At 33.6% G+C, this 57,671-nt stretch carries 52 protein-coding genes, 2 tRNA genes, 3 pseudogenes and 1 other annotated feature (1 of these 58 running past the window's edge); of the genes and pseudogenes, 5 read left to right on the forward strand and 52 right to left on the reverse strand.

Translation table 11 applies throughout. The features are described from left to right. From HMPREF1864_RS08600 to HMPREF1864_RS04505, 15 genes and pseudogenes are all read right to left on the reverse strand, one after another. Nucleotides 1-1,051 (reverse strand): annotated as a pseudogene (locus HMPREF1864_RS08600) (hypothetical protein); the annotation flags it as partial. 39 nt (nucleotides 1,052-1,090) lie between these two features. Then, nucleotides 1,091-1,606, reverse strand: a complete 516-nt coding sequence (locus HMPREF1864_RS04440) for a flavodoxin family protein (protein WP_062571639.1) — start codon at nucleotides 1,604-1,606, stop codon at nucleotides 1,091-1,093. 9 nt (nucleotides 1,607-1,615) lie between these two features. Then, a complete protein-coding gene (locus HMPREF1864_RS04445) occupies nucleotides 1,616-2,377 on the reverse strand; it encodes an ABC transporter ATP-binding protein (RefSeq protein WP_062571640.1) in 762 nt (253 codons plus the stop codon). Next, entirely contained in the window at nucleotides 2,367-3,356 is a 990-nt protein-coding gene (locus HMPREF1864_RS04450) for a FecCD family ABC transporter permease (protein ID WP_062571641.1), read from the reverse strand. Before HMPREF1864_RS04450 ends, HMPREF1864_RS04445 begins: the two co-directional genes overlap by 11 nt. Next, nucleotides 3,343-4,263 carry a heme ABC transporter substrate-binding protein IsdE gene (gene isdE / locus HMPREF1864_RS04455; protein WP_062571642.1) on the reverse strand — a complete coding sequence of 307 codons (921 nt, stop codon included), beginning with the start codon at nucleotides 4,261-4,263 and terminating at the stop codon, nucleotides 3,343-3,345. The genes HMPREF1864_RS04450 and isdE overlap by 14 nt, the downstream gene beginning before the upstream one ends. After that, a complete protein-coding gene (locus HMPREF1864_RS04460; RefSeq protein ID WP_062571643.1) occupies nucleotides 4,256-5,218 on the reverse strand; it encodes a heme-binding Shp domain-containing protein in 963 nt (320 codons plus the stop codon). The genes isdE and HMPREF1864_RS04460 overlap by 8 nt, the downstream gene beginning before the upstream one ends. Next, nucleotides 5,199-6,680, reverse strand: a complete 1,482-nt coding sequence (locus HMPREF1864_RS04465) for an NEAT domain-containing protein (protein WP_062571644.1) — start codon at nucleotides 6,678-6,680, stop codon at nucleotides 5,199-5,201. The genes HMPREF1864_RS04460 and HMPREF1864_RS04465 overlap by 20 nt, the downstream gene beginning before the upstream one ends. Nucleotides 6,681-6,887: 207 nt before the next feature. After that, nucleotides 6,888-7,721 (reverse strand): hypothetical protein, encoded by an 834-nt coding sequence (locus HMPREF1864_RS04470; protein ID WP_062571645.1) that lies wholly within the window; start codon nucleotides 7,719-7,721, stop codon nucleotides 6,888-6,890. Between the two features lie 4 nt (nucleotides 7,722-7,725). Next, on the reverse strand, nucleotides 7,726-9,384 hold the full coding sequence (locus HMPREF1864_RS04475) for an amino acid ABC transporter ATP-binding/permease protein (protein ID WP_062571646.1): 1,659 nt from the start codon (nucleotides 9,382-9,384) through the stop codon (nucleotides 7,726-7,728). After that, entirely contained in the window at nucleotides 9,368-11,086 is a 1,719-nt protein-coding gene (locus tag HMPREF1864_RS04480; RefSeq protein WP_062571647.1) for an ABC transporter ATP-binding protein/permease, read from the reverse strand. Before HMPREF1864_RS04480 ends, HMPREF1864_RS04475 begins: the two co-directional genes overlap by 17 nt. A gap of 2 nt (nucleotides 11,087-11,088) precedes the next feature. Then, a complete protein-coding gene (locus HMPREF1864_RS04485) occupies nucleotides 11,089-11,451 on the reverse strand; it encodes a YbaN family protein (RefSeq protein ID WP_062571648.1) in 363 nt (120 codons plus the stop codon). A 239-nt stretch (nucleotides 11,452-11,690) separates the two neighbouring features. After that, nucleotides 11,691-14,792 (reverse strand): isoleucine--tRNA ligase, encoded by a 3,102-nt coding sequence (ileS, locus tag HMPREF1864_RS04490; RefSeq protein ID WP_062571649.1) that lies wholly within the window; start codon nucleotides 14,790-14,792, stop codon nucleotides 11,691-11,693. Nucleotides 14,793-14,844: 52 nt separating this feature from the next. Next, nucleotides 14,845-15,034: a binding site (T-box leader), on the reverse strand. After that, nucleotides 15,029-15,439, reverse strand: coding sequence for an RrF2 family transcriptional regulator (locus HMPREF1864_RS04495; RefSeq protein ID WP_062571650.1), 411 nt, complete (start codon nucleotides 15,437-15,439; stop codon nucleotides 15,029-15,031). Its footprint overlaps the feature before it by 6 nt. A gap of 35 nt (nucleotides 15,440-15,474) precedes the next feature. After that, complete coding sequence (locus HMPREF1864_RS04500) at nucleotides 15,475-16,752, reverse strand: NAD(P)H-dependent oxidoreductase (RefSeq protein ID WP_062571651.1); 1,278 nt, start codon at nucleotides 16,750-16,752, stop codon at nucleotides 15,475-15,477. Between the two features lie 80 nt (nucleotides 16,753-16,832). Beyond that, nucleotides 16,833-18,035, reverse strand: a complete 1,203-nt coding sequence (locus HMPREF1864_RS04505; protein WP_062571652.1) for a BaiN/RdsA family NAD(P)/FAD-dependent oxidoreductase — start codon at nucleotides 18,033-18,035, stop codon at nucleotides 16,833-16,835. A gap of 91 nt (nucleotides 18,036-18,126) precedes the next feature. On the opposite strand from HMPREF1864_RS04505, the pseudogene HMPREF1864_RS04510 reads away from it, so the two are divergent. Continuing rightward, nucleotides 18,127-19,760: pseudogene (locus HMPREF1864_RS04510) on the forward strand (putative manganese-dependent inorganic diphosphatase). Between the two features lie 59 nt (nucleotides 19,761-19,819). Here HMPREF1864_RS04510 and HMPREF1864_RS04515 read toward each other — a convergent pair. The 31 genes from HMPREF1864_RS04515 to HMPREF1864_RS04665 form a co-directional block, all read right to left on the reverse strand. After that, nucleotides 19,820-20,368: a hypothetical protein gene (locus HMPREF1864_RS04515; RefSeq protein WP_062571653.1), complete on the reverse strand. Its 549-nt coding sequence runs from the start codon at nucleotides 20,366-20,368 to the stop codon at nucleotides 19,820-19,822. 10 nt (nucleotides 20,369-20,378) lie between these two features. Then, complete coding sequence (locus HMPREF1864_RS04520; RefSeq protein WP_062571654.1) at nucleotides 20,379-22,136, reverse strand: DUF4153 domain-containing protein; 1,758 nt, start codon at nucleotides 22,134-22,136, stop codon at nucleotides 20,379-20,381. Between the two features lie 89 nt (nucleotides 22,137-22,225). After that, nucleotides 22,226-23,491: a dihydroorotase gene (locus tag HMPREF1864_RS04525; protein ID WP_062571655.1), complete on the reverse strand. Its 1,266-nt coding sequence runs from the start codon at nucleotides 23,489-23,491 to the stop codon at nucleotides 22,226-22,228. Between the two features lie 90 nt (nucleotides 23,492-23,581). Further along, on the reverse strand, nucleotides 23,582-23,890 hold the full coding sequence (locus HMPREF1864_RS04530; RefSeq protein ID WP_062571656.1) for a CD1247 N-terminal domain-containing protein: 309 nt from the start codon (nucleotides 23,888-23,890) through the stop codon (nucleotides 23,582-23,584). 12 nt (nucleotides 23,891-23,902) lie between these two features. Then, a complete protein-coding gene (gene efp, locus HMPREF1864_RS04535) occupies nucleotides 23,903-24,460 on the reverse strand; it encodes an elongation factor P (RefSeq protein ID WP_005955873.1) in 558 nt (185 codons plus the stop codon). Between the two features lie 14 nt (nucleotides 24,461-24,474). Next, nucleotides 24,475-25,440, reverse strand: coding sequence for a hypothetical protein (locus tag HMPREF1864_RS04540; protein WP_062571657.1), 966 nt, complete (start codon nucleotides 25,438-25,440; stop codon nucleotides 24,475-24,477). Continuing rightward, nucleotides 25,433-25,939, reverse strand: coding sequence for a prepilin-type cleavage/methylation domain-containing protein (locus HMPREF1864_RS04545; protein ID WP_231723502.1), 507 nt, complete (start codon nucleotides 25,937-25,939; stop codon nucleotides 25,433-25,435). The genes HMPREF1864_RS04540 and HMPREF1864_RS04545 overlap by 8 nt, the downstream gene beginning before the upstream one ends. Beyond that, entirely contained in the window at nucleotides 25,884-26,264 is a 381-nt protein-coding gene (locus tag HMPREF1864_RS04550) for a type II secretion system protein (protein ID WP_231723503.1), read from the reverse strand. Before HMPREF1864_RS04550 ends, HMPREF1864_RS04545 begins: the two co-directional genes overlap by 56 nt. Beyond that, nucleotides 26,248-26,688 carry a type II secretion system protein gene (locus tag HMPREF1864_RS04555; protein ID WP_062571658.1) on the reverse strand — a complete coding sequence of 147 codons (441 nt, stop codon included), beginning with the start codon at nucleotides 26,686-26,688 and terminating at the stop codon, nucleotides 26,248-26,250. Before HMPREF1864_RS04555 ends, HMPREF1864_RS04550 begins: the two co-directional genes overlap by 17 nt. After that, nucleotides 26,657-27,799, reverse strand: a complete 1,143-nt coding sequence (locus tag HMPREF1864_RS04560) for a hypothetical protein (RefSeq protein ID WP_062571659.1) — start codon at nucleotides 27,797-27,799, stop codon at nucleotides 26,657-26,659. The genes HMPREF1864_RS04555 and HMPREF1864_RS04560 overlap by 32 nt, the downstream gene beginning before the upstream one ends. Continuing rightward, on the reverse strand, nucleotides 27,786-28,334 hold the full coding sequence (locus HMPREF1864_RS04565; protein ID WP_062571660.1) for an SGNH/GDSL hydrolase family protein: 549 nt from the start codon (nucleotides 28,332-28,334) through the stop codon (nucleotides 27,786-27,788). Before HMPREF1864_RS04565 ends, HMPREF1864_RS04560 begins: the two co-directional genes overlap by 14 nt. Nucleotides 28,335-28,342: 8 nt before the next feature. Then, nucleotides 28,343-29,062: a RadC family protein gene (radC, locus tag HMPREF1864_RS04570; RefSeq protein WP_062571661.1), complete on the reverse strand. Its 720-nt coding sequence runs from the start codon at nucleotides 29,060-29,062 to the stop codon at nucleotides 28,343-28,345. 23 nt (nucleotides 29,063-29,085) lie between these two features. Then, nucleotides 29,086-29,661 (reverse strand): Maf family protein, encoded by a 576-nt coding sequence (locus tag HMPREF1864_RS04575; RefSeq protein ID WP_062571662.1) that lies wholly within the window; start codon nucleotides 29,659-29,661, stop codon nucleotides 29,086-29,088. Between the two features lie 8 nt (nucleotides 29,662-29,669). Beyond that, nucleotides 29,670-30,170 (reverse strand): Gx transporter family protein, encoded by a 501-nt coding sequence (locus tag HMPREF1864_RS04580; RefSeq protein ID WP_062571663.1) that lies wholly within the window; start codon nucleotides 30,168-30,170, stop codon nucleotides 29,670-29,672. Continuing rightward, nucleotides 30,167-30,562: a NusG domain II-containing protein gene (locus HMPREF1864_RS04585; protein ID WP_082718914.1), complete on the reverse strand. Its 396-nt coding sequence runs from the start codon at nucleotides 30,560-30,562 to the stop codon at nucleotides 30,167-30,169. The genes HMPREF1864_RS04580 and HMPREF1864_RS04585 overlap by 4 nt, the downstream gene beginning before the upstream one ends. A gap of 276 nt (nucleotides 30,563-30,838) precedes the next feature. Beyond that, nucleotides 30,839-30,925, reverse strand: a tRNA-Leu gene (locus HMPREF1864_RS04590). 38 nt (nucleotides 30,926-30,963) lie between these two features. Then, nucleotides 30,964-31,040: transfer RNA gene (locus tag HMPREF1864_RS04595), tRNA-His, on the reverse strand. Nucleotides 31,041-31,109: 69 nt separating this feature from the next. Then, nucleotides 31,110-31,694, reverse strand: coding sequence for an RdgB/HAM1 family non-canonical purine NTP pyrophosphatase (gene rdgB, locus HMPREF1864_RS04600; RefSeq protein WP_062571664.1), 585 nt, complete (start codon nucleotides 31,692-31,694; stop codon nucleotides 31,110-31,112). Continuing rightward, the gene (gene rph / locus HMPREF1864_RS04605) at nucleotides 31,691-32,407 is read right to left on the reverse strand and encodes a ribonuclease PH (RefSeq protein ID WP_062571665.1); all 717 of its coding nucleotides are present in this window, start codon (nucleotides 32,405-32,407) and stop codon (nucleotides 31,691-31,693) included. Before rph ends, rdgB begins: the two co-directional genes overlap by 4 nt. Nucleotides 32,408-32,417: 10 nt before the next feature. Continuing rightward, nucleotides 32,418-33,764: an N-acetylmuramoyl-L-alanine amidase gene (locus HMPREF1864_RS04610; protein WP_062571666.1), complete on the reverse strand. Its 1,347-nt coding sequence runs from the start codon at nucleotides 33,762-33,764 to the stop codon at nucleotides 32,418-32,420. A gap of 71 nt (nucleotides 33,765-33,835) precedes the next feature. Further along, nucleotides 33,836-34,819 (reverse strand): AIR synthase family protein, encoded by a 984-nt coding sequence (locus HMPREF1864_RS04615; protein WP_062571667.1) that lies wholly within the window; start codon nucleotides 34,817-34,819, stop codon nucleotides 33,836-33,838. A 28-nt stretch (nucleotides 34,820-34,847) separates the two neighbouring features. After that, nucleotides 34,848-36,137 carry a type IV pilus biogenesis protein PilM gene (locus HMPREF1864_RS04620; RefSeq protein WP_062571668.1) on the reverse strand — a complete coding sequence of 430 codons (1,290 nt, stop codon included), beginning with the start codon at nucleotides 36,135-36,137 and terminating at the stop codon, nucleotides 34,848-34,850. A 3-nt stretch (nucleotides 36,138-36,140) separates the two neighbouring features. Further along, nucleotides 36,141-36,872 (reverse strand): prepilin peptidase, encoded by a 732-nt coding sequence (locus HMPREF1864_RS04625; protein WP_062571669.1) that lies wholly within the window; start codon nucleotides 36,870-36,872, stop codon nucleotides 36,141-36,143. Continuing rightward, a complete protein-coding gene (locus HMPREF1864_RS04630; RefSeq protein ID WP_062571670.1) occupies nucleotides 36,862-37,242 on the reverse strand; it encodes a prepilin-type N-terminal cleavage/methylation domain-containing protein in 381 nt (126 codons plus the stop codon). The genes HMPREF1864_RS04625 and HMPREF1864_RS04630 overlap by 11 nt, the downstream gene beginning before the upstream one ends. Before the next feature lie 9 nt (nucleotides 37,243-37,251). Beyond that, nucleotides 37,252-38,421, reverse strand: coding sequence for a type II secretion system F family protein (locus HMPREF1864_RS04635; RefSeq protein WP_062571671.1), 1,170 nt, complete (start codon nucleotides 38,419-38,421; stop codon nucleotides 37,252-37,254). After that, entirely contained in the window at nucleotides 38,418-39,863 is a 1,446-nt protein-coding gene (locus HMPREF1864_RS04640) for a GspE/PulE family protein (protein ID WP_062571672.1), read from the reverse strand. Before HMPREF1864_RS04640 ends, HMPREF1864_RS04635 begins: the two co-directional genes overlap by 4 nt. Beyond that, a complete protein-coding gene (gene topA, locus HMPREF1864_RS04645) occupies nucleotides 39,856-41,934 on the reverse strand; it encodes a type I DNA topoisomerase (protein WP_062571673.1) in 2,079 nt (692 codons plus the stop codon). The genes HMPREF1864_RS04640 and topA overlap by 8 nt, the downstream gene beginning before the upstream one ends. A 25-nt stretch (nucleotides 41,935-41,959) precedes the next feature. Beyond that, entirely contained in the window at nucleotides 41,960-43,039 is a 1,080-nt protein-coding gene (gene dprA / locus HMPREF1864_RS04650) for a DNA-processing protein DprA (RefSeq protein WP_062571674.1), read from the reverse strand. A 10-nt stretch (nucleotides 43,040-43,049) separates the two neighbouring features. Then, nucleotides 43,050-44,570 carry a YifB family Mg chelatase-like AAA ATPase gene (locus HMPREF1864_RS04655; RefSeq protein ID WP_062571675.1) on the reverse strand — a complete coding sequence of 507 codons (1,521 nt, stop codon included), beginning with the start codon at nucleotides 44,568-44,570 and terminating at the stop codon, nucleotides 43,050-43,052. Between the two features lie 121 nt (nucleotides 44,571-44,691). Beyond that, complete coding sequence (locus HMPREF1864_RS04660; protein ID WP_062571676.1) at nucleotides 44,692-45,939, reverse strand: aminopeptidase; 1,248 nt, start codon at nucleotides 45,937-45,939, stop codon at nucleotides 44,692-44,694. A gap of 109 nt (nucleotides 45,940-46,048) precedes the next feature. Next, complete coding sequence (locus HMPREF1864_RS04665; RefSeq protein ID WP_062571677.1) at nucleotides 46,049-47,392, reverse strand: oxaloacetate decarboxylase subunit alpha; 1,344 nt, start codon at nucleotides 47,390-47,392, stop codon at nucleotides 46,049-46,051. Between the two features lie 228 nt (nucleotides 47,393-47,620). Between HMPREF1864_RS04665 and rpsD the strand changes: the two genes are divergently transcribed. Continuing rightward, nucleotides 47,621-48,217 carry a 30S ribosomal protein S4 gene (rpsD, locus tag HMPREF1864_RS04670; protein WP_062571678.1) on the forward strand — a complete coding sequence of 199 codons (597 nt, stop codon included), beginning with the start codon at nucleotides 47,621-47,623 and terminating at the stop codon, nucleotides 48,215-48,217. A gap of 224 nt (nucleotides 48,218-48,441) precedes the next feature. On the opposite strand, the gene HMPREF1864_RS04675 is transcribed toward rpsD, so the two are convergent. Continuing rightward, nucleotides 48,442-49,746: a sodium-dependent transporter gene (locus HMPREF1864_RS04675; RefSeq protein WP_062571679.1), complete on the reverse strand. Its 1,305-nt coding sequence runs from the start codon at nucleotides 49,744-49,746 to the stop codon at nucleotides 48,442-48,444. A gap of 165 nt (nucleotides 49,747-49,911) precedes the next feature. Between HMPREF1864_RS04675 and HMPREF1864_RS04680 the strand changes: the two genes are divergently transcribed. Then, a complete protein-coding gene (locus tag HMPREF1864_RS04680; RefSeq protein WP_062571680.1) occupies nucleotides 49,912-50,169 on the forward strand; it encodes a putative signal transducing protein in 258 nt (85 codons plus the stop codon). Between the two features lie 50 nt (nucleotides 50,170-50,219). On the opposite strand, the gene HMPREF1864_RS04685 is transcribed toward HMPREF1864_RS04680, so the two are convergent. The 3 genes from HMPREF1864_RS04685 to HMPREF1864_RS04695 form a co-directional block, all read right to left on the reverse strand. After that, a complete protein-coding gene (locus HMPREF1864_RS04685; protein WP_062571681.1) occupies nucleotides 50,220-50,513 on the reverse strand; it encodes a YciI family protein in 294 nt (97 codons plus the stop codon). A gap of 1 nt (nucleotide 50,514) precedes the next feature. Further along, the gene (locus HMPREF1864_RS04690; RefSeq protein ID WP_062571682.1) at nucleotides 50,515-51,579 is read right to left on the reverse strand and encodes an alpha/beta fold hydrolase; all 1,065 of its coding nucleotides are present in this window, start codon (nucleotides 51,577-51,579) and stop codon (nucleotides 50,515-50,517) included. Between the two features lie 113 nt (nucleotides 51,580-51,692). Next, nucleotides 51,693-54,359: a stalk domain-containing protein gene (locus HMPREF1864_RS04695; protein WP_062571683.1), complete on the reverse strand. Its 2,667-nt coding sequence runs from the start codon at nucleotides 54,357-54,359 to the stop codon at nucleotides 51,693-51,695. A 270-nt stretch (nucleotides 54,360-54,629) separates the two neighbouring features. On the opposite strand from HMPREF1864_RS04695, the gene HMPREF1864_RS04700 reads away from it, so the two are divergent. Further along, a complete protein-coding gene (locus HMPREF1864_RS04700; RefSeq protein WP_082718915.1) occupies nucleotides 54,630-55,106 on the forward strand; it encodes a transposase family protein in 477 nt (158 codons plus the stop codon). A gap of 34 nt (nucleotides 55,107-55,140) precedes the next feature. Next, nucleotides 55,141-55,848, forward strand: a pseudogene (locus tag HMPREF1864_RS08715) (ISL3 family transposase); the annotation flags it as partial. A 246-nt stretch (nucleotides 55,849-56,094) separates the two neighbouring features. On the opposite strand, the gene csaB reads toward HMPREF1864_RS08715, so the two are convergent. Both csaB and HMPREF1864_RS04715 read right to left on the reverse strand, forming a co-directional pair. After that, on the reverse strand, nucleotides 56,095-57,198 hold the full coding sequence (gene csaB, locus HMPREF1864_RS04710) for a polysaccharide pyruvyl transferase CsaB (protein WP_062571684.1): 1,104 nt from the start codon (nucleotides 57,196-57,198) through the stop codon (nucleotides 56,095-56,097). 13 nt (nucleotides 57,199-57,211) lie between these two features. Beyond that, nucleotides 57,212-57,671, reverse strand: partial view of a glycosyltransferase family 4 protein gene (locus tag HMPREF1864_RS04715; protein ID WP_062571685.1) — the end only. 683 nt of this gene lie beyond the right edge of the window; the window shows 460 of its 1,143 coding nt (coding positions 684-1,143); the start codon falls outside the window, past its right edge; its stop codon occupies nucleotides 57,212-57,214.

The following is a 57,671-nucleotide window of genomic DNA, read 5'->3' on the forward strand; positions in this document are numbered from 1 at the left end:
TTTGTCCCAGAATATCTGCGTGCATCACTTCTACAGGGGCTGTGTATATTCCGCCTTCTATCGGAATCTTTACGTCTTCACTTGCTTTAAAGGCTTCTACTGCTGCTTTTAGTGTCGCTACTCCTTGGTTTAAAGCTTCTTGATCTGTTGCAGTTTTTAATGTTTCTTCTGCTGTTGTTATTGCAGCTTTAAGTGTATTGAAAGCTTCTTCTGTTTTCTTGCCTTGTTCAATAGCCTTAGCTTCATTGACCTTTTCTTGTAGAGTAGCTTTATTTAAGCCAGGTGTTGCACTCTCCACAAGGACCATTTTATTCAAGTCAAAGTTATTGATGCCATACATGTTTTCAGTAGGGTCTTCCCCTTTGGCCGGTTTGGCATCAACTTTTAGATCTTCCCACTCACTATAGCAACGTACATATCTGGCATTTTCAAGATATATGAATTGATTTACATCTCCAAGTTTAGATATAGGTACGTTTTCTAATCTTATCTTTGTAATTCTCTCTCCATACTCTTCTATAGCCGGGTCTAAAGTAAACTCTTCTGCATCCAGTATTTCGATAGGTTGTAATTTTCCGTCAGCAGTTTTATATCTGATGTCTTCATCGTCATTTATTTTTACTAAACCATATTCTTCGGGACTTTCTTCTCCCATTACATTGTTTACATAAGATACTGTAAGATTTGCTTTATTGTCTTTAATTTCAACTTCGTAATATGGATTAACTCCTATTTCCACGTTTAAAAGACTGTTGTTATCTGTATAACGAGCCGCAAGCATCTTATTATATTCTTCTTTGGTGTATTTAAACTTTCCATTTTCCCAAAGCCCTTTTATACCTGCATTCATTGCATCATTTTCATCAATAAGAGGCATTGCTTCATACTTGCCTGATGGAAAATCTACCTTATTTGCTGCTTCTCGTAGCTCAACTGTTTGAATTATAGGGTTTATATTCCCAACAGGTGCTGTCGTGAATGCCGATACTGCTGAGGGGATTATCATAATTCCTATTAGCGTTTCCGATATTATTCTTTTTATTTTGTTCATTGGTACTCCTTTCATTTTTTATGTCTTACTGTTTATCTCTTAATTTGCTAATTGTTTTATGTTTTCTGCAAAATAGTTTGCAGATTTTAATAGTTCTTCTTCTGTGGCCTCTCTGGATTTTAGGCTTGTTTCTATCATTTTTTCTTTTATCTTTTTTGGAACTACTAATCCTGTAATTCCTCTTAATTTTTCTATCATCTTGGGATCAACTAGACCCGGACAGATGTATTGTCCTAGGGAATCTCTATTATTTAAAAGGTCTTCTAGATTTTTTATCACATTTCTTCCATGTTCTGAGTCTGGCATTGCTCCCAAGGTTGCAAATAAACCAAGCTTTTTATCTTCTATAGTCTTTAAGAATTTTAGTGTTTTTGGCTCTAAGGTCCCTCTATCTATCCAGGCACCCAAGAGTATAAAGTCATAATTTTTTATATTTGGTGTGTTTCTTATGTCCTTTATCGTCATTAGGTGTTCTTTCTTTAAGACTTCATAAATTTTTTCTGCCATCCTCTTAGTGTTGCCTGTCTTTGATGAATATATTATTAGTCCCTTCACTTTTCCTCCTTAATCTTCTGCAAATACAAATTTTTTATCTTCGATATCTATTATTCTTAGTTTTGTTTCGTAGATCTTACTTATATTTTCTCCTGTCAAGACTTGGCTTGCCTTTCCTTGAAATTCAATTTTTCCCTTCATCATTCCCACTATGGTGTCTGAATATTCTAGGGACTGGTTGATGTCGTGAAGGACCATGATTATTGTCTTGCCAAGATTTTTATTTAAGTTTCTTATTAGTTTTAAAATTTCTATTTGGTATTTGATGTCTAAGTAGGTGGTTGGTTCGTCTAAGAGAAGTAGCTCGCTATCTTGTGCTATTGCCATGGCTATCCATGCCCTTTGGACTTGCCCACCTGATAGGGAGTTGACTCTCTCTTTTCTTATTTCTTCTAAGCCACAAACTTCTATTGCTTCATTTATTTTGTTCTTGTCTTCTTGGTTTGGCTTTTGCATAAAACCTAGGTAGGGGTTTCTTCCATAGGCAACAAGTTCTTCAACTTTGATGTCGCCTGCTATTTGGTTTTTTTGTCTAACTATGGCAACTTTTTTTGCAAATTCTTTTCTCTCTATATTTTTTATATTTTTGCCGTCAAGACTTATGAAGCCCATTTTTGGTTTTTCTACTCTTGTTATTAATTTCAAAAGTGTTGACTTGCCACAGCCATTGGCACCTAGGAGGGTTGTGATTTTATTTTTTTCTATTTTTAGAGAAAGATCTTTTATAACCATATTTTTGTCATAGGCGAAAAATAAGTGATTAATTTCCATAATTTTTTCCTCCTACTTTTAATAGGCCTATAAAGAATATTCCGCCCACTACTGTCATTACTACTGATGGCTTTATTTCGTAAGGGTAGGCTATCACCCTTCCCAAGGTGTCTGATAGGAGGAGGGTTATTGCTCCTAGTATCATAGAATAGGGTATTAGGTTCTTGTGGTTTGAGCCAAGAATTATTCTTGCTATGTGTGGTACTACTAGACCTAAGAATCCTATTACGCCAACTATGGCTGTGGATACTGATGCAAGTATTATTCCTATTAAGGCTAGGATAAACCTATCTCTATTTACATTTACTCCCAAGGCTTGTGCTGTTTGGTCTTCTAGTTGAAGTAGGTTTGCTGACCTTATTGTAAAGAGGGATATTATTAGAAATAGGATTCCATATACTGCCATAATTTTTACATCTGCCCAAGTTTTTTGTGCTACATTTCCTTCGATTATTGATTGAACGTTTGTTAGGTTGCCCCCCATCATGGATTTTATTCCTTCGTTTACTCCCATTAGGGTCATATTAAGTGCTACACCCACGAGGATTAATTTTATTGGGTTGGATCCACCATTCCAGGCTAGTGAATATATTAAGAGGTAGGCTAGGAGCCCTCCCACTACTGAAAAGAGTGGGCTAAAGGCATATAAGCCTGGGAATAATATCATTACAAGGCTTGTTGATAGGCTTGCTGCTGATGATATGCCTATTATTCCGGGATCTGTGAGGGGGTTTTGCATTACTGCTTGAAGGAGAACTCCTGATGTTGCAAGAGCTGCCCCTGCTAGTATTGATATTATTATTCTTGGAAATCTTAGGTCATATATTGTCGCTACGTCCGGATCATATTTTATGAACAAGCCTCTTATTAATTTGCCAAAGGTCATTTCTATGGAGCCTGTTTTTGCTGAATAAAGTATGAGTCCTATTAGGACCAGGATTGAAATTGTGTAAACTAGGATGATTTTATTTTTTTTCATTTGTCTTATCACCTGTATTTCCTACTTCATTTGAGTCTTTTCCATAGAAGAGTTTGTCTAAGTCATTTAAGGCTTCCTTGTAGTTGAATTTCGCACTCATACCAAATTTTTTGTAGTCAAGGTCGTAAACCTTTCCCTCTTGAACTGCCCTAAAGTGTTTCCAAATGTCATTTTCTGCAAAGTCTTTTTTGAACATTGCCATTACTTGATCTGGTAGAGCATGGGCTGTTCTAAGGATCATGTCTGGGTCTTTTTTCAACATATCTTCTGTGTTTATTGTTATGAATTGTTGATTTGTCCCTTCATATACATTTTCTGCACCTGCAAGTTTTACAAGGCTTCCTGCATAGGAGTTTTCTGTTGCTACTACATAGGACCCTGGCAAACCCATAAGAATTAATACTTTTGGTGCTTTTTTGTCCTTGTGCTTTTCTTTGTAGTCGTCTATGAATTTTTTGTAGTCGTCAATTAAGGCTTTGGCCTCTTTTTTTCTGTTAAGTAATTTTCCAAGGTCTTCTATTGATTTATACATTCCATCTGTGTTGTTTAGATTCAAAAATCCATAGTCTAGGTCTGCTGCCTTGTATTTTGGAAGTAGATCTGAAATTAAGGACACTGGTGAGAATACATAGTCTGGATTTATTTGTTTTAATTTTTCTATGTCTGGTGTCATTGCCATCCCTACCTTAGGGACATCCTTATATCGTTCTGGCATTGGATCGATCTTTGAGTCTGGTACTGCAACTAGGTCTATGTTTAATTTTTCCATAATATAAACTGTTGCCATTGATGTTGCTGCTATTCTCAGCTCGCCATTGTTTGCTTTCTTGCCAGATTTCTGACTTACGCAAGACGTTAATAATAGACTTGCAAGAAGAATGCTTAGAATCTTTTTTATCTTATTCATAGTTGTTTCTCCTTTTTTCTTCTAGTTCATCTTCTACTTTGTTCTTGTAGTTATATGATAGAAGGGCTAGTATGATAAATCCTCCTGTTAATATTACAAAGAGACCTATTAAGCCATAAATAAAAGCCAAGGTTATTTTGCCTAATTTTGTCTTAGCTGTTTCTTTTTCATCTTGGTCATCTGAATAATATAATTTTTTAATTATTGGAGAATCCTTTGTTAAAAGTCCGTGGTCATAACCCAAGTCACCAGCAGAAAATTTTGAGTTAACTGGTTTTTGTTCTATCACTTCTCCTTGGTTAGGAGCTTGTAAAACTTCTCCAACTTGCTCGCTATTGTCTAGTGGTTTTAAATTGCTTAGGTTAGGTATAGTGTTCTTTGTATTTGTCTTGGGAATATTTGCCTGTGCCTGTGGGGCTACCGCTGCTACTTCTTGTTTATTTGTGTGTCTTGAAGAAGCATTTTGTAGGGTTGCAAAGTCGGTGTTACCTTTAACAAGGTCTGATATTGTGTAGTAAAATATTACATCCCTTCCCATTGGCCCTACAAAAAATGTTGCCCTTACGATTACATTTTTGCTTGGTATCTCAAATCTGTAATCTCGTGTTTCTGCTGTCTTTCCTGTAACTTCTGCTGGTACAGAAATGAAACTGTTGTCGCCATAATTTTGGACTGCGAAGGTTTCATTTTTGATATAGTTGGCTAGGTTATAACGGACTGACAAAAATATTCTTCCATCATCGGTTGTTTCTACCAAGGCTTGTGGACATACTACATTTTCTGTCATACCCTGTCCTATTCCTGGATTGTTACCGGGGTCCTCTATGACTCCTGTAACCGGATGGATATAGTAGGGTGTTGCCTTTGCTATTTCTTGTGAATAGGCAAAGGTAACATTTATTAGACTTATAAAAATGAGAGCCATAAGACAAAGGCTATTTATTATTTTTTTCATTTTCTTTTAGCCCTCCTAAAAACATCATTTCATCTTTCATATCTTTTACTTCTTGCAAGTTTTTTCTAATTACAATAAAGGCTGTTGCATTTAATCCTATAAATATTAGGAGTATTAAAATAATGATGCCCTTTGATTCTTTTTCTTCGATTTCTTGTCCCTCTAATCCACCCTCTTTATTCTTATTTTCTTTGGAGGATGCTCCCTTGTTTTCTTGGCTTGCAATTTTACTTTGTAGCGAACCTACAGAAGGTGGACTTATGCTTAGTGGTGTTGAACTAACTTGCGGCCCTTCTACTGGCATAGGAGATGAGGAATCTGAAGAGCTTGATATTTTTTGTGCCTGTGGTTTTTTTACTGTCGCCATAAAGGCCTTAGCCCTCTCTATCTTTGAGCTACTTGGGCTTGTACTTATGTTGCTTAGTGTAGGTAAATTTTTATTATCTATAAGCTTATTTACTTGCCCACCTGAGCCAGCACCTTTCACCACTATAAAGATTGCTGAATCTTTTGTTTTGAATTCAAGGTAATCTCCATTGACTTTGTAATTTATCTTCTTTTTTTCTCCATTCTTTACTTCATAAAGGCTTAGCTTGTCTTGTCCTTTGAATTTTAAAAGAGGTAATTTTAAATCAAATTCTTTGTTTGCATAAATCTTTTTTCTCTTTGCTTGAATGCTTTCTTCCTTGCCTGTTATTTCTTCTAGGGGCCCTAAAAACTCAATCTTAAAAACATTCACTTGATCTAATTTATCAAAGGACTTTGTAAATTCTTCTGCCTGCTTGCCTGATAATTTGTTTCCGTAAAATGAAAATTCTTCCTTAAAGGTTTCTGGCCCGTAGTTGACTATTAAGTTTTTGTTTTGGACTTCTCCAGCTTCCTTTGAATTAAAGTCTGGCTTCTTTGGTCCGTCTTTAAACTTCTTTATTAAAGTTGCTTCACTTTCATTTATTTTTTTTATTTTGTCAAAGTCTAATTTTATTCTTGCCCTTATTGGTTCGTCCCCCATGGGCTCTACCTTTGGATCTACATAGACCTTTGTCATTTCATCCATATTAATTAGGGATGTCCTAAATACTCTTGGTCTTTTGTCCTTTTCCTTAGGTACGTCTAGGTCATAGCAACCTGCTTCTGCCCTGCGATAAATTCCATCTTCTTTTTGGAAGTAAATATTTACCAAGGACGCTGTTATGGACATATATTCCATCTTGTCTGACCCTATGTATAAGTTTGCTTCTTTGTTCTTCACTTCTATCTCGGCTCTTTGTACAAGGGCCTTGTTACCCATACTAGGTTTTTCTTCGATGGCATGCCACAATTTGATTGGAATTTCATAGCAACCATCTTCTAAATTAATTTCTTTTTTCTCTGGTGTGCTTTCATTATCCGCAAATACAAAATTTGTTAAGAATAATAAAGATAATAAAAATACTAGAGATATATAAATTTTTTTATTTTTCATTATAAAACCCCCTTATAAAATAATAATCTAGGCTAATGATATTACTTATCAATTAAATAAACCATATAAAGTTGTTAGAATTTTTGTTAATGTCGGTTTACTTCTTTATAAATATATTATTTTAATTTTTGTAATAAAAATAAACCCTAGTCAGTGACTAGGATTTAGAATGATTTTATTAATTTTATAGTGTATAATTTTAAGTTTTTAAGTTAAACAAAGGTTAACTATAAATACAAAATTTGCTTTTTTTGCATGATTTGTTATTCCCATTTGAGATTTAATTTTTAAAATCAAGGATGCTTCCAAAATTATTCCATCCGATGTTGACCAGTAGTCTATTAAGTCGAGAGGTATTTTAAAAATCTTGTCTTTAGAATCTATTTCTATTTCTTCCCCTTGGTCGAAGTAAAATAACTTTGTGGCAATTGCTTTTTTAAGATAACCGTGATGAGCTCTCTCTATGGTCCTAGTAGAAAGTTCTATGTAGGGTTCTTCCCCCATTACCAAGTAGGCGAAATCATTAAAGCCCATAAGTGCCATCGAATTTTCAACAAAGGATCTTTTTCTTTCTTCATCAATCTTCTTAATTGTAAAATTAATTTTATGTCTCCCTTTTTCTAAATATTTGGATATATCATAAATTTTTTCTCTAGCTTGAATATCCTTGGATAAAATCAAACTTTTGTATCTTTTATCCAATGCCTCTTGATAAGGAAGAAGTCTTTTTGACAATATTTCAAGGCTTATGCTTTTGGCAAGATCATCATCAATATCCAAAAATTTTTGCATAATAAATAAATTCTTTTCAAGATTTGCATTGTAAAATTCTGAAAGCTCACATCCTATTTTTGTTAACTTATAATCATTGTCTTCCTTGTAGAGCATACCTGTAAGAATCATCTTATCTAAAATCTTTTTTGAGTTAGCACGAGAACATTTAAAAAAATAGCTTGCTTCTGTTATAGTCTTTCTGCCTTCATAATTTCTTATAAACAATAAATATTCGATTTGTATTTTAGTGATATTAAAATTCATCATAAAATTATGACTCCATTCCTCTTTTTACTTCTACTATGCTGTCACAAATCCTAAGGGAACTGTCCCTGTGAGATGAAATAATAATATTTTTATTTTCCCTCTCCTTGTATAAGGACTTTAAAATAATCCCTTCGTTTAAGGCGTCTATGTTAGCTGTTGGCTCATCAAGTAGATATAACTTCGAACTTCTTAAAAAGATTCTTGCTAGTGCCAATCTTTGAGCTTGCCCAGTGGAGATCTCATTGGATTCCTTTACAATTTCTGTATCCAAACCCCTATCAAGGGTCCTTATGAAATCATAAATATTTGCCTTCTTGCAAGCTTCTATTAATTCATCTTCACTTGCATCTTTTTTTGCAATTTTTAAGTTATCTCTAATGCTTCCCCTAAAGAGATGAGTTTCTTGACTTAGGTAAGAAATGTTCTCCCTTAAATTTATTGTCTTTAGGTCTTTAATGTTTTTTTCATTTAGACAAATCTTACCACTCTTTGCATCATAAAATCTCATCATTAATTTTATTAAGGTTGACTTGCCACAACCACTTTTGCCTTTTAGCCCTATTATCTCATTTAATGAACTATTAAAATTAAAATCATTAAGGAGTTTTGTGTCATCATAAGAAAAGTTTACACCATCAAGACAGATGTTTTCATAATCAATTTCTTCTCCCTGATTATTAATTGGTGTGATAGGATCCTCTTCCAAAAGTTCCATAACTCGCTTGCCACAAGCAAAGGTCAAGACTAAATTATTTGCAAGTGATGAAAGTGCACTTGTGGGTCCAAAGGAAGAAATGAAAACTCCCAAGGGAAATAGTAAGCCACTAAGGTCAAGGATGGACTCCTTATAAAGCTTAAATGCTACCAAAGTAAAAATTAAATCTGCAAGTATTATTGTAAAAGATGTAAGAGCAAAGTTATTTGATGACTTTTCTGCAAGTGCCTTTGTAGACCTGTTTAACTTGTTTGCTTCAAACTCAATCTCCCTACACCTATCTTCAAAATAAGAAAAATTAATAATTTCTTTTATTCCCTTAAAGCTTTCCAAGATTAGAGAATTTAAAGTTGATAAATTCTTCCTTTGTTTTCGCCCAATTTCTCCAGCAGATTTCTCAGTAATAATTGGGATAATTATAGCTAGTGTTAAGTGAAAAGCTAGAAGTATCCAAGAATAAATTGGATTAAATCTCCACAAGATTACAAAGAAAAATATAGTGTGAACTAGAGCTATACAAACTGGCGAAATTGTGTGTGCGTAAAAGACTTCTAAGAGCTCTATATCTGATGTGATTATAGAAATTAATTCCCCCTTATTTTTTCCATTCATCTTGGCTGGTCCCAAAGACCTTAGTTTTTTGAAGATTTTATCTCTTAATATCGCTAAAATTTTAAAGGCTATATAGTGGTTCAAGAGCTGTTCGAGGTACTTAAAAATTGCCCTTAGTACAGCCAAAGTGAATAAAATTCCAATTATTAATTTTATATTTATAGTTTGATTTAATAATACTTTACTTAAGTAGAACAAACCTAGTGATGGCAATAATGTGGCAAATATGTGTCCACTTGAACCAAAAAATATGGCAAAAAACATTTGTAACTTCAAATCGTCCACAAGAGATAGGAGTTTCCCTATTAAATTTTTATATTCAATTAATTTTTTCATTTAAACCCCACATTTCTAATTCCCTTTGGTACTTATAAATACTAGAGAACAATTCACCCTTACTTATTTCTTCAAAATTTCCTTCTTCTGCTACCTTCTTATTGTCAAGATAGTAAATATAGTCTGCCTGAAGGACTGTGTTGAGCCTATGAGTAATAAGTATTATGGTCATTTTTTCTTTTAATTTTTGTATAAGCTTTAAAATTAAGTCTTCAGATTCCTTATCTATATTTGATATGGACTCATCTAAAATTAAAATCTTTGGCTCTTTCAAAAGGACTCTTCCTATAGCTAGTCTTTGTTTTTGTCCACCTGATAAGTTGTTACCAGCACTTTCAAGGATACTATCTAAGCCACCTATGTTTTTAAAGTAGGAATAAAGACCAACTTCTTCTAAAACTTCTCTTAACCTATTATCATCTGCATTTTTATTTGCAATTTTAAGATTATATCTAAGGCTTTCCTTAAAGAAGTATGGGTTATTGTCTACTAGCATTATGTTTTCATTAAGAGAATCATTTGAAACTTCACTTAAGCCGTTGTAAAGTATCTCTCCATTATAATTTCTCTCAAATCCTCCAACTAATTTTGCAAGGGTAGACTTACCGCAACCACTTGCTCCTACTATGGCTGTGATTTTGTTTGACTTAATCTTCATATTTAAGTCTTTTAAAATTTCCTTTTCTCCGTAAGAAAAATTCAAATTTCTTACTTCTACATCCACTTTCTCATCCTCTATGACATCTTCAAAATCCTTTATACTTTCAAGATCTAAAATTTCAAAAAGAGAATTTGCTGCTGTAATCCCATTCATTGCAACATGGAAAAGTGCCCCCAATCTTCGTAATGGTAAGAAAAATTCTTGGCTCAAGAGTATAAAAGAAAAGGCTGCAAAGACAGAAAGTTGTCCCTTGGAATAATAATAAATTGATAGGATTATTCCCAAGGCTGACCCTGCATAAGAAATTAAGTCTAAGACTGTAATGTTATTTAGTTGCATCATGAGGAGCTTCATAGTTTTGCTCCTAAAGTCTTCTGCCTTCTCATTTAACAAGTCATTGTAGTCTTCATCTGCATTAAAAACTTCTAAACTTGTTAAGCCATATAGGAAGTCTATAAAAACTTCTGAGAGGTTTGTATAAGATTTCCAATAAGTTTTCACAACTTTCTTTGCAAGTTTTTGCACCATCATTATGGCAATAGGTATTAGTGGTATTAATAGGAGCATTATTATTGCTATTTTGAAATTTAAAAATGAAAGTATGCAAAATAAAATTATGGGTCCTATTAAAGCGAATAGAAGTTGTGGCAAGAGGGCAGAGTAAAATAAGTTGAGTTGCTCTATCCCCTCTACTCCTAAATTTATAAGTTCTGAAATAGAAACTTTGCTACCATACTCCATCTTAAAAGAAAAGACCTTCTTCATTAGTCTTTCTCTCAAGGTGTTTTTTATCCTATAGGAAGCCTTGTAAGATATACTAGCTTCTATTTTTATTAAGAAAATATTTAGTCCAATTATTAAGAGCATAAATAAAATAAATTTGCTCCCACTAAAATTTGAATTAATTATAGCTTCTATAGACTTACCTATTAAAAAAATCATGGCAACATTAGTGGCCATTTGTATAAGTTTTATAAGTAAAAGCTTTAAGATTTGTATCTTCTCGCTCTTCAACTCATTGAATAATTTTTTGTTAAACATTTCTACTCCTCGATTGTCTTGATTTTAAAAATAAAATATATGTAATGAAAAATAAGCACTAATAAGAGTGTAATTCTCGCATGCAAGTTGTTTACAAAATAAAATGATATAGCTAAAAAGAAAGTGATTGTCATAAGAATCTTTATCTTCCTCTTCCTTGTCATTCCACTCTTGTTTTTTATTGGCTCTATATTATTCTTGTAAAATTTAGTAGAAATAAAATAGTCATTAAACTTCTTCGATCCTCTTGCGAAGCAATAGGTTGCTAGTAACAAAAAGGGAGTCGTAGGTAATAAGGGCAAATATATTCCAACTATTCCTATCCCCAAAAATATAAATCCAAATATTAAAAATAAAATTTTCAATTATTTCCTCCTTAACTTTGCTTTCTCAATTTTTCAAAATAAATACTAGCAAAGAAGTTTTTGTAAGTAAATAATATTGATAACATATATCATTTTATTTTTCTTAAATATACTCATCTTCTTTGCTCTATGCCTTGATTTAATGGGACTTCAACCTTGTTAACCATAGTTAATTTTATGTGCAAATCAAGGCAAAAAAATAAGGCCCTGGTTCCCCAGAGCCTTTAAGCTTATAAGCTTTACATTTTTTCAATATTTATTTTAATGTCGTGACCATTTAGGCTTTCAACTTCTGCTTCGTTGTCTTCCTTTACAACTTCAAGTGCAAGAGTTTCTGATTTGATAAATTCTTTGTCTGCTTCAATAGCTCTTTCAACTTCATCATCAGACTTGTATGAAATCTTAATGTTGTCAAGAATATCTAAGTCTTTCTTCTTTCTTAGTTGTTGAATCTTTGATACAAATTCTCTTACATAACCTTCATTTAGAAGTTCTTCATTAAGTTCTGTGTCAAGGATAACAAAGAGGTTGTTTTCCATTATTACGTCGAAGCCTTCTTTTGCAGAAATTTTTACTTCAACGAAGTCTCTTTCAATTTCTGTTTCTTCGCCAGCAAGTTGAAGCTTAACTTTACCTTCTTCAAGTTTAGCTAGTAGGTCTTTTGCATCTGCTTCTCTAAGAGCCTTGCCAAAGTCCTTAACCTTTGCACCTAGGATGCTACCACAAACTTTAAAGTTTGGTTTAAGTTCAAATTCCATATATTCTGAAAGGTCATGTTCAAATTGAACTTCCTTAACGTTAAGTTCTTCCTTGATAAGTTCTGTTAAGTCGCCAATGATTTCCTTGTACTTTCCGTCAATGATTACTTTAGAAAGTGGTTGTCTAACCTTTATCTTAGCTTCTTCTCTTGAAGCTCTTCCTAGAGTTACAAGGTCTCTTACAAGGTCCATCTTTTCTTCAACCTTATCCTTAATCATATTTTCATCATAATTTGGATAGTCAGCTAAGTGAACTGATTCTTCATCAGTAAGTGACTTAAATAATTCTTCTGAAAGGAATGGAACCATTGGGGCAATTAATTTTGTCACACCAAGTAAAACTTCATAAGTTGTCTTGTAAACGGCAATCTTTGTGTTGTCCTTGTCAGTCTTCCAAAATCTTCTTCTATTTCTTCTGATATACCAGTTGGAAACATCTTCTATAACAAAGTCTTGAATTTCTCTTACAACTTTTGTAAGTTCAAATTCATCCATATCTTTTCTTACGTTTTTAACAAGTCTGTTGTACTTAGACAATAACCACTTGTCAATTTCTTCTAAGTCATCATAGGAAACCTTAACTTCTCTTGGGTCAATCTTATCTGTGTTTGCATATAGGCTGAAGAAGTTGTAAGTGTTTCTTAAAGATCTAAAGAATTTTGATTCAATTTCACGTAGTCCATCTTCGTCGAACTTTGTTGGAGTCCATGGTGGAGATACATAAAGTAGGTACCACCTTACAACGTCAGCTCCGTACTTATCAAAGAGTTCGAATGGTGCAACTGTATTGCCACGAGATTTTGACATCTTCTTGCCTTCCTTATCAAGGATAAGGTCATTAACAAGTACATTCTTGTAAGGGCTCTTGCCTGTCATATAAGTTGATATTGCAATTAGTGAGTAGAACCAACCTCTTGTTTGGTCAATTCCTTCACATATAAAGTCTGCTGGGAATAGTTCACCAAAGTTGTCCTTGTTTTCAAATGGATAGTGCCATTGAGCAAAAGGCATAGCTCCTGAGTCAAACCAAACGTCAATTACGTCTGCTTCTCTTGTCATTGGCTTGCCACACTTAGGACATTTAAGATGGATATCGTCGACATAAGGTCTATGAAGTTCAACATCTTCTGCCACATCTTCTATTGCCTTATTTCTCAAATCTTCTATTGAGCCAACAGATTCTGTGTGCCCGCACTCACATCTCCAAATTGGAAGTGGAGTACCCCAATATCTTGATCTAGAGATTGCCCAGTCATTTAAGTTTTCTAGCCAATTTCCAAATCTCTTTTCTCCTACGAAGTCTGGGAACCAATTTACTCCATTGTTGTTTTCAATTAACTTGTCCTTAAACTTAGTTACTTCTATATACCATGATGGGTGTGCGTAGTAAATAAGTGGAGTGTGACATCTCCAGCAGTGTGGATAGTTGTGAAGTACCTTTTGTTTTGCGAATAAAAGATCGTGATCCATTAGGTAGTGAAGAACATCGTGGTCAGCATCAATTACAAATTGACCCTTCCAAGGTGTATCTGTAAACTTACCTTCTTCATCAACTGGTTTTAACATTGGAAGGTCATATCCTCTTGCAGTTTGATAGTCATCTTCACCAAAGGCAGGAGCGATGTGAACAATACCAGTACCATCTTCAGTTGTAACATAGTCAGCACAGATTACATAAAATGCTTTTTTATCTACTTCTAGAAAATTAAGGAGTTGTTCGTATTCTGTGTATTCAAGATCCTTACCAAGGATTTCTTCTAGGACTTCATATTCATCATCCTTAAAGACTTGCTTAGCAAGAGATTTTGCTACATAGTAGATGTGTCCGTCAGCATGCTTAACCTTTACGTATTCAACTTTTGGATTAACAGCTAGGGCAACGTTAGATGGAAGTGTCCATGGTGTTGTTGTCCATGCCAAGAAGTATTCATTTTCCTTATCTTTTAACTTAAATCTACAAGTTGCTGTTGTAGTTTTTATTTCTTCATAACCTTGTGCAACTTCGTGAGATGCAAGTCCAGTTCCACATCTTGGGCAGTAAGGAACAATTTTATGGCCTTCATAAATTAGACCATCCTTAAACATCTTGTCTAGGATGTGCCAAACTGATTCGATATAAGAGTTTTCAAGTGTGATATATGGGTGGTCTAAGTCGATTAAGTAACCCATTCTTCTTGTAAGAGTTCTCCATTCTTTTTCATATTCAAAAACAGATTGTCTACACTTTTTATTAAAGGCTTCAACTCCATAAGACTCTATGTCTTGTTTGTTATGAAGACCTAATTTTTTTTCTACTTCAATTTCTACAGGAAGACCATGTGTATCCCAACCTGCTTTTCTCTTAACTTGATAACCAAGCATTGTATGGTATCTACAAGTTAAATCCTTAAGAGTTCTTGCCATTACATGGTGAATGCCTGGCTTACCATTAGCAGTTGGAGGTCCTTCATAGAATATATAATTTTCTCCATCTTTTCTTGATTCCACAGATTCATGTAGAAGATCAATTTCGTCCCAAAACTTTGAGACTCGTTCTTCTCTAACACTTACACTATCTTTAGATAATTCTTTAAATACTTTCATCTAAATCTCCTTTTCTTCCAATTTTTGTATAAAAAAAGTCCCCTCTCAAAAGAGAAGGGACGAACTAACCGCGGTACCACCCTAATTATAGGAAACTATCACTTAATATCTTAACGCAAAATTACGCAAGAGCTTTTGACTCTTGAGCTCCAAGGTGATCTGCAAAATTTCGAAAGGCAGTTTTGCACCAACCAACTGTTCTCTAACTTTCTAGAAATTACCATCCTCATCAAAGCTTATATAAAGTTATCAATTGTTTGACTCTTAAACATATTAATAATATTTGATTGCATACCAGCAAGGGCACGGTGGAATTTACAACTTCTTTTGTATCCATCAGGATGCTTGCTACAGAATGAATCCTCTTCTTGTAGACACCTATTGATTTCAATAGGACCATCTACAGCTACAATTATATCATACAAAGTGGTTTCTTCCTTAGGCTTCTTTAAAAAATATCCGCCCTTAGAGCCTCTCTTCGCATCTGTAATTCCAGCTAAATTCAATTTTCTAAGTATTCTTAGGGTAAATCTTTTTGTAACACCTTCGCTTTCAGCTATTTGTGGCGCTCCAACAACCTTTCCCTCATTTGCTGCTAGATAACTTACAATACGAAATGCATAGTCTGTTTCTTGTGTTATTCTCATATTATCACCTATTTAGGATATTATACCATCAAAATTTAAAATTTAAAATAGTCATCTTGAATTTTTCGCAAGTTTACTATTTCCGAATCCATATTTAAGGATATATCTTCATAAGTAAGCAGGCTTCCCTTTTTAATATCTCTTTTTGCAAAGGATCCTTCTGTTACTATCCCTATTGGTAAATGGTTACCTCTTTCTTGTTCTTCTTTGGTTTCAAGACTTCCAAAAATCATCTCGCCGCCAATGGAGTCAAACTTCTCTCCCTTCTTGATGTCTCTCTTTGCAACAGAAACTGTTTCTGCAAAGGGTCTACCAAGTGGGGCAATTGATTCATCTCTTAATACCACTGCCTTTATAATAGAAATAATTGTCTCGATGCTAGTCAAGTGGTAGGGTCTATATATTGTATAATTTGGACCCTCGCCCATGGATAAGTATTTCATTTCCATATCTATTATATCTGATTTAGGCCTTACTACTGCAAAGACTCCTGGAGCAATTCCTGTAGCGAAGTCAACAACCCCATAGGAATTTAAAATTCCCCCATCTTCCTTTAGCTTAAAGTCTTCGGCTATATTTTTTGGTTCAGTATTAACAAAGTGACAACCTCTTACATCTGGCACAAATCCAAGGGCATTACAAACTGCATTGAGCTCAATCATTGTGTTTGTTCCATCAACAAAGGAAGTTAGCATCCTTGGGTTAATTCCCTTTTTCTCTGCAGCTTCTCTTAGGCTATCTGGTGTTGCATAATTATTTAATTCATTATTTTTTCCCTTACCTAGGACTAGGACTTCAAAGCCACAGTTTTGTGCAAACTCAAAAATTTCCACAATGGCTCCTGGCTCATCGCCCTTGGTTCCAGAATAAACTACGCCCTTTTTATCTGCCAAGACTTTTAAGTATGGGCCAACTGTTGCATCCATTTCTACATTGAGACTTACAATATCAACCTTATTCTCAATGGCAACAAGGGATAATTTTGTACCAGTTTCTGTGTCCCCAGTACAATCCACTAGACAGTCCACAAGGGATGCCGCTATTAAATTATTTGTAGTGGCGATGTATTTCTTTTCCTTTAAGAGTTTCTTTGCCTCTTCAATATCATCTGTAAAGGCAAGTTCATCCTTATTTATATTTGCTGCTTCAATAGCAGACTCTAGTGTCTTTTTATTTCTTGAGGAAAACACTATGGGATAAAAATTTTCATTTTGGCTAAGCAAGGTGAAAAGCGAACTTCCCATAATACCTGAGCCAACAATTCCAACAGAAATATTCCCAAATTCCTTTAATTTTTTCTGTAAGTAGAACATTCTTCCTCCAAATCTATTGCAAAATCTATAAAAAATTATTCACAAAAATTATTTTAATCTGATTTTACTTCTATTGCAAATTACTTTTGTAAATTTTTTTCCCTCAATAATTTTCCAAGTCTATAACCACATCCAAAGGCGAAGTGTAGGTTATATCCTCCACAGTCTCCATCAATATCAAGGGCTTCACCAATTATATATAGGTCTTTAAACTTTTTTGATTCATAATTTTCTGGGCTAACTTCTTCTAAAGAAACTCCACCCCTTGTCACTTGAGCATTTTTAAATCCAGTGTTGCCTGTTACTTTAAAGTGAGATCTTAAAAGAAGTCCAATAATTTTTTCAAAGTCTCCCATAGAAATCATATTTATCGCTGTGTTCTTGTCCATATCAAGTGAGTCCACAATATAGTGGATGAACTTCTTGTCAACAAGTCCCATTAAAAATTCTTCAAGGGAAAAGTCTGGAAACATATAGTACCTGTTGTAGACCATATCAATGCTGTCCTTCTTTAAGTTATTAATCAAGGGTACTTCAATGATGTCGCCCTCCTTAGCATTGACAGACATATCCAAGATTGGTGGACCACTTATACCATAATTGGTAAATAAAATTTCGCCCTCTTTCTCCTCTATGACTTTTTCATCCCTTAGGAGTCTTGCACGACCTATTACCTTTGTCCCACTTAGGTGCTTTAAATATTTTGAATCAAGCTTTAATTGAGTAAGGGCTGGCTTTAGGTCAGTCACCCTTATCCCCATCTTCTTTAGAATTTCAAAACTCACGCCATCAGATCCACTTGCTGGCATGGCCTTACCTCCAAAGGCAAGTACTACCACATCAGCTTTAAAAATTTCACCATTAGTTATGACTTCATAGCCTGTTTTTATTTTCTTGATTTCCTTAACCTGGCTCTTGGTTTTCACTTCAATTCCCTTTTTCTCAAGCCAGTAAATCAAAATATTTAAGACAGAATTTGCCTTTAGGCTTATGGGATAGACCCTATTACCATCAAGTGTAGATTCAAGACCTAACATTTTAAAATAATTTATTAAATCTTCATTAGAAAATTCTTCTAGAGTTCTCTTTACAAAGTCAGGCGAAGAATAATTTTTCTCTGACAAGATCATATTGGTATAGTTGCACCTGCCGTTGCCAGTTGCCAATAACTTCTTCCCAATCCTATCATTTTTCTCCAAGAGAATAACCCTATTATTTTCATTCTTTGCATTTATAGCAGTGACAATTCCACTTGCCCCTGCTCCAATTATAATTATATTCATATTATCACCCCTAAATTATATCCTAAGTTCACATATTATTACAAGATTTAAGCCATTTTATGTTATAATGTCTTAGAAATTTGGAGGATTTATGAAAAATAAAATTTATATTACTGGTCACAAAAATCCAGATACAGATAGTATATGTTCTGCCATAGCCCTTGCAGAATTAAAAAACAAGATGGGGCAAGACGCTGAAGCAATTAGGTTGGGAAACTTAAATAGGGAAACAGAATTTGTCCTTGATTATTTTAAGGTGCAAAAGCCAAGGTTAAAGACTTCTATCAAGCCACAAGTTCGTGACATTGAAATTGATGCAGCCTACTGTGTCAACCCAAGCCTATCAATGGCTTCTGCAATGGATCTAATCCAAAAAATAATATTAGCTCTCTGCCAGTTGTTGATGACGAAGACAACTTAATTGGAATAGTTAGTCTTTCCAACATAGCATCAACCTACATGGAGATTTGGGACGACTCCATCATTGGAAGGTCCAACACAAGCTTTGAAAATATTTTAGATGTACTTAGGGGCAAGGTCCTTTACCTTCCCGAAAAGCCAAGAAGTCTCTCAGGTAAGATGGCTGTCAAGGCAATAAAAAATCAAGACCTCATAAGTGAAGGAGACATTGTAATAGTTGGCGACGATGTCAAAGACCAAGAGTCTGTAATAAGAAAGGGAATATCTCTTTTAATCCTAACTATATCAAGCAAGCTTGATGATAGACTTATGAAACTTGCAAAAGAAAATAATGTTGCAGTAATTTCAACTGGCCTTTCAACTTTTATGGTGGCAAGACTTTTGCCCCAAGCTGTTCCTGTTGAATATGTAATGACAAGAGATGACTTAGTAGTCTTTCACAAGGACGATTTAATTGATGACGTTAGAGAAAAAATGTCCCAATCAAGATTTAGGTCCTACCCAGTTCTTGACAACAAGGGCAAGGTAATAGGAAATATTTCAAGATACCATTTGATTTCAAACTTGAAGAAAAAAATAATCCTAGTAGACCACAACGAAAGAAACCAATCCATTGACGACATAGACTCAGCAGAAATCATTCAAATTGTGGACCACCACAGGGTGGCAAATGTGTCTACCTCTTCCCCAATTTATTTTAGGAATGAACCTGTTGGATCAACTGCTACAATTGTGTCAAAGATGTTTTTCGAAAATGGAATAAAACCATCTCGTGAAGTTGCTGGACTTCTTTGTGCAGCAATTATTTCTGATACCCTACTCTTTAGGTCACCTACTTCAACAGAAACTGACAAGTATGTCCTAAACAAGATGAAAAAAATTGCAGCTATAGACGTTGAAGACTTCGCTATGGAAATGTTCCGTGCAGGCACCAGCCTCGAAGGTAGAAAGCCTGACGAGCTCCTAAAGTCTGATGTCAAAAACTTCTCCATTGAAGGAGTTAATGTTAGGGTCTGTCAAATCTTTACTATGGACCTTGACTCCACAGCTTCGGTAGAAAAGGACCTCAAGGAAGCCATGGAAAATTTTGTTGCTTCTTCTGATGCAGAATCCTTCATCCTAATGATCACCGACATCTTTAAGGAAGTTTCTGAAGTAATCTTGGCAGGATCCTTCAAAGAAGCAATTGCAAGAAAGTTTGACAAAGAGCTTGTGGGCGATAAATTCTTATCAGAGGGTCTCCTATCAAGAAAGAAGCAACTACTTCCAAAAATTTCATCTGCTATATCAGAAGAACTTTCATAAAACTATGTACTAAAATAAGAGCCTATCACATCACATGATAGACTCTTTTTGTTTGACTTTTAATTGTTACTAGACCCACCGCAGTCACATGACTTGTCCTGGTCTTCCTGTGACGAGCAACCACAAGAATGATCATGGTCATGATGGTCGTGGTCGTGGCTTTCTTCTTGCCCCATCTCATCTATATAGACATTGACTTCTCTTATCCCATAAACTTTTTCAAGTTCATCAGAAAATTCTACAACAGTTTTTTTATCAAAGCCATAGATGTAGACTTCGCTGCCATAATTTAGGATTTCCAATTTTAAAATTCCATCATCATAAAGGCTTAGGCCCATAAAGTTTAGTGCCATATGACCAATGAGATTTTTTAAAATCATTTCTTTTAAGTCCTCATCTACAATTCCCTGTAGGATATATTCGTATCCATTCTCATCAGAATAAACCGCAAAGTCATCAAGAATTTTCTTCGACTTCTTATCTTCTTTTAGGATTGTAATTTGATAAGAATCGCACCTATTTAAATAAATCCTTACAAGGTCCTTTAGGTGTGAAAGGTCTATGTTCTCATCAATAAAAACATCATTTTCAAAATTTATATAATACATCTTATCCCTCCTACTTAGTCAAGAGATAGAATTCAACGTAGGCATTCTCAATATTGTCTTCATTTCCAAAATAAATATTTGTGAAATAAATTTTAAAGTTTTCATCCTCTATTGCTAGGTCATCAAGTTTTATTTCATCTTTGGTCTTCTTTAGGGTCTTTAGCTTATCCCTAAGTGCAAGAAGGTCAATTGTCTTTTGAAGCTCGTAGTCACCCTTGGATTTTTTATAAATATTTATTTCCTTCTTCTTTTTCTCAAACTTATAATCTCCACAAGTGGAAATATGATCAAGAGAATAGACGAAAATCATATTTTTGTAGCCTTCTATGTCAATATTAAATCCAAGATCTCCCTTGTCTACAATGTTATCTGTGTAAGAGTATCCAAGATAAGATTGATTTTCAACCTTATTGGAGAAGCCAAAAACTTTTGTGAAGTTCTCTTCACTAAGTTTAAAGTCCTTTGGAAGATACTTTAAGTCCTCTACCCTATCTCGCTTATCCATGTAGGAGACTATATCTATTAGTTGGTTTTTTACGTAGCTATCAATATTTACATCAGACCTTATGTCCTCTCCTGCAATCATATTGTTTTCTTTTAACAATCTTTCAAACCTTGCGTTTTGTGACCTAACGCTAAGTCTAGTAGCTGACGCTGGTCCAATGCCAGTAACTAAAATTATTGCCGCAAGAAAAATTGGAACAGTGATGTTTGAATTTTCCCTATATAAAATATAATAAATTAGGGATAAAAACACCCAAAGTCCTCCTGCTATTACTAAGTACCTGTTTTCAGTTAGTCCATACTCCCTAAGTCTTAAGTAAATGGCAAAGAACATAATGCCAAGGAGTGGAAACAAACTTATTGGAAAAAATACCTTTAATTTATTTATAAATCCAATTGAGTCCACCCTTGAAAGGAAGAATAAGTACACAACTGAAAAAGCTGCAAACCAAATTACAAGATTTACTATTAAATTATTTGGAATTTGCCAAAGAGCTAAAATCTTTATAAAGTAAGCCAAGAGAATTAGGGTGTAGATAATCACAAGTGGTGTGATTATATATACCAAAAGAATTCTAAAGGGCTTTGGATACTTGTAGTCTGTGAAGGAATCCCTGACCTTTGGAAAGTCTTGGAAAAAAGTTATGACGTTAAATAAGATAAAGGAAAAAATTCCAATTCTCAAATAAACTAAGGATCCAAATTCCAATTTAAAAAGTGAGTCTAGGGCAAAAACTATACTTGAAATTCCTATAAATACTATGAAGCTGTAAATATTTGATATTATAAAGGCTCTTAAAATTTTTGCCACATAGGCAACATAGTCTTTGTGGTAATTAAATTTTGCCACAAAGGAGGTTCCCACAACTAAGAAGGCAATCAAGGTAAAATATACAAAATTGTCATTATAGTTTGAGAGAGGTCCTGCCTCGTCATAAACTAGCTCATAAATTCCATAGAGTATAGGCAAAGTTATTACATAGGAAATTACTTTTAATAAATTATTGTTTTTTAAATTTTTCAGGTCATAAAAATTTCTAAGTCCCTCGTTAAAAAGTTTTATAAAAGCATATAAAAAAATTGCAAAGGCAAAGACCAGCCCATAAGAAATCATCTTGTTGTTAAAGTCTTCTGCATTTTCATCATAAGTAGCTATAATAAAAAATATGCTTGCAAGTGTTGCTGATGTTATTGTCAATGGAAATCTTTTAAAGGTATCTTTTATACTTTTAAAATCCAAAATTTTGAAATTTAGTTTTTTCATAACTACCTCCTTTTTTTATCATATACTAATGAAAAGGATTTTTAAAGAATTTGTGCAAAACTTTAATCATTGTATCCACTTTGACATATTTATTTTTTGAATACAATTTTTCCTTCAGAAATTGTATATAGGACTTCTCCTCTCAAAGTTTTGTCCTTAAAGGGTGTGTTAGAAGATTTTGATTTATATTTATCTATCTTGTACTCACTTTCCAAGTCTATTATTGCAAGGTCTGCAATCTTACCTTCACCAATTTCTCCTCCTTCGAGTCCATAAATTCTCGCTGGATTTGTAGACATAAGTTCTATTAACTTCATTAAACTAATTTCCTTTGTCAAAACTAAATTTTCATAACAAATAGAAAAAGAAGTTTCAAGTCCAATGATGCCCGATGGTGCCTTAGTTATTTCCTTAGCTTTTTCTTCGGCTGTATGAGGTGCATGGTCTGTTGCAATTATTTCTATTGTTCCCTCTTTTATTCCCCTAATGATTCTAAGTCTATCCTCTTCACTTCTTAGAGGAGGATTCATCTTGGCAAGACTACCATATTCTAATACTGCTGAATCATTTAAGGCTATGTGATGAGGAGTTGCTTCTGCATAAATATTTGCTCCCATTTCCTTGCCGAGCTTAACTAGGTCCACCCCAAGTCCTGTGGAAATATGTTGGATGGAAATTTTTGCTCCCGTATAAATTGCCATTGCCACATCCCTTGCTATAAAAGATGTTTCTGCGATGTTTGGCGATCCATAAATGCCAAGTTTATCAGAAACTTCTGAGTGGTTTATTCCATTTTGCTCAATTAATTCTGGGTCTTCTTCGTGAAAGGAAATTATTGCACCAAGTTCCTTTGCCCTATTCATTGCTTCAAGTATAAGTTTTGAATTTCTATTTGGGATTCCATCATCTGTGAAGGCAATAGCTCCCCTCTTAAAATTTTCTTCCATGTCAACAAGTTCCAAGTCTCCAAAATTTTTTGTTAGTGCTGAAACTGTATATACCTTTAGAGCTAGGTCCCTCGCCCTTTTGTAATGTTCTATGATTTTTTCTTTTGAATCAATTTTTGGACTTGTGTTTGCCATTTGGACTACACTTGTAAATCCACCAGCAATAGCAGCTTGACTTCCTGTCACTAGGTCTTCCTTTTGAGTTTGACCAGGGTCTCTAAAGTGAACGTGGACATCAATAAGTCCAGGTACTACAAGTTTTCCTCTTGCATCTATGACTTCTTCCTTGACATCTGAAGCTTCAATTTCTTTTGCAATTTTTACAATCTTGCCCTCTTCAATTCTTATATCTAAAACTTCATCTCTTTTAGATAGGGGATCAATTACTCTTCCGCCCTTGATTATCATAGTATCTCCTTTGTTTTAAAAAATTATATTAATATTAATAAAAATCTACATCCTAAAAAAGACGAGGTCACCCTCGTCTTTTAAAATATTTTATTCTTCTTCTGCCTCTTCTTCGTCTTCGTCATAAATATCTAAGTCGTCAAAGTCGAAGTCATCATCGTATAATTCGAAATCAATGTCGTCATTTTCATAAACATAATCTTCAAGATCAGCAAGATCTTCTTCGATAATGTCTACATAGTCTTCGATTTCTTCACGAGATTCTCTCATCTCATCAATAACATCACTTAGGATATCTACAAGTTCGGAAATAATTTTTCCTTCATTTGTAGTAGTGTCTAAATCATAACCGTCACAAAGACCTTGTAGGTAAGATATTCTCTTTAATAAATATTCCATAATCCCTCCAAATTAAACTCTAGACATATATTCGCCATCTCTAGTGTCAATTCTTATCATATCGCCTGTATTGATAAATAGTGGCACATTAAGAGTAAAGCCTGTTTCAACTGTAGCTGGTTTTGATCCACCACTTGATGTATCACCCTTAACTCCTGGTTCAGTTTGAGTAACTTCTAACTCAACAAAGTTAGGAGGAGTTACCCTAAATGCCTTACCCTTGTAGAAGTTAATAGTTGCCATGTCGTTTTCCTTAATAAAGTTAAGTGCATCTTCAACCATATCTTTTTCTAGTGGAATTTGTTCGTAAGATTCTTGATCCATGAAGTAATAAAGTTCACCATCAGAATATAGGTATTGCATTTCTTTGTTTTCAATAACAACTTTTTCAAATTTTTCAGATGGGTTAAATGTTGTATCTCTAATTCCACCAGTAAGTACTGATTTAATTTTACTCCTTACAAAGGCAGCACCCTTTCCTGGCTTAACGTGTTGGAAGTCAATAACTTCCCAAACATCTCCATCCCATTCAAATGTAAGTCCTTTTCTTAATTCTCCTGCGTTGATCATATTATCCTCCATATTTAAGTATTATCTTCTATGTCATAGTAGTTAAGTGAAATTGGCTGAAATTTTATGTATTCAGGCAACAAATAACCATAGATCCTGAAGACTTGTGAGGAATATTTAACTCCTATACCTGAGTTTCTGTCATATAGGTCTATTAAATATCCATTTAAAGTACAAGTATTAGCAATTTGTGCATTTTCCTTTAGAATAATTATACCAGATAATGCATTATCATTAAACATTACTTTATCATTTATTATTAAAATTTGAATAGGGTTTATGGATAAAATCTTCAAGCTTCCAGATTTTTGAATTATTGTTTCATTGTCCTTTAGCTTATAAAGCGGATTTAGTTTCTTTACATAGCTTTGACTCTTTTCATCAAAGACTTCTAACTCTTCATAGATTATGTAATTGCCATTTTTGAAATCATAAACAAAATCTCCATCTAAATAAATTTTTTTCTTGCCCTTGTCTAACCACTTATCGTCATTAAATTTTTCTTTTAAGACTGAGAGATAGTCAGGACTAACTTTTGAAGAATTAAGTACGCCATCTTCTTCTTTGTAAATCTTATTCATATAGTGACCCTTTACTTTTCCTCCAACTAAGGTGTTTTTATATTTTATCTGACTATTTAAGCTAACCATATCGACAAGCTTTTTATTTTCATCTCGGTAGTCTTCTAACTTGAAGTTAAGGCTTAGGACCTCAGTGTCCTCTGGAATTTTTTCTAAGCTTAACTTATTTGTTGTTTTATTAAAAATAAAATTTTCTAATTCATCTTGGAAGTCATCTTGTGATAATTTTATATTTAATGCTGACTCAAGAGCATAATTTGCCTGAATGGACTCCAACCTATTTTTATTTATGTAAGTAGAACTTGTCATGTAGGAGTAAATAAAATAAAAAAAGATTGCAAGAAGGCTAATGAGTAAAATTGTAAAAATATAAATGTATCCCTTTTTTCTTTTACTCATAAAGCCTTGACCTCTTTGCAATCTTTCTTGTAATTTTTTCTTTATCCTTGTATCCAATTTTTACAGCAAAATAATCGCCATCATCTTCAAGGGAAAATGAATTGACATTATCTATTAGGGCGTTAACTCCGTCACTGTGAATTTTATTTCTCTTTTTTAAACTATCTATTAAGATAGAATACCTGTATAATTTTTTCTCATTGACTCCAAAGGATACATAATTATATTTTTTGCCCTTTGGCTGAATGAAATATATTTTGCCGTCTATTACAGTGTAATAATCAGCAGCACTAATTTCATCTTTTATGTACTCCACAGCATAGGACAAGTCCGATGAAATATTTTCATTCTCGTAAGTTTTTGTAAGAGCCTTTTGTGATACACCTAAAATTGAAGTGATTACCATACCAATAATTAGGAGCATAGCCATAGACATCACAAGTTCAATTAGTGAATAGGCCTTTCTTTTTGAGGTAAACCTCCATCTTAATTTCTTCATCAGAACCTCGTCTCTTTCCTCTTAAAGTTATGTGGTTTAGCTTGTCGCTAGAATCATTTTGTATTTCAATTTTAAATTTGTCATTATGATTTTCTGAAGAATCAAAATTAAAATTCAAGTCCTCATTATTGTAAGCACTTCCAATAATTTCTTCCATTCTTGAAGTCATAAGACTAATTAACTCTTCTCTTTCTCCAATGTAGTTCTGATTTTTTAAAAGACTTATTACATTTGGAAGTATTGTCGTTGCAATTAATGCCAAGAGAGCAATGGAAAACAAAACTTCAAGCATTAAGTGTCCCTTATTTTTATTCCTTAATTTCAATAAAATTCACCTTACCTGTAACTGGCTGAATTGTTATCTTATACTTCTTATCTCCAATAGAAAAAATCATTGTACCAGCAGATGACTTTTCTTCTAAGTAAGAAGGCTTACCCTTTCTTGAAAAAGTAATTTTATCCAAGTTTGTGGATTCCAACTTCACAAGAGAATTGAATTTAACAGTTTTTTCTTTCTCACCAAAATTTATTGAATATCCACCATCACTTAAGGTCAATGATGTCCTTATGTTGTTTATTTGAGAATAATTTTTCAAAAATTTTAAATCAAGAGCCAATTCCTTTATTTGTTCCCTAGCTTGAACCCTATCTCTTATTTTAAAATTAAGTCCTCCAATGCTAAAGAGAAGTAAAATTATTCCAATGCAAATTACAAGCTCAATTAGGGTAAAGGCTTTGTTCTTCTTCATGGTAATCAACTTCTTTTATAAAGATAAGTAAGTCCTTATCGTCTTCTGGTATAAAGTAAATGTAGCTTATGTCATTTTGATATAGGTCTATTCTCGTCCACTCGCTTTCTAAAATTTCTCCCCTATAAGGTAAAATTTGTCCAGCAATATTTATAGTTCCCATCTCTTTAAAGGACTTATTTGGAAGATAAATTGAAAGAGACACACCATTACAGTGCCTATCAACACCAAGTTTAACAAGATCTTTTATATCTTTCTTACTTGCGTAGACAGATGTTATTTTATCTTCTGGGTAATAGTCTAGCTTTATACCATCGCTTTCAACAAATTTTAAACCTTCATCTACCTTATTAGGAGCAAAATCAAATATACTTTCGCTTTTCTTTTCTTCAGGCAAAATTGAAGGTATCACTGCAAAATTATTTTTCTTTAACTTATTTATTTTTTCTTCGTGACCCTTAATTTGATTCTTGTGCTTATAATTTGTTTTCTTACTTGTTTTTGTTTGCTTTTTATTTTCTATCTTTATATTCTGCTTAGAGTTTGTAATTTTTTCAACTTTCTTTTCTTCACTTGCAACTTTCTTCTCTTCTTGTGGCTTAACTTCTTCTTTAAGATTATTTTCTCCAAAGTAAGCCTTCTTTAAGTCATTATAAGAAATTGCCTTGGAAGGTTTTTCTGCCTTAAAACTATAAGTGAAGTTTCCCTCATCACTTCTTAACAAGTCAATGTTTGAATAGCCATAATAATTTGTAAGACTTTCAATTGTATTTAAATCAAGTGAGCTAACTTTTCCACTAATGATTAAACTTTCAATATCACTTTGAGAGTCCTTAGAAAAACCATCTTTACTTATATTGCTTTCACTAGAAATTTTTTCAAGCTTGTCTTGTGAGAAATCATCAAAACCCTTATATGTAAATTCATCTTCTATTGGGGCAAGATCTTCTTTCAAGTTTGATTCTGATGTACTTTGAACTTGGTTCTTTAATAAGAAGGTGTAAAATAAGAATTCGATTACAAGTAAAATCAAAATACTAAATAAAATTTTTTCTCTCTTAGAAAGTTTTCTATATCCAATTTTTTTGCAAAAAATATCATAAATATCCATTTAGTTTTTCCTCAAGATAATCTGCTAGTTCCTTGTGTAATTTGATGTTTGGATGAATACCATCGATTAAATCTTCTTCAATGCAATTTGATTTTGCATAGTCAAAAAAGGAAATGACCCTGTAGTCTCCTTCTCTTTCCTTTAAAAGCCTATCAAATTCTTTTATTTTATTGTTTACAGATGTGAAGTTGATAAAACTCTTATAAGCTTCGTCGAGATTTAAAAATGAAGTGGGGTATGGCGTGATTATAAAAATTTTTCCCTTATTCTCTTTGAGCTTTTCTACAATTTTTATAATATTCTTTAAAACATAGTCAAGAGACTTTCCGTTATAAAAATCATTTAAACCAATACAAATTAAATTTACATCGTAGGGAATTAAATTGTCTAGAGTTAAAAGTAACTCATCACTTGTTAGACCATTAACCCCATAGTTATCTATATCATAACCTTTTCCCGATAAGTAATAAATTAAGGATTTTCCTCCAACTAAAAATCCCTCAAAAATAGAATCGCCTAAGGCACAAAACTTCATAAGACCTCCTACAAAAGTCCTTCTTCCAAAAAACTGAAGTACTTGTTATCCCCAATTATAATGTGGTCCAAGATATCTATCCCAATAATTTTCGAAGCTTCAACTAAATCTTTTGTTAATTTGATATCTTCCTTTGATGGACTTGGATCACCAGTTGGGTGATTATGTAATAAAATTATGCTGTGGGCATTGTCAGATATAGCTGCCCTAAATACTTCTCTACAGTGGACTATAGTCATGTTAATAGTCCCCTTAGAAATTTCTCTAATAAAATTAATTTCTTTTTTTGTGTTTAAGGTCATTATCCTAAAGTGTTCTTGTTCTAGGACACTCATCTCACTTAAAACATAATTCGCAGCAATAGAAGGTGAGGTAACCCTTATCTTCGTTCCATTACTTGCAACAGCAAGTCTTATACCCAATTGAACTGCAGCAAGAATCATTGCAGCCTTGGCCTCTCCAATTCCATCAACTTCCATTAGGTCTGAAAGGCTGGCATTTTTAAGGGAGTTTAGACCATTAGAATCATTAGCTGACCTAAGAGACCTTAAAACTTTAGTGGCGGTGTCAATGGCAGAATCTCCCTTACTATTTCCTGTCCTAATAATAAGGGCCAAGAGCTCTGCATTGGAAAGATAATCAGGACCAAACTTAATTAATTTCTCCTGAGGCCTCTCATCTGCTGGCATTTCCTTTATAGTGTACTTCTCAAAATCTTTCTCTTTCATTTAAATCACCATTAAAAAATTTATTACCACAAATTAAAATCAAATAATTTAATTAAGTCCCTATTTATTTTTCCAACAGGAAATCCAACAATATTGAAAAAATTGCCTTGGATTTCTTCAACTAGAAGTGATCCCTTGCCTTGGATTCCATAGGCACCAGCCTTGTCCTTATACTCTAAAGTATCTAAATAATCTTCAATTTCCTCATCACTTAGGTCATAAAATTTTACAGAAGATTTTTCATAATCCACGTACTTTATTCCCTGAGATAATTTAAAAATTGCATATCCTGTGAATACATTGTGGGTCTTTCCACTTAGAGCTCTTATCATGTCCCTTGCATCATTTCTATCCTTAGGTTTTCCCATTAACTTTCCATCAAGTTCCACCAAGGTATCAGCCGCTAAAACAATGGAATCTTCATTTTCCTTGGCTACCTCTATACCCTTGCCAAAGGCAAGACCCATTACTGTTGTCCAAGGAGAAAAGGCATCATCCTTAACTTCATTTATTTCTCTTGTGATGATTTCAAAATCTATAAACTCCCCAAGAATTTCTCTTCTCCTTGGAGAATTTGATGCTAAAATAATTTTTTCCATAAGCTCCTCTATTTAGAAATATTTGTATTATCAACTATGAACATAGAAGTAAGTCCAACAAAAAATCCTGTGAAAATTCCAAGAATTACCAAAATGGGCAGGTAAGCAAGAATGGCAGTAGTTTTCATAATAAAGGAAGCTACAAGTACCTGACCAAAGTTGTGAAAGAAAGATCCTATTTCACTAATGCCAATTAAAGATAAGTGCTTTCTCAAAAATTTGTAAGCCATAATCATTGAAATAGAACTTAAGATTGCCCCACCCATTGAGAAAAATAAACTTGAAACTGCTCCTGTCACAAGTCCCAAAAGTATAGTCTTAAAAATAGCTACAAAAAATCCCTCCTTGTAACCAATGGCAACTATAGTAACCAAGACAACAATATTGGATAGACCAAGCCTTGCTCCTGGAATAGCTACAGGTAGTGGAATCAAGGACTCAAAAAGACCAAGCACAATACCAAGAGCACTTAAGAGGGATAAGTAAATTAACTTTGTGTTTTTTTTCATTTTATAATCATATCCAAACTCTTATCGTTAGGTTTATCTTCTACAATCTTAACCATGAGTCTGTTAGGTAGACAGATAATAGAATCTCCTGGCAAACTAATCTTACCCATCTTCATGCAAATTTTATCCTTGCAATCAGACTCTAGCATTTGGACTTCTCCATTCTCAATATGGACTTCATTATTACCATATTGTGTATTTACATTAATATCTAAATGTGTATTTTCTTTTAAATCAACTTCCTTAAAAATTTTTCCATCAACGGTGATCACAACTTTTTTAGATGAAGAATCTTTTCCCTTTGGTAGTTTGTTAGTAAAAAAATAAATAAGAAATGAAGAAATTATTATTAAGAAAATAACAAAAATATCAGCTTTTTTTATCTTATTCATAAATTCATTATAGCACACTTCTATTTACTAATGACTTAATAAATAAAAATTAAATTTTATAACTTACAAATAAGTTAAATTTGAATTAATAAGTTGGTGTAAAAGTGGTGTAAGAATTTTTTAAAAGCAAAAGTATAAGTAAATCTTTTTATACTATCAACTTAATTAATAGCATTGGTGGTAAAAATTTAATGTAACAACAATAAAAAACTCCTACAAAGTTTTACATGATCACAAATTTGTGATAGTAAACTCTGTAGGAGTAATAAAATTTTGTGGTGCTAAAGATGGGACTTGAACCCATACGATCTTTCGATCGCCAGATTTTGAGTCTGGTGCGTCTGCCAATTCCGCCACTCTAGCATAAATAAAAAAGAAGTGCCAGGCACTTCTAAATATTGTGGGGTGGATAGTGGGAATCGAACCCACGATCTTCAGGACCACAATCTGACGCCTTAACCAGCTAGGCCATATCCACCACGAACAATAAATATATAATAGCAAAATAAAAAAGTATTGTCAATAAACTTTTATAAGTTTATATCTTTTATAGGTTTTCTAACTTTTCTCTGAGATTCTTTAGGGCTCTTGCTCTGTGAGAAATTTGGTTTTTTTCTTCATGAGACATTTCTGCAAAAGTTTTATCAAAGCCATCTGGTATGAAGATACTGTCGTAACCAAAGCCATTGTCTCCTCTTTCAACTTTTGAAATTCTTCCTTTACAAACTCCTTCAATTGGAATTATATTTTTTTCAGAATCAATTAGAATTATTTGAGTTTTAAAGTAGGCTGACCTATCTTCCTTATCCTTTAAATTATTTAAGAGTTTCTCTCTATTTTTCTTGTCGTCATGCTCTGATGCATATCTTGCTGAGTGAACTCCCGGCTCACCCTTAAGTGCATTTACAAAAAGTCCTGTGTCATCAGCAAGGACTGCTAAGTCGACTCTTTTTGCCATGGCATCTGCTTTTTTTAATGCGTTGTCATAAAGGGTGTCTCCATCTTCGACTACTTCAAAATCAAGTCCTTCAATATCAGACTTTCCAAAAATTTCTATGTCTAGGTCTTCTAAAATTTCTCTTATTTCTCTTAATTTATTTTTGTTGTCAGTAGATAAAACTATTTTCTTCATAGGTTTTGCTCCAAAATTTCAAAATAATCAAAAATTTCTCCAATGCCTCTTTTGGCTCCTTGTAAAAATTCATTTAACTCTTCAATAGAAAATGTATCTTTTTCTCCAGTCCCCTGAATTTCTATGAGTTGGAAGTCGTCATTCATCACAATGTTTAAGTCTACATCTGCATTGGAATCTTCTTTAAAGTCTAAGTCAACTAGCTTTACTCCATTGACTTTCCCAACACTAATAGCTGCAACTTTTGAAACAATTGGATCTTCTTCAAACTTGTTGTTCTCTAAGGCTTTTTTAACTGCAAGTTTAAGAGCAATGTAGGACCCTGTTATTGATGCAGTCCTTGTGCCTCCATCTGCAGAGATGACGTCGCAGTCAATCCAAATAGTCCTCTCTCCAATTTTATCTAAATCTATACAAGTTCTTAAGGCTCTTCCTATTAATCTAGAAATCTCACTACTTCTTCCATCAAGCTTTCCCTTGGATATGTCCCTAACTTTTCTAGTAGGGGTTGAGCCTGGTAGCATTGAGTATTCACTTGAAAGCCATCCCTTATTCTTTCCTCTCAAAAATCCTGGAACCTTGTTTTCTATCATGGCACTACAAATAACTCTTGTCTTGCCACATTCTATTAAAACTGATCCCTCGGGATGCTCTAAATAATTTGGAGTGATTTTAATCTGTCTTGCTTCGTCGTTTTGTCTATCTTCTCTCATATTTTCCCTTCTACTTGTCTACATAGGTATTCATATAATCTACTATACCATTATAGAGTCCTTGAGCTAATTTATCAATGTAGTCAGGGTCTTTAATCTTTTCTAACTCATCTGGATTTGATAAAAATCCAAGCTCTGCTAAGGCTGCAACATTTTTTGTCTTATTCAAAACAACAATTGCAGGTCTATTTATAATTCCACGATTTACTGCTCCAGTTTCTTTTATAAGAGCTTTTTGAAGACAGTTTGCAAAATTTTTTTGAACTGTATCCTTTATTCTTATATTCTTTTCTGATGCATAAAGGACTTCTATTCCCTTGGCACTAGAGTTGTCAGCACTATTAAAGTGAATTGACAAGAATAAGTGGGCATCTTCATTATTAGAAACTCCTGCCCTATCTAAGAGCTGAATGTATTCATCTCTAGTTCTTGTTATTGTTGGACTTATTTCACTATTTGCACTCAACTTATCCATAAGTCTTTCTGCAACTAAGAGGTTGACAGTTTTTTCATAAGTTTCTCCGTCAAGGGCAATTGCACCTGAATCTTTTCCGCCATGTCCTGGATCAATTACAATTTTTAATTTTCCATTTACTTCAATTCTGTCTTTTATTACTCTTTTTGCTTTTTCATCTGACTTTTCAAGATCTGCTTGGTCAAAGACTTTTTCTTTATTACCATCCTCGATTTCTTTCTTTATTTTATTAGTTTCTCTCTTTTCTTGATTAGATTGAAAATAATCATTATCAAAAATAGATTTTGAATCAATTGACTTATTCTTGGATTTAGTCTTCTTGTTGTTCTTGGAATTTTTACCCTTCTTAGTGTCTTTAGAATTTTCTTTATCGTCGCCTTCAGCGATTGATTTAGACTTATCAGTCTTTATCTCTGCCCTTAGCTCATCATTATTCCAATCAACTTCATAACCAAAGGTTTCTGATATGAACCTCAAAGGAACCATTGTCTTAGTTTCTTTTCTAGGACTTGAGTATAGAGCAAGCTGAGGAGCTTGTGCATTATCTAGGCTAATTTTTTTGCCGTTTACACTTACATTGGGGCTGTTAATCTTCATATCAATTGTATCGCCATTAAGACTAATCTTAATTGACTTATCCAAGTTATTCCACTTTACTTCTGCCCCAAGATTTTCTGTGATTTCACGAATAGGCACGAAGGTCCTTCCCTGTTTTATGTAGGGAGAAAATTCTGTTTTCAAGACTTTGTCGTTCACAAGAACTCCAGCCTTCTTAACTTGAAACTGAGTTTTACCTATGCTTACATTAAATAGATTATTGGCAAATACTGGACTTATAAGTAGTGCCAAAGACAATATCGAAATTTTAATAATTCTTTTCATTTAATTCACCTAGATAAGAGTTTATAAATTTTAGTAATTAATGTCAACAATGTAACTAAATTGTAATAATTTTAAACCACCTTATAAAGTTCATCAGGATCTGGATCTCGTAAGATAATTTCTCTGTCCTCATACTTAACTACAGCTTGGTCTTCATTATTTACCACGCCAACTTTTGTGACCTTAATGCCACTAGCTTCTGCTTCTTCTTTGAAGTCATTAAATTTTTCGCCATCAAAAACCATTAGCATAGACCCAGATGAAATTAATTTCATTGGATTGATTTTATAAAAATCACAAATCTTTTTTGTCACATCAAGTAGTGGGATTGCATCGGCAAAAATTTTAATTCCATGCCCTAGGGCCTTAGAAGTTTCCCATACTGCACCAAAAAGTCCACCTTCAGTTATATCGTGCATGTGCTTAACACCATATTTGCCTGCAAGCTTTGATTCTTTAAGGACAGAAAGGTCCCTTGAAAGTGATATTGCAAGTTCATATTCTTCTTCGCTTAAAAAACTTTTTACTTCATCTTTCTCATGGGCAATTATACTTGTGCCTTCAATTCCAAGATGTTTGGAAACAGCAAGGACATCTCCTGCCTTCACTGTCTTTAGGTCTGGTCTTCTCTTTTTATTAACTCTTCCAATAACAGTTGTTGAAATTACAATTTTATTTACAGCGTCAGTGACTTCTGTATGACCTCCTACAATATCTACATTTAATTCCCCTGCTGTTCTTGTCGCATCATCTACAATTTCTTTTAAGTCATCAAGACTAGCTGATGGTGGAATTAAAAGTGTCATCAAGATTCCAACTGGATCTGCACATTGACAGCTCACATCATTTACAGAAATATTTATGGCAAGAGAGCCAAGATTTTTTGTCGCTCCTGTTATGGGGTCAGTTGATGCAACAATAAGGTCTCCTCCAAAGTCCATTACTGCATTGTCAAGGCCTGTTCCACCGCCCATGATAACTTCTTCTCTATTTGAAACTAGCTTGTTGAAAATATATTTTTCCAACAAATCTGTTTTTAATTTTCCAATCTCCATTTTTTTACACCTCTCAAGAATTTTACACTTATTTTATTTGCATTTCAAATTTGTTAAATCCATTTTCCTTGTAAAAATTCTTGCTAACAATATTTAGGTCTTTAAATTTTTTGTTAAAATAAGACTCATCTTTGACAAGTCCCTTAACTGTTATCCTCCCCTTGTCAAAGTTATAAGAAGTTATAACTAAGTTATCGTCTTCAAGTTTTTGTATCTCAGCAATCTTTTCTATAAATTTTTTATTTTTTTCTTGAAACCTATCAGATGATAAATCTATCCTTTCATTAGCTTCTACTTCTTGAGAACTTTTCATTTTACTTGTAAGTTCCTTTTCTTTCTTAAGCTTATTGTAGTAGATGAGGTTGGAAGTTATTAAAATTAAAATAGCCAAGGGAAGGATGAAATTAATATAATTTTTATTTTTATTTATTCTAGCCTTCTTCTTTTCTTTTGCATCTGGAAGACTAACTTCTAAATTTTCTCCAATATACTCAAACTCTAAATTGCTATAAGACTTTAAAAGGTCCTTTAAGGTTTCTGAGTCAGCAATCCTTCCAAAGATATAAATTTTATCTCCTCCAGCATAGTTTTCTAACTTGCTTATATGCCTAAGAAAGAAATTTCTATACTTAAAGAGAAAGTCCTCTTCAACATTCTGCTCTTCTATGTCATAGCAAAGATTAATTATGTTAGAGGCATTCTTTTCTTCTAATTCGTTGTCTCCAATCATACCCTCAATGTTCTCATCATAAATTTTCTTGTAAGTTTTTACCAACTTATCTTCAAGAGAAATTAACTTTATGTAAGCTGCTTGTATCTCTACAAACTTACCATCTCCAGATAAGCTTTGAGCCTCTGGGAGAATTTCATAGTTTGTAACTTCTAACTTTTCCAAAACTTCTTTTAAAGCTTCAATCATTTTCTTAGGCACAAGGTCAATAGAAAAATCCAAAGTATTTCCTATAGAGTTTTTCTTGTAAAAAATTTCATAATCACTTAAATTAAAATCTCCATAATCTTCTAACTCAAGCTTTAAAAAGTCTCTTATCTCACTCTCATCAATTTCTGGGACCTTGTAGTTGATATGGATGAAGGAAGTAGAATCAAAAATAATAAAGACTTTGTCCTTCTTATTTAAGTCTAATTTTTTAAAAACTTTGCCCATCTTGTAGAAAAAATGATGATAATCTAAAATATTCCCATCCCTATAAATCCTATAGGGCATGGGAATACTAATCTTTTCTTCTTCTTTTTTCGTCTCATCAAAAATATTTATAAATCCATCGTTAAGTTTAATTTTTATTTTTCTGTCAAACATAATTCACCTGCAAATAAAGAAAATAATTATAGCTGTAGTCATAAAGGGCCCAAAGGAAATTGAATCCTTAAGGGTTTTCTTCTTTAGTAAAAGCAAAATCAAGGATACAATGCCAGCAATTATAAAGGAGTCGCGAAATAATAGAAAGGCATCAAATAAATTGTTGGCAACTAGTCCCATGATAAAAGCATAGTAGACATCGCCTAGCCCCATCATCCCTGTGAAATAATACAATAGAAAAAATATAAGGCCCATAGCAAGAGAAAACTTTACAGAAGCAAGGACCCCTCCACTTATAAAAATTTTATAAATTATCACAAAGAATAAAAGTATAAAGAGGTCAAGGTTATAAATGTATCCTGTCTTATAATCAAGGACTCCTATAAAGCTTGCTACTATTACAATAAAAATAATTATTAGGACTTCAAGAGAAATCTTGTATCTAATAAAAACCAAGAGAGCTAAGAGAGAAGTTAAGACTTCTATATAAAAGTTTTCTCTCCCAATTTTTTCTCCACAGGAAGAACAACTCCCTCTTAAAAATATATAAGAAAAAACTGGGACCATCTCATAAAACTTCAAAGTCCTATTACAAGAGTTGCAAGAACTTCTTGAAAATATAAAGTCTTCTCCCCTTTCTCTTCTCTCAATAAAAACTTGATAAAAGGATCCAAGGGACCCTCCAAATAAAAATACTAATAAAGATATAAAAATAAAATATAAATTATTTTTCATTCTCTTCGACTAACTTCTTATCTTGAACCTTAAGTGGACCTGGTTTAACTGTGACATCCCCATCTTCTGTTGAAGTAATAGTAAATTTTTCTACTTTTAAATGCTTAGCAGGCTTTGGTATCTTTCCTCCTTCAAGGTAAGGTTTTAAAGCTTCGACATTAACTTCACCTTTTGAATCTGGATGGTCTATTAAATAAAGTATGCCTGCACTTTTTAAGACCTTGACATTGGCATTGTGAGCTGCTGCCTCTGCTGCTAAGTTCGTTGAGCTGTACTTCATCGCTGCAATGGAAATTAAAATTGCAATAATGGCTATTACGATAACCAACTCGATTAGGGTAAATCCCTTGTTTTTCTTTGCGTTTTTCATATGTCCCTCCTAAAATTGATTTACCATGTCAAAAATTGGAAGTGCAATAGATAGCACTATAAATCCAATTATCAATGCCATAATTATTATTAAAATTGGTCCCATTAGACCGAGAATTTTTTGGTTGCGAGAGTTTAATTCTTCTTCATAGTAAGAAGACATAATAGAAAAAATTTCTCTAAGGCTAGAGGACTCTTCACCAACCCTAATCATAGAAACTAAAACCTTCGAAAACACTCCTGCTTCTTGGGAACCTTTATAAAGAGGATCGCCTGACTTTAGTTTAAATAAAATTTCTTGATACTTTTCTTTTAAGACCGAGTTCTTCTCCATACTAGAAATTATTTCAAGACTCCTGTCTACTGTTAAACCAGACCCAAGTAAGAGATCCATATTAAAGGATAAGTTCATAGACCTTGTCATCTTGTAGTAGGATGACTTGAGCAGTAAGGAATGAAAAGTCTTCGGCTTCTTTTTATTATGAATAAGTGCAATCGCTACCACAAATATTAAAAGTAAAATTATAAACAAATAATATTTATAAACAAAATTTGAAAATCCCATTAAAATTCTTATTGGAAGTGGGAGCAAATTATTGTTGTCAGCAAATATTTGTCCAAAACTCGGTATGACATTTATAATTAGAAAATTAATTATAAAGATTGAAGTCACCAAGAGGATACAGGGATATGCCATGGCCTCAATTATCTTAGACTGGGTCTTTCTCTTTTTGATGTAATAGTCAGATAGCTTATCAAAAATTTTGCCTAGGCTCGAAGTGTTCTCTCCTACATAAACCATATTTATCACAAGACTTGGAAAGGCTCCCGTCATCTTCATTGAATCGGATAGGTCACTACCAGACCTTAGACTGTCTCTTATATCACTTAAAATTTTTCCCTTGTCCTTTGGAAATTGTGAAGGCAGAATCTCAAAGGCCTTTTCTATATTTATTCCAGAGTTTATAAAAAGAGAAAGCTGTCTAAATAAAATATAGAGATCCTCATTCTTAAACTTCTTCTTGTATCCAAAGGAATTTGATGACTCGATATTTTCTTCAATCTTTATGGGTCTAAGTCCCTCTCTCTTTAATTTTTCCTTGGCTTCTTTTAAGTTGTCAGCCTCAATATTTCCCTTAACTTTTTCACTGCCCCTAAAGGCCTTGTACTTGTAAATCATAACTCACCAACAGTATTTATGTTTTTATAAAACTCGTCAAAAGTTGTCTCGCCAGCTTCTATTAAATTTAAAATTTCGCTTGATAGGGTCTTCATTCCCTTTTCTATTGCCAAGGCTTTTATATTTTTAACAGACTCTCTCTTGCTTATCATTTCTCGAATTTCAGAATCAACAATCATAATTTCAAAGACTGCCATCCTACCTAAGTAACCTTGATTACACTTATGGCATCCTCTTGCTCTATTAATAAATTCACTTTTAACAAGTGGATTAGTGTTTTTAATTTTTTCTTTACAATGTGGGCAAAGTCTTCTTATCAACCTTTGAGATATGACTCCAATAAGACCTGCCGAAATTAGGTAGGCTTCAATACCCATATCAATAAGTCTTCCTATTGATGCAGGAGAAGATTCTGTGTGAAGGGTAGACAAGACTAGGTGACCTGTTATAGAAGATGAAATGGCAATGTGTGCTGTGTCTTCATTTCTTATCTCACCAATCATAATCTTGTCTGGGTCCATCCTCAAAATTGACTTAAGTCCCTTTTCAAAGCTTAGGCCTGTGTTGGGGTTTACCTCAATTTGATTTATCCCATCGATTTTATATTCAATTGGGTCCTCAATTGTCATAATATTAATATCATCATCTTGAATCTTTCTTAGAAGTGTATAAAGGGATGAAGTCTTACCAGAAGATGTTGGTCCGCAAATTAAAATCAAGCCTGATGGTTGAGAAATTAATTTCATTACCTTGTCATAATTTTCTCCCACAAGTCCAATGCCTTCTGGAGTGTAAGAAATTCTTTGAATATCCAAAATTCTCAAAACTATTTTTTCGCCGTTACCAGTTGGTGTACTTGCAACCCTAATGTCAATTTTCTCACCCTTGAAGTCAAAGGAAAATCTTCCATCTTGAGGAAGTCTCTTCTCAGATATATCTAACTGAGACAAAATTTTTATCCTGGTAACAAGATAGGGATAAATCTTTTTCGGCAAATCTATTAGCTTATTTAGGGCTCCGTCAATCCTTATTCTTACTATTATGTTATCAAATCTTGGTTCAATGTGAATATCGCTGGCATTTTTCTCGATGCTTTCTCTGAGTATATAATCAAGAACCCTGACTGCTGGCGAGTCTTCCTTGTCCTCATCTTCTAAAACAATTAAGTCCTCGTATTTATCATTTATATCTTCTAAGAGATAATCCCTCTTGTAGTTCTTGTAGATTTCATCTAAGATCTGATTTATATTTTCTAAGGAAGCTTCTTCAAAAGAAATTTCCCTTCCAAGTTTTTCGCTGAGATTGTACTTTAAAATCTCATCATTAATATGTAAAGAGTAGAAGACCACAAGGTCGCCTTCTTCTCTATTGGGAGCTATAAAATTTTTTCGGCAGAAGTTTTCTGTCAAAATCTTTTTAATATCAAATGAAAATTTATTCATTTTCCTCTCTCCTGTAGTCGCAAGTAGAGTTACTACATTTTATTGTCTTTTTATTTCTAGAATTCATTTCTGTTAAGATGCTGCCACATTTTGGACATTTTTCATTAATTGGCTTGTTCCAAGATACAAATTCACACTTTGGATAATGGTCACAGCCATAAAAAATTCTTCCCTTCTTAGACCTCTTAACAACAATTTCTCCATCGCCGCAGTCTGGGCACTTGACTCCAATTTTTTCAACAAGAGGTTTAGTGTTCTTGCATTCAGGAAAGCCTGGGCAAGCTAAAAACTTTCCATATCGACCCATTTTAATAACCATATTCCTGCCACACTTGTCGCAGATCACATCAGTTACTGGGTCTTTAATTTCAACTTTTTCTATATTTTCATAGGCCTTGTCGAGATCTTCCTTTAAATCTCCATAGAAGGACCTCACAAGTTCCTTCCAAGGTTTTTTACCTGCAGCAATTTCATCAAGTTCGAATTCCATTTGTGCAGTGAATTTCTTATCAACAAGGTTGTCAAAATTTTCTACTAAAATTTCGTTTACTGTGTTGCCAAGCTCTGTTGGAACAAATTTCTTTTCTTCGAGAACTACATAATACCTGCTTTGCAATGTTGAAATTGTTGGTGCATAGGTAGAAGGTCTCCCAACTCCCAAGGCTTCTAACTCTTTGATAAGTGAGGCTTCATTATATCTTGGGGGTGGACTTGTAAAGTGTTGTTCCTTTGTTATCTCTTTTAATTTTAAAACTTGTCCTTCTTCAAGAGGAGGGAGTTCCTTTGTCTTTTCAGGATTGTAGTCATAAACTCTTAGGTATCCATCAAAGTTCAAAGTTGATCCGCTTACCCTAAATATTTGATGTTTAGAAATTATGTCAGCTGAAATTGTATCAAAAATTGCATTTGCCATAAGTGATGCAACAAACCTGTTCCAAATCAAAGAATATAATTTAAATTGATCCTTTGAAAGGGAATCCTTAATAGAGTAAGGGGTCTTTGTAACATCTGTTGGCCTAATACATTCGTGAGCATCTTGTACGTTTTCAGTTTTTTTAACTGGTGCTTTGGACTTACCAAGATAGTTTTTGCCATAAGACTTTTCTATGAAGCTGAGACAAGCATTTTGTGCTTCTTGGGAAATTCTCACAGAGTCAGTCCTCATATAAGTGATAAGTCCCACTGAACCTTCCTTAGGAAGTTTTACACCTTCATAAAGACTTTGTGCAACCATCATGGTCTTCTTAGTAGAAAAATTAATTCTCCTAGAACTTTCCTGTTGCATTGTAGATGTGGTAAAAGGATTTGGAGACTTTCTAACTCTTTTTCCCTTCTTCACAGAGTCCACTGTAAATTTGTCCCTATCAATATTTTTTATTACCTTGTCGGCATCTTTTTCAGTTTTAAGTTCAACCTTCTTAGCCTTATCTTTTTCCTTTACACCATAGTATTCTGCAAGAAGTTTCCGTCTTCCAGCCCTTAAATCAGCTTCAATAGTCCAATATTCTTCTGGGATAAAGTTGTTAATTTCTTCTTCCCTATCGCAAATTAATTTTAAGACAGCTGATTGAACACGACCTGCTGAAAGACCAGACTTAACTTTCTTCCATAGTAGTGGAGAAATCTTATAACCTGCAAGCCTATCAAGTTCACGTCTTGCTTGCTGGGCATCAACCAAGTTCATATCTATTGTCCTTGGATTTTTAATTTCTCTTTTTACAGTGTCCTTAGTTATTTCATTAAAGGTAACCCTATTCTTGTCATCTTCCTTCATATCTAAAATATAAGAAAGGTGCCAAGAGATTGCCTCCCCCTCCCTATCGGGGTCGGTTGCGAGAAATATCTTATCAGCCTTTTTCGCTTCAGCCTTAATTTCTTTTATAAGGGCTCCCTTGCCATATATATTCATGTATTGTGGTTCAAAATCATTTTCTATATCGATGCCAAGCTTTGACTTAGGTAGGTCTCTAACGTGGCCTACAGATGCAATTACATTGTAATTTGTGCCAAGCATCTTTTTAATTGTCTTTGCCTTAGTGGGCGACTCCACTATCACAAGATTTTTTGCCAAAATATCATCTCCTTCTTCCTCTTGTTTATTTTAAAATTTGAAATTCATTCATAGAAATTTTTTCAATAATTCCCTTAAGTTCTAACTTTGTCAACAGCTTATTTATATAAAATACCTCATTATTTAAATTAATGCAAATATCATTTGTGTTATTTATCCCCTTCTCTATGAGATTATAGACTGCCATCTCTTCAAGATCTAAGTCTATCTTTTCTTCCCTTTCCTTTTTAGTTAGGATACCTGGATAAAAGTCTAGAATATCTTTTATCTCAACTAGAGGTATGGCTCCATCACGTATCAACTTATTAGTTCCAACTGAATAAATAGAAGTTATATTTCCAGGAACTGCAAAAACTTCCTTGCCCTGTTCTGCGGCGAGCCTTGCAGTTATAAGACTACCAGACTTATCCTTGGCTTCGACGACAACAACAGTTTTTGAAAGTCCAGAAATTATTCTGTTTCTCAAAGGAAAAGTAAATTTGTTGGCTTGTGTTCCAAGAGGAAACTCACTAATGACAGCTCCCTTCTCAGAAATTTCTTCATAGAGAGACTTATTTGACTTGGGATAAATAACATCTATTCCAGTTCCCAAGACAGCAATCGTGTTTAAGTTATTTAGAAGCGCCCTCTTGTGAGACAAGGTATCAATCCCATATGCCATACCACTTACAATTGTAAAATCATAAAATCTTAGATCGTCGATTATCTTATTGACAGCCATGTTCCCATAAGAAGAATGTGACCTAGCTCCTACAAAGGCAATAGGGTTATAAACTTTTAAGTTACCTCTAACATATAAGACAGAAGGTGGGTCTTCAATATACCTAAGTTCATCGGGATAAGCTTCATCGAGAATAGTGACTATGTGAACTCCAATTGAACTTATTTTTTCACTAATTTTTTCTATTATAAGGTCAAAGTCCCCAGCTCTTTCATCTAATCGATTGGCACTTCTTTCAGTAAGAACTTGTTCTTCTAAGAAATCTACCTTATAAAAATCTTCAAGAGAAAGGTTTTTATCCATTAAATAATCTAGAACTTTTAAAGAATTTTCACTAGAAAAATTTATTGCATTTAAAAAAATAAGTAAGTCTCTTTCCTTCATCTTTCAACTCCTAATTGCCCCAGAATTTTTTATCCATTGTCCTGTACTGAATACTTTCAAGAATGTGATCTTCTTTTATACTTTCACAACCATCCATATCGGCAATGGTCCTTGCAATTTTTAAAATTTTGTTGTAAGTTCTGGCACTCATTCCATATTTTTTAAAGGCAAGCTCTATTATACTTTCAGAATTTTTATCAAGAGGGCAATACCTCTTTAATTTGTTTTCAGGAATTTCTGAATTATACTTAAAGGACTCATCTTTAAACCTATCCTTTTGAAGTTCTCTAATATACTTGACCCTATTCCTTATAGCTTCAGAGGATTCGCCAGACCTCTCTGAAGATATTTCCTTGTAATTAACTTCTGGCACTTCAAGATGGATGTCAATCCTGTCCAAGAGTGGATGAGAAATTTTTGAAAGATACCTTTGAATTTCATAAGGCGAACAAGTACACTCGTGGGTCTTTGAGTTATGATAACCACAGGGACATGGGTTCAAAGCTACAAGGAGTTGGAAGTCTGCAGGGTACTTAACATTTGCGTTGGCACGTGATATTATTATGTCCTTTGATTCCATTGGCTGACGCAAAACTTCTAAGACTGACTTGGAGAATTCTGGCAACTCGTCTAGGAACAAGACGCCCTTGTGGGCAAGGGAAATTTCTCCAGGCTTTGGTATCCTTCCTCCACCTATTAAAGAAACTGCTGATGCCGTGTGGTGGGGTGACCTAAAGGGTGGCTTTGTTATTAATGAGTTGTCATCTAAGAGCCCTGATATTGAATAGATTTTTGTAACTTCAATTGCCTCTTCAAAGTCAAGCTCTGGCAAGATTGTTGGAAATCTTTTTGCCGCCATTGTCTTACCTGAACCTGGCGAACCTAAAATTAAAATATTGGACTTTGCTGATGCAGAAATTTCTAAAGCCCTCTTTAAATTTTCTTGACCCTTAATGTCAGAAAAATCCATGTCATAAGAAACCTTTTCCCTCTTTAGACTACCCAGGCATCTTTCAATTTGAATTTCACCCCTTATAAAAGAAACAACTTCTTCCAGTGTCTTTACAGGATAAATTTCAACATCAGATACTATGGCACATTCCTTACGGTTCTCATAGGGAACTATAAACTTTCTATAACCCTTCTCCCTCATGGATATGACCATAGGAAGGGCACCTTGAATTTTATTTATCTTACCATCAAGAGCAAGTTCTCCCATATAGACGTAGGGTGAATAGTCCATCTCAAGACTCTCATCGCAGCTCAAGAGGCTCACTGCAATGGCAAGATCTAATTGTGTTCCATCCTTTCTAAGGTTGGCAGGAGCTAAATTTATTGTAATTCTCTTCTTGGGAAAGTCGAAGCCAGAATTTTTTATTGCTGACTTAACCCTCTCTGTTGATTCTTTAACAGCTGTGTCAGCCAGTCCAACTAAAATAATTTTTGGCATTCCATTTGATAAGTCTACTTCAACGTCAACTGGATAACCATTAAGTCCAGTTAAGGTGCAAGTTTTTGTGCAAGAATACATAAGGCCTCCTTATCTATGTAAATTAAAATTTTTTCTTAATTATATTTTATCAGAAAACCTTTACAAATTCTAAAATAATTAAAAGAAAGCCAGGCAAATTTACCTGGCTTAAAAATTTTTATTAAATTACAAAATTTCCTTCTTTAAAAATTTGAACTTGGTCGCCATTTTCTTTGACTCCAATTATTTCTGTTGTTTCGTCGCCCACCATGAAGTCAACGTGAGTTAGGGAGTCGTTCATTCCCATTTCCTTCAATTCTTCTATTGAAAGTTTTTCTCCTCCTTCAAGGCAAGTTGGGTAGGACTTACCTAGGGCAAAGTGACAAGATGCATTTTCATCGTAAAGTGTGTTGTAGAAAAGGACCTTTCTCATGGAGATTGGCGTCTTGTAAGAAACTAGGGCAACTTCTCCAAGTCTTTTGGCTCCTTCATCTGTGTCTAAAATATTTTTTAAATATTCCTTGCCAGCTTTGGCATCATAATCAACTACTTCCCCGTCTTTGAAAACTAAATAGAAATCTTCTATTAGGTTGCCGTTGTAATTAAGTGGCAAGGTTGAGTAAACTTTTCCATTTACTCCATCAAGTCTTGGGGCAGAGAATACTTCTTCACTTGGCATATTGGCAATAAATTCTTCTCCATCAGAGTTTACATCTCCAGCTCCTGCAAAGATGTAAACCTTTGGAAGTCCAACTTCAAGGTCAGTTCCCCTTTGAGATTTATAAATTAATTTTTCAAACTTAGCTTCATTTAAAAACTTGCTGTATCTGTTTAAGTTGTCTACGTGATCTTCTAAGGCTTTTATTGGATCTTCTTCAAAAAGTCTAACTGAGTTAAAGATTTCAAACCAAAGTCTTCTAACAGCTTCGTCTTCCTCTAGGTCTGGAAAAACTTTTGTAGCCCAAGATGGAATACTAGCTCCAACAACAATCCAAGAAACGTAGTTTGCCATCATCTTTGCAGAAAAGTCTCTCAATGCTTTGGAGTTTGCAAGATTAGACTTAAATAATTTTTCAGCATCTACTCCCTTGAAGGCATCTGGGTCTGAACCTGTAACTGAAAGGTACTTTGCCTTCTTCTCCATGTAGTAGTTTTCCTTGTCTACCTTGTGCTTTGGTACATCTGTCAAGACATCAAGACTTTCATTTTCATACTTAAGCCTTGATATGACTTGGTCCCTATAATCAACTACTACTTCGCCAGCACCAAGTTCATAAGCCTTCCTTGTGCACTCTACTGCAAAGTCTCTTGCTTCAATGGGACATCTAAGAACAAGCTTGTCCCCCTCCTTAATTTTTAAACCAACTTTTAAAATTAGTTCAGCATATTTTTCTATATAGTCCTCGACTTTAAAATTTTTATAGTCCATTTAATCATCCCTTCGATTTTATTTATTTTATTCAAAGTTAATATACAACAAATTAAAATAAGATGCAAAAAAGATACTACCCAAACTGAGTAGCATCTTTATAGTAAACTTATTTAGAATATTTTTTTGTTAAGAAGTCCTTAGCAACTTGTGGGAAAAGTGCGTAAGTCAATACGTCTTCGTCACATCTTGCTAGGTCACCAATTTCTGCCTTGTACTTAGCAAAAGCTGGTTCTAAGTGGTTAGCAGGTCTATCAGTAATAACTTCTGCATCACCGATTATAGATTTTCTAAAGGCTTCATCAACTTCAACTGGAGTCTTGCCGTAAAGTCCCTTTAGGTAGTCTTTGATTTCATTTGGAACCATCTTGTATCTCTTACCTGTCATAACGTTAAAGGAAGCTTGAGTACCAACCATTTGACTCATTGGAGTAACAAGTGGTGGGAATCCCATATCCCTTCTAACATTTGGAACTTCTGCAAGAACCTTGTCGAATAAGTGGTCTTGCTTAGCTGCAGAAAGTTGTGAGCTTAAGTTTGAAAGCATTCCACCAGGCACTTGATAAATTAGTCCCTTAGGATCAACTGTAAGCATTTTAACTCTCATTGTTCCATTGTTAAGATATTTATTTTTAACTTCTTGGAAGTAAGGTGCAAGTTCATTAAGAATGTCTAGGTTAAGATCAACATCATAGCCTGCTTCCTTTAAAACAATAGCAAGTGTTTCTGTTGGTGGTTGACTTGTTCCACCAGAGAAAGGAGAAATTGCTGTGTCAATAATGTCTGCTCCTTCTTCAATTCCCTTTAGGTAAGTCATAGATCCACAACCAGTAGTTTCGTGAGTGTGAAGTTCTATTGGAATGTCAATTACCTTTCTCATTGACCTAACTAGATCTCTTGAAACAGGTGGAGTTAAAATTCCAGCCATGTCCTTGATGGCAATGGAGTCTGCTCCCATCTCTTGGGTCTTTGCAGCAAGATCAGTAAAGTATTCAATAGTGTGAACTTCTGAAGTCGTATAACAAATTGCAACTTGAGCTTCAGCTCCAGCTTTCTTTGTTGCCTTAAGTGAAGTTTCAATATTTCTTAAATCATTAAGGGCATCAAAAATTCTTATAACGTCAATTCCATTTTTAACAGAAAGCTCTACAAATTTTTCTACAATATCATCGGGATAATTTTTGTAGCCCAAAAGATTTTGACCTCTTAGAAGCATTTGCGTCTTTGTATTTTTAAAGTGAGACTTAATCTTTCTAAGTCTTTCCCATGGATCTTCATCTAAGAATCTAATGCAGGAGTCAAAAGTAGCTCCTCCCCAACATTCGATTGCCTTGTAGCCAACCTCATCAAGTCTATCAAGTGCAGGTTCCATATCCTTGTAAGTCATTCGTGTTGCCATAAGTGATTGGTGGGCATCACGAAGAATAGTATCAACAAATTCTATTTTTTTCATAAGTCCTCCTAGGTATTTCATAGGTTCAGATTATTCTTGTTAACATAAGTATAACACATATATTTAAAATTTTTTAATACGATAACTTGTTTTCTAACAAATAATTTTTGTCATCTCATAAAATTTTTATTATCTTTTAGTATTCTCTTTACAAAGCCTTCCTCATTTAGTATAATGCTATCGGCTTATAAATTATCGCGGCGAAGATTTATAAGGAGTTTGATAAAAATGGCAAAAATGATGGATCCAAAGTTCAAGCAATCAAGAAGACTTGGACTAAATGTATGCGGTCACCCAAAGGCAATGAAAAGAGCTACAAGAGGTACTGCAAGAAGCGATAAAAAACTTACTGAATATGGTAAGCAACTTTTAGAAAAACAAAGATTAAGAGCATACTACGGTGTACTTGAAAAACAATTTGTTAATCTATTCAAAGAAGCTCAAAGAACTCAAGGCCAAACTGGTCCTAACCTTATAACATTCCTAGAAACTAGATTAGATTCTTTATGTTATAGAATGGGCTTCGCATCTTCAATTAGACAAGCAAGACAAATGGTTAGCCACTGTCACCTAACTGTAAATGGAAAGAAAGTAAACATTCCATCTTACAGATGTCAAGCTGGCGATGTTATTGCATTATCTGCTAAAGGAAGAAAAGTTGACCTATTTAAAGAAAACTACAACACTAACATCGTTGTAAACTACCCTTACATTTCTAAGGACGAAGACTTTAAAGCAACTTTAGTTTCTCTACCAAATAGAGAAGATGTTCCAATAGAAATTGAAGATCAATTAATCGTTGAATTCTATTCAAAGAATATGTAATGAAAATGGAAAAGACCCTGCCAGGGTCTTTTTTATTATGTAAAAGTAAAGACTCGTCACCACTTTATTTATTTCAAAGTTTAGCTCCGTCCCCACTTTCTTATTTCAATTTTTTGCTTACTTTATTACTATTCACTTAATAAGATTTTAAATTTTGCATTTAACAAGTAAGATAAAACTTCAAATTTCTCATAAAAAAATCGCATGACCAGCATGCGACTTTTTTATTTTATAAATTGACTTAAGAATATAATCACTATAACGATTGGTGAAATATATTTAATACTAATATTCATCCAAGCCCTAACAAAAGGACTTTTTATATTTGCTGCTTCAAGTAAATTTTCCATCTTCCAAGCTCTTGCTGAGAAAAGGGCAATTAATAGACAACCAATTACTAAGATGTAATTACTTTCAACATTGTCTAAGAAGGCAAAGGCTGGATCATAAAAAATTGATACAGCAGCTATGACAACTATTATTGCACTTGCAAGCATAAGGGCCTTTATTCTTTCTAACTTAAATCTTTCCATAAATTGTCCTACAATTGCTTCTAGAACTCCAACTGATGAAGTAAAGGCTGCAATGTAGAAGCCGAAGTAGAATAGGATTGAAAGAATTCTACCAAAGGGCACAACGTTAAAGGCAAGTGGAAGAGTTAGAAATGTAAGTCCAACTCCTTCGCCTGGTGTTAGTCCTGTTGCAAAAACTATTGGAAGAATCATAAATCCAGATAAGATTCCTGCAAAGACAAGGGCAAGGCAAATAACTGTTGAGTCCTTAAAGATGTTTTCATCCTTTTCCTTGATGTAAGATCCAAATACCATTGAGCCAAGCATTGCAAGTCCCAAGGCAAAGAAGGCTTGTCCCAAACAAGTTATAATTGAGTTAAAGGAAAATTTGGAAAAGTTTGGTTTAAATAGGAATGTAATACCTTCTTTTGCACCAGGAAGTCTAAGTCCAAAGAAAATTATAACTATCATAATTACAAATAAAACTGGAATTAAAATCTTTGAAACTCTTTCGATTCCCTTTTGAACTCCAAGTATAATAACTGCATTGTTAAGGGCAAAGTTAATTAAGAAAAATATAAAAACTGTTGTCTTGTTAGCATTAAAGGCATCAAAGTAAGTTTGAATTCCTTGGCTATCAAGTCCAACAAAGTCACCCATAAAGGCTCCTGCAATATATTTTATTATCCAAGCATAGATAACTGATGTGTAGCCAACAATTATCAAGGCAGCAAGTGTGTGTAAGTAACCTGCTAGGTACCACTTTGTGTTTGGCTTTAATGTCTTATAGGCATCTATGGCAGCATTACCCGTTGCATAACCTATAGTAACTTCACAAGTCATTAGGGGAATTCCTATGACCAAGATAATTAAAATATATAAAAATATAAAAATTGCTCCACCGTTTTCGCCAACTACATAGGGGAATCTCCAAAGAGTTCCTATCCCAAGGGCAAGGCCAATGGCAACCATAATAAATCCTAGGATTGATGAAAATCCTTCATTTTGTTTTGACATACGCTCTCTCCTTTTTTATATACTAGAAATACTAACACAAAAGTAGTCTTTTTTAAATAGATTTAGTATATATTCCCCTTTAAAGCGACAAATCTTTTAATTTTATTAAGTTTTCTTAAATTCATTCTCAAACTTATTCGTGGTATAATCTTTTTAGGTGATAATATGAAAAAAGACATTGAGTATGTAAAACTTGTTACTTCAACTAATAAACTTATCTTTGATGAAATTTGTGCCTTCTTAGAAGACAACTCCATCCCCTACTTCGTCAAAGACGAGGGCGACTACATGCGTCTTATCTCTGGCTTCTCTCTTTATGAAAAGGGGATTTATGTATCAGAAGATGATTTTGATGCTGCCAACGAACTTTTAGTTTACTTTATGAATGACAATGACACAAGCGGCGACTTATCCTTTGACTAATCTTAAATAATAAAAATCAAAGCTGAGAAATTTTTCTTCCTCAGCTTCTTTTATTGGATAAATAATTCTATTAAGTTTTTGTTTATTGAGTTGGGATAAAATTTTATGATTTCGTAGTCAAGATATCCTTCTAAGACTAGGGGATCATTGTGGCAAAAATCTTTTACTTCATCACCCAAATAAATTCCAATGTCTCCACCGTCTTCTTTAGGACCAGAAATAATTAAATTTCCCAAGTCAACTTCATTCTCCTGGTAGTTTAAATGCTCTTCAAGAATTTTCTCAAAATCTTTATCAGGCTCTTTATCCTTCTTTAAGTTTCCAATTATTAAATAAGAATTCATTTTATTTTTTTAAGAAGTCCACTATGTCCTTAAAGACTTCTTCTCTCTCTTCTTCTCTAAAAATTTCATGTTTCATCTTCTTGTAAAGTTTTGATTTTATATTTTTATAGCCAACATCTCTTAAGATATTAATCGAAGAATTAAATCCCTTTTCGCCACCAATTACTAAATCATCTTCTCCAGCTATGAAAAATATATCAAGATCCGGATTCCTAAACTTATAATTTTTTGTGTTTTTTAATTCCCTTACACCTTCAAATACAGTGAGATAGCCCCTGTTTTTAAAAACTGGAGGCATATGAGGGTCCTTCTCTGCATCTTTTATGTTCTCTTGAGAGTAAGACAACCAATCAAAATGTTTCTTATCGCCAGTGTAGAGCATATTTAATATAAAAATTGTCCTCTGCTCTCCAAAGTAAAAGTTAATAAAGTTGCCAAGGAAAACTGCAAAAGCAACCTCAGGAACATAATTTGGTGGACCTGATAGGACTATTTTTTTAATTAAGTCATCGCCTTCTTCAAGATAAATTCTTCCAAAGACAGTCCCCAAGGAATGACCAATTAAATAGATGTCAGTTTCTGGGAATTTCTTTTTCAGCTCTCTTGTTATTGCAAGGTTGTCATCAACAACTTTTTCAACTCCGTCAATGTAGCCAACTGTGTACTTATCTCCAAGGGACCTACCGTGACCCCTGTTGTCAGATATGAAGCAGGAGTATCCCCTCTCGTTTAAATACTTAATTAAATAATAATATCTTTCCTTGTGCTCAAGAGCTCCATGAATAATTTGCACTAGAGCCTTGGGCTCTTCCACTGGAAAATATCCACCATCAAGAAGAAAGCCATCATAGGATTTTATTTTGACTCTATCAAAGTTTGGGAGCTCATAAAAATCTCTGTCGTTGCCAAAGTCTAAAAAGTCCTCACTCTTTGCAACTTCATTAATAAATTCTAAGTCACAAGTTAAATCCACTCCATCATTTTGCATGAGTTTGTTGGACTTTCTGTAATAAATTTGTGGCATCAATAAAATAATAAGAACAAGTAAAATTATAAGATACACCATAAGTCACCTCTCAGTCATTATAACAAAATATATGTGTTCTTTGCTTCTTTAATATTTTTATTCACTTATGTTTGCATTGAAAAAAGGAAGGTCGCCCTTCCCCTTTAAAATTTTTATTTAATATTAATTGTCACTGCCTTGCTTTCTTCCTTCCACTCAATGTCATCTTCTTTGCCATCCGCTGTCTTGCCACTAGTTAGACCAAAGACTTGACCAACATATACAAGTGGAAGATAAATTCTTCCATTGACGTTAAGTGGTTTAGCGTCAAGGTCTATTGTCTTTCCATTAGACAAAACTATTTTATTGTCATCGATTTGGATAAGAGCAGTAAGTCCATCTCTTGTAAAGGATGCAGTCCTTGTTGCTTCATTCCAAATAACTTTTGCGTCAAGGATTTCTGCAAGAGCCCTAAGGGGTAGCATAGTCCTATTGTTTTCAATTATTGGTTTTACGTCCAAGGACTTTTCTAAAGTTTTTCCATCTTCTGTTAATGTATAAGTTCCACTCTTCATATCAATTACAAATTTCCTAGGTTTGACTTTTGCTTTTGCATGGCTTTCTTTAGAATCAATTTTTACATCTTGCTTATTAGTTGGTGTCTTGTGATCTCTCACATAATATCTTGGGAAGTAATTCCATGAGTCTGATTTATTTTCTTCATTTTTCTTATCTACTTCATGGTTATCTTCTTCCTTATTCTCTTCATGATCCTTATTGTTTTCTTCTTTTCCAGGTTCTTGTTCAGGATCTTTTTTGTCATCTTTCTTCCCTGGTTTCTCTTCAGGGTCTTTATTGTCACTTTCATTTTTCTTTAAGACTATAGTATCTTCTGGACTTATAATGTTTTTTGACCCATCAGCATAAACTAAAGTAGTCTCTCCCTTATCACTTACTTCTACCGTATCTGCTTGAGGATTAACTGTCTTAACTTTTTCTACAATTTCAGATTTTTCTGAAAGACTTAAAGAATCAAGCTTTTCAACTGGAGTTTTATCAGGCTTTTGTACTTTGTATTTTTCTGCAAGAGGATGTAAAACTTCAACAGAGATCTCTACAATTCTTGATGAGCCTTCCTTGAAAGTAACTTTAACTTTTCCAGTGTAAGTCCCTGGTATTTTTGTGTCGATTATCTTGCTTACATCTTCAACTTTTGCTCCATCTGGAAGGTTTTTAATATTATCTAAAAGATTTATTTTCCCATTGTAAGGAATCTCTTCTTTGATTATATCTTCAGCTTTTATTTTAGGAATCGGTGTAATTATTTTTCCAGGTATTTTATCAATTATCTTGACAGTAACTTCAACTTCCTTGCTTGATGTGTCAGTGAAAGTTAATTTTAGTACAGCTTTACTTGTTCCAACTTGTGAAGTATCTGCTTTGGTTTTAATTTCGACTTTAACAAGATTGTTTGGAAGATTTGTTATTCCTCCTTTTAATTTTTCGATAGTAGGGTCATCACCCTTATTTACTTGTACTTCATTAACCAATGGATTAAATTTTTCTGATTCAAAATCTCTCACTCTTCTTAATGTGAATACTTTATCAGAATCAATTACTTGCTCAAGGATATTGTCAATCTTCTTATAACCATCATACCAAGCAACTTTTCCTTCATAGCCTTTAAGGTGAGAATCTTTTAATAGTAACTCAATATATCTAATAGTTTTAAGTCCAACGCCCCTCCTTATTGCAAATTTTATATAATAATGAGAATCATTAAATTTATATCCATCTTCGGGTTGGAACTCCACTTTATAACAACCCCTTGGCATTGGCTTTTCTTCTAGATTCAAATAATTTTTCATTGGTGCATATTCACCAATAAATTCAGCAAAAAAATCTAAATCTTTTGAACCCATTTCAAAATCCTCTTTAGGTAAAGAACTGCTTAATGCCCAATACCAAAAAGTTTTACCTTCGCTATCTATTACCTCTGGTTTAAAATCTACAAACTTATAAGTTCCTGAATCTTTCCTTATATAAAAATATATTTTTTTTGAGTTTTGAATTTCTTTCAAGGAGAACTTTTTTTGTGAATCTTTTAATGAAAGTGAACCTTTCCAATTTTCTTTTTCCGCAGTAGCAATAAATCCTATTCTTGTATAATTATCTTTTTTTTGCAAAATTTCATAACCGTCGGAATCTCTTTCTGGTAGAAAATCATTATCGTAGAAACATGGCTTATTTTGAAAGCCCGCCTTAATGATATAGGGCATATCAATTGAATATCCACTTAATGGTAAACTATAATCATCCGCAAATATATTGGTAATCCCATAAGCTGATGTCCATCCTAAAAATTCATGTTCACTCTTTATTTCTGGATCACTTTCATTATTATCAGCTTTCCTAACATAGAGAACCTGTTTATTATTTATTTTATAATATAAAATACTCCTCCACCTTGCACCCTTTAGTACATAATATTCTTTGCCTTTAATAACTTTTCCATTATAGGAGATATCACTTAATGAAACTTCATTTCCTTCCTTATCTAAGAGCTTTCCATAATGTTGCACTCCATTAACCTTCCTAGTTTCTGGAACAAAAATTATCTTGACATACTTGTCCTTCACCCTATCATCTGGCATATTTTCTATAACAAGTGGGAGTTCTTCTTTCTTCTCAGAATTTTTTACATCAGAAGCTTGTGCTTGAAGAGCTAGAGTCTTCTCTAAATTATTATATATAAAATTTTTGCCTGCTGCCCAAGTTGGACTTAGGCTTGAAGATAAAATTGCCAAACTAGTTACTAATAAAAACATTTTTCTATTCATGATGTTCCTCCAGTCTAAATAAATATAAGTCTTTCTAACAAAGAATTCGAAAATTGTAAGTCTACAAATTCATAAATAATGAATTCGTTTTCTTCGCAACTTTATTATAACAAAATTAAACTTATCATTCCATAAGCACAACAAAAAAATTCCATAATATCTGTTGGGGAGTAAATCTCTAGCAGATATTTTTTGCAAAAAAATTGCACTTATACGCATTTAGTCCTAAACTTAAAATAATTAAAACACAAAGCTTGGAGGTGCATATAAGTGCAAAATAATAACATGAATTTATTTTTATTGGGTTTTAAAGATGTAGTTTTTGATAGTTTTGATGAGGATAATGACTTTGTTCATATTCATGCTTCTGTTAAAAGGATGGATATTTGTCCTCACTGTGGTTCTAGTAGGGTTTGGGTTCATGATCATAGAGTTCAAAGGATTAAGGATACTCATATCCGTGGTAAGAAATGTCTTATTCATTTAAAGAAAACTAGGTATGATTGTAAGTTTTGTGGTTGTCGTTTTGAAAGGGACATTGTTTTTATTGCTAAGGGTCATACTATGATTAATAGACTTGTTTTTGCTATTGTTGCTGAATTTAAAGAGTGGTATTCTATCTCTTCTATTGCTAATAGGTATGATGTTTCTTATAATACTGTTTTGAGAATTTTAAATTGTTTATATGTTTCGAGAACTTGCCTTTCTGAAGTCCTTTGTATATCGATACCCATAGGGCACAAGTGAATTTAAGGGTGATAGTGGAGGTTTTAAGTATCAGACTTCTCTTCTTAATGGCGATAAGCACTCTATGATTGATATTTTACCTACTAGGGATAAAAACTTTTTGTTCAACTATTTTAATAGGGTTCCTTCTAAGGAGAAACAGGACCTTAAGTTTTTTGTAAGTGATATGTCTAATACTTTTAAGTCTGTTAAGAATAGGTTCTTTAAAACTGCTATTCATATTGTTGATAGGTATCATTTCATAAGACAAGTTTCCTGGGCTTTAGAGAATGTTAGGAAGAGGATTCAAAAGGATAATTCTTCTAATCTTAGGAAGTATTTTAAGAGAAGTAGAAGTCTATTAACAAAGCCTGCTTCTAAGCTTACTTCTGAGCAAGCTAAGGAAGTTTCTTTAATGCTTTATTTGAGTGAGGATTTAAAATAGGCATATAGGTTAAAGGAATTATTCTACTGTGTGCCCTGTGGGTACCAGTATGTTCTTAGTCAACCCAATAAAGTTAGAGCTGCTAAATCTTTAAGAGAATGGATAAGAAGGGCTGAAGAGTTTAATTTAAAAGAATTTAAATCTTGTATCACTGCTTTTAATAACTGGTTTTATGAGTTATGTAATTCTTTTGATTATCCTTGGTCTAATGGTCCTCTTGAAGGTACTCATACTAAGATAAAGACTTTAAAGAGGAATTGTTTTGGTATGAAAAATTTCAATTTGTTTAGAAAAAGGATTATGTTCGCTTGTAAGTAGTGGTTAGGAAAACGGGGAAAATTCGCAAAACCCCTAGGGGTTTTGTTTGCTATGCTTATTTTTAGTAGTTTTTTAGTTGTTTTAGTTTTGTCTTTTATTAGCGTCTATGTGTTCATTTTTACATAAAGAAAGAGACTCGAGTTAACGAGCCTCCCCAATATTTGACATAGAGCCAAAAAAGAAGTCAGTTGTCTGACTCCTCATTTCAAAAATTTTATTTGCACTTTATGACTTATAAGCATAATCTTAAAAATTTTTTTCACCCAACAAGGTCAAAGCTATCTCGATATTTCTCTTTGACTCTTGCTTCATCTCTTCTGTATTTTCACTTAAAACTTTTCTCCTCTCTTCTAAGTTTTCAAGAGCTAACTTTGTCTTATAGAAAAGTTCTTCTGGAGTGAAGTTCTCAACATCAACTGCTTCTTCAATGCCAAGTTCTTTAACCATGGCTTCTACCTTTGGGTCGTAAATTATTCCCACCATTGGAAGGTCAACACTTGCTGCATATACAAGTGAATGAAGTCTCATTGCTGCAAGAAGTTTTAATTTTTTAAAAATACCCATTAAGTCTCCTGCTGAGTAGGTGTTTTCTATTAGCATTACCTTGCCCTTATGTCGACATCTTTCAGCAACTTCACTTGAATAGATGTTGTCTCTTGGATTGTGGAAGGGCACAAGTAGGATGTCGTAACCATCTTCTATTAGCTTGTCGATAGTTGCTGCAAATTTATCCTTTATCTCGTCAATATTCTTCTGATCTCTTATACAAAATCCTATAGTCTTATCTGTAATCTTAATATTTTCACCTTGCAAGATTTTGTTCACCCTATCTTCTCCTGCTGCTGCTAAGGTGAAGACTGGATCAGCTGTCACTTCTATATTTTTGTTTGTGACCCCCAAGTCTCTAACAAATTTATAGGACAAGTCATCTCTTAAGGTAATGTAGTTTGCCTTGTTAAGTACCCATCTTGTCAAAAATCTATTGAGTTTTTTATCTATTGGCCCAATACCATTGGCATAGACGTAGACTTTTTTTCTTAAAAATTTCGCCAAGATAATAACAGAAAGATAATAAATTATAGACCTCGTTGATGTAATGTCTTGAAGTAGTGATCCTCCACCTGACAAGAGTAGGTCTGCATCTTTTAAGGCTCTGCGAACTTCATTAAAAGAAAATCTATTTACTGCCCCTATCCCATAAACTTGTCTTGTCTTCTCAGGATTGTTTGAGAGTGCTGTCATCTCTAAGTCAATATTTAGTTTTTTAAAATCATCTACCATGGCCTTTAAGATGGCATCGTCGCCAGAATTGTCAAAGCCAAAGTATCCTGATACTACAATTTTTTTCATAAGATCACTCTGTTTATTTATTCTTTATCAAGAGATTTTTCTCACTTAAAATATCTTGATAAATTTCAAATTGTTTTTCTCCCATGGCATTGTGCGAATAATCTGATTTCACAAAATTATTTATATTTTCACCAAGATCTTCTAAAAGCTTTCTATCATTATAGATTTTTAAAATGCTTTCAGATAATTTTTTTGAATCTCCAACTTCAAATAAAAATCCTGTCTTTTCATCTATGACAATTTTTGGTATTCCACCAACTCTTGTTGCAAGTGTTGGAACTTTTAGAAGAGCAGCCTCTAGGATTACATAAGGAAAGGACTCAGAAATACTTGTAAGTACATTTACGTCCATGGCATTAAAGAGACTGTACTTGTCCTTTACAAAGCCAAGCAAGTGGACCTTATCCTCTATTCCATATTCCTTTAATAGCTCTTCAATCCTAGATTTTTCTGGTCCACCACCAGCTATTAGA

The sequence above is a fragment of the Peptoniphilus sp. DNF00840 genome (genome assembly GCF_001553125.1).
Lineage (GTDB): Bacteria > Bacillota > Clostridia > Tissierellales > Peptoniphilaceae > Peptoniphilus_A > Peptoniphilus_A vaginalis.

What these genes read in the sequence shown, in the direction of transcription:
- HMPREF1864_RS04695 (WP_062571683.1), bottom strand. Translation starts at nt 54,359, where the DNA reads ATGAATAGAAAAATGTTTTTATTAGTAACTAGTTTGGCAATTTTATCT.
- rpsD (WP_062571678.1), top strand. Translation starts at nt 47,621, where the DNA reads ATGGCAAAAATGATGGATCCAAAGTTCAAGCAATCAAGAAGACTTGGA.
- HMPREF1864_RS04585 (WP_082718914.1), bottom strand. Translation starts at nt 30,562, where the DNA reads ATGAATAAGATAAAAAAAGCTGATATTTTTGTTATTTTCTTAATAATA.
- radC (WP_062571661.1), bottom strand. Translation starts at nt 29,062, where the DNA reads ATGAAAGAGAAAGATTTTGAGAAGTACACTATAAAGGAAATGCCAGCA.
- HMPREF1864_RS04475 (WP_062571646.1), bottom strand. Translation starts at nt 9,384, where the DNA reads ATGAAAAAATTAATTGAATATAAAAATTTAATAGGGAAACTCCTATCT.
- HMPREF1864_RS04495 (WP_062571650.1), bottom strand. Translation starts at nt 15,439, where the DNA reads ATGAGAATAACACAAGAAACAGACTATGCATTTCGTATTGTAAGTTAT.
- HMPREF1864_RS04540 (WP_062571657.1), bottom strand. Translation starts at nt 25,440, where the DNA reads ATGAGTAAAAGAAAAAAGGGATACATTTATATTTTTACAATTTTACTC.
- HMPREF1864_RS04685 (WP_062571681.1), bottom strand. Translation starts at nt 50,513, where the DNA reads ATGAATTCTTATTTAATAATTGGAAACTTAAAGAAGGATAAAGAGCCT.
- HMPREF1864_RS04530 (WP_062571656.1), bottom strand. Translation starts at nt 23,890, where the DNA reads ATGGAATATTTATTAAAGAGAATATCTTACCTACAAGGTCTTTGTGAC.
- HMPREF1864_RS04660 (WP_062571676.1), bottom strand. Translation starts at nt 45,939, where the DNA reads ATGGACTATAAAAATTTTAAAGTCGAGGACTATATAGAAAAATATGCT.
- HMPREF1864_RS04640 (WP_062571672.1), bottom strand. Translation starts at nt 39,863, where the DNA reads ATGAATAAATTTTCATTTGATATTAAAAAGATTTTGACAGAAAACTTC.
- HMPREF1864_RS04525 (WP_062571655.1), bottom strand. Translation starts at nt 23,491, where the DNA reads ATGATAATCAAGGGCGGAAGAGTAATTGATCCCCTATCTAAAAGAGAT.
- HMPREF1864_RS04520 (WP_062571654.1), bottom strand. Translation starts at nt 22,136, where the DNA reads ATGAAAAAACTAAATTTCAAAATTTTGGATTTTAAAAGTATAAAAGAT.
- dprA (WP_062571674.1), bottom strand. Translation starts at nt 43,039, where the DNA reads ATGAAGGAAAGAGACTTACTTATTTTTTTAAATGCAATAAATTTTTCT.
- HMPREF1864_RS04545 (WP_231723502.1), bottom strand. Translation starts at nt 25,939, where the DNA reads ATGAAGAAATTAAGATGGAGGTTTACCTCAAAAAGAAAGGCCTATTCA.
- HMPREF1864_RS04470 (WP_062571645.1), bottom strand. Translation starts at nt 7,721, where the DNA reads ATGATGAATTTTAATATCACTAAAATACAAATCGAATATTTATTGTTT.
- HMPREF1864_RS04665 (WP_062571677.1), bottom strand. Translation starts at nt 47,392, where the DNA reads ATGAAAAAAATAGAATTTGTTGATACTATTCTTCGTGATGCCCACCAA.
- efp (WP_005955873.1), bottom strand. Translation starts at nt 24,460, where the DNA reads ATGATCAACGCAGGAGAATTAAGAAAAGGACTTACATTTGAATGGGAT.
- HMPREF1864_RS04575 (WP_062571662.1), bottom strand. Translation starts at nt 29,661, where the DNA reads ATGGAAAAAATTATTTTAGCATCAAATTCTCCAAGGAGAAGAGAAATT.
- csaB (WP_062571684.1), bottom strand. Translation starts at nt 57,198, where the DNA reads ATGAAAAAAATTGTAGTATCAGGATACTTTGGCTTTGACAATTCTGGC.
- HMPREF1864_RS04625 (WP_062571669.1), bottom strand. Translation starts at nt 36,872, where the DNA reads ATGAAAAATAATTTATATTTTATTTTTATATCTTTATTAGTATTTTTA.
- HMPREF1864_RS04690 (WP_062571682.1), bottom strand. Translation starts at nt 51,579, where the DNA reads ATGGTGTATCTTATAATTTTACTTGTTCTTATTATTTTATTGATGCCA.
- HMPREF1864_RS04505 (WP_062571652.1), bottom strand. Translation starts at nt 18,035, where the DNA reads ATGAATATAATTATAATTGGAGCAGGGGCAAGTGGAATTGTCACTGCT.
- HMPREF1864_RS04560 (WP_062571659.1), bottom strand. Translation starts at nt 27,799, where the DNA reads ATGGATATTTATGATATTTTTTGCAAAAAAATTGGATATAGAAAACTT.
- HMPREF1864_RS04630 (WP_062571670.1), bottom strand. Translation starts at nt 37,242, where the DNA reads ATGAAAAACGCAAAGAAAAACAAGGGATTTACCCTAATCGAGTTGGTT.
- HMPREF1864_RS04565 (WP_062571660.1), bottom strand. Translation starts at nt 28,334, where the DNA reads ATGAAGTTTTGTGCCTTAGGCGATTCTATTTTTGAGGGATTTTTAGTT.
- HMPREF1864_RS04555 (WP_062571658.1), bottom strand. Translation starts at nt 26,688, where the DNA reads ATGAAGAAGAACAAAGCCTTTACCCTAATTGAGCTTGTAATTTGCATT.
- HMPREF1864_RS04515 (WP_062571653.1), bottom strand. Translation starts at nt 20,368, where the DNA reads ATGTATTATATAAATTTTGAAAATGATGTTTTTATTGATGAGAACATA.
- HMPREF1864_RS04615 (WP_062571667.1), bottom strand. Translation starts at nt 34,819, where the DNA reads ATGGAGATTGGAAAATTAAAAACAGATTTGTTGGAAAAATATATTTTC.
- HMPREF1864_RS04580 (WP_062571663.1), bottom strand. Translation starts at nt 30,170, where the DNA reads ATGAAAAAAAACACAAAGTTAATTTACTTATCCCTCTTAAGTGCTCTT.
- rdgB (WP_062571664.1), bottom strand. Translation starts at nt 31,694, where the DNA reads ATGAAGAAAATAGTTTTATCTACTGACAACAAAAATAAATTAAGAGAA.
- HMPREF1864_RS04655 (WP_062571675.1), bottom strand. Translation starts at nt 44,570, where the DNA reads ATGTATTCTTGCACAAAAACTTGCACCTTAACTGGACTTAATGGTTAT.
- HMPREF1864_RS04480 (WP_062571647.1), bottom strand. Translation starts at nt 11,086, where the DNA reads ATGTTTAACAAAAAATTATTCAATGAGTTGAAGAGCGAGAAGATACAA.
- HMPREF1864_RS04610 (WP_062571666.1), bottom strand. Translation starts at nt 33,764, where the DNA reads ATGAAAAGAATTATTAAAATTTCGATATTGTCTTTGGCACTACTTATA.
- HMPREF1864_RS04635 (WP_062571671.1), bottom strand. Translation starts at nt 38,421, where the DNA reads ATGATTTACAAGTACAAGGCCTTTAGGGGCAGTGAAAAAGTTAAGGGA.
- HMPREF1864_RS04500 (WP_062571651.1), bottom strand. Translation starts at nt 16,752, where the DNA reads ATGTTCTACTTACAGAAAAAATTAAAGGAATTTGGGAATATTTCTGTT.
- ileS (WP_062571649.1), bottom strand. Translation starts at nt 14,792, where the DNA reads ATGAAAGTATTTAAAGAATTATCTAAAGATAGTGTAAGTGTTAGAGAA.
- isdE (WP_062571642.1), bottom strand. Translation starts at nt 4,263, where the DNA reads ATGAATAAGATAAAAAAGATTCTAAGCATTCTTCTTGCAAGTCTATTA.
- HMPREF1864_RS04675 (WP_062571679.1), bottom strand. Translation starts at nt 49,746, where the DNA reads ATGTCAAAACAAAATGAAGGATTTTCATCAATCCTAGGATTTATTATG.
- HMPREF1864_RS04445 (WP_062571640.1), bottom strand. Translation starts at nt 2,377, where the DNA reads ATGGAAATTAATCACTTATTTTTCGCCTATGACAAAAATATGGTTATA.
- rph (WP_062571665.1), bottom strand. Translation starts at nt 32,407, where the DNA reads ATGAGAGAAGATAGACAAAACGACGAAGCAAGACAGATTAAAATCACT.
- HMPREF1864_RS04460 (WP_062571643.1), bottom strand. Translation starts at nt 5,218, where the DNA reads ATGAAAAAAATAATAAATAGCCTTTGTCTTATGGCTCTCATTTTTATA.
- HMPREF1864_RS04620 (WP_062571668.1), bottom strand. Translation starts at nt 36,137, where the DNA reads ATGTTTGACAGAAAAATAAAAATTAAACTTAACGATGGATTTATAAAT.
- HMPREF1864_RS04450 (WP_062571641.1), bottom strand. Translation starts at nt 3,356, where the DNA reads ATGAAAAAAAATAAAATCATCCTAGTTTACACAATTTCAATCCTGGTC.
- HMPREF1864_RS04680 (WP_062571680.1), top strand. Translation starts at nt 49,912, where the DNA reads ATGAAAAAAGACATTGAGTATGTAAAACTTGTTACTTCAACTAATAAA.
- HMPREF1864_RS04465 (WP_062571644.1), bottom strand. Translation starts at nt 6,680, where the DNA reads ATGAAAAATAAAAAAATTTATATATCTCTAGTATTTTTATTATCTTTA.